Raw genomic sequence first — 57671 nt, 5'->3', positions numbered from 1 at the left:
TGTAACTGAAATCATTTCATCTCCAGGTCTTAAAACTCCATATAGACATAATGATATTGCATGAGTACCTGACGTAATCTGTGGTCTCACTAATGCATCTTCAGAGTTAAATACTAGGGAATATACCTGTTCAACACCTTCCCTACCTTCATCATCATATCCATATCCAGTTGATACCTGAAAATGACGTTCACTAATTCTAGCTTTTTGCATAGCATGTGTAACTTTAATCTGATTATGCTCTCTAATACAATTAATTTCTTTATAATAGCTTAGAATTTTTTCTTCGTTTTTATTACATAACATTACTATACTATCATCTATTCCGTATGCATTCTTCATCATTTCTAGCGTTTCTTTTCTCACATATTATCTCCTTACTTCTTAAATAAGCTATCATATCTAGTTCCATTACTTCTTTGTCTTTATAATCTTCTATATTAAACCATTTAATTCTATTATCTCTTCTAAACCACGTTAACTGTCGCTTTGCAAAATGCCTAGTATCTCTTTTCAAAATTTCGATAGCTTCTTCAAAAGAATACTCACCTTTTATATACTTTATAATCTCCTTATATCCAAGACCTTGCATACTTACAAGGGATTCACTATATCCTGTGTCTAAAAGAGATTGCACTTCTTCTACAAGGCCTGATTTTATCATTATATCTATTCGTAATTCTATCCTAGAATACAGAGTATCTCTATTCAAATTGATACCCATAATAATGGGATTGTACTTTAATTGTTCTTTCATAGATTCTAAGTCAAACTGTGATTTGGGTTTGCCAGTTTCTTTATATACTTCTAAAGCACGTACAACTCGCTTTACATTATTAGGATGAATAGCGTGAGCAGAAATTTCATCAACTTTCCTAAGCATATTGTGTAAATAGTCATTTCCTTTTTCTTTAGCTATATTTTCAAATTCTATACGTAACTCGTGGTTTGGCTCAGTTTTAGTGAAGTTCCAAGGCTGTACTAAAGCATTAATATACAAACCTGTACCTCCAACAATAAGAGGTTTTTTATTACGGGATAATATATCATTTATATAAACTTCACTTTTTTCACGAAAGTTTGCTACTGAAAACTCTTGACTAGGATCTATTTCATCAATGAGGTAATGTGGTACTCCACTCATCTCATCAACCGTTGGTTTTGCAGTACCTATATTCATATACTTGTATATTTGCATAGAATCTGCTGAAATAATTTCAGCATCTATTTTTTTAGCTATTCGAACTCCCATATCTGTCTTTCCCGAAGCAGTGGGTCCTACTATTACAGTTATATTATCTAACATAGCTCACCTACTAAATTCTTTTAAATTTTTTCTCAAACTCATTTTTGGTCATCCGTACATATGTAGGTCTACCGTGGGGACATGTATAGGGATAATCGCATAAAGTAAGCTGTTCTATAAGTGAATCTATTTCCTTATAGCTTAATTTTTCATTTGCTTTAATAGCTTTCTTACAAGAACTTCTTATTATCATTTCTTCAAATTTAGCTATATTTGAAGAGTCTATTTTTGTATCTATATCCTCTATAATATCAATAAGCAATTTATGGTCTTGGGTTTTATTTAAAAATATCGGTACTCCTCGAATACAAATAGTATTATCACCAAACTCTTCAAGTTCAAATCCTACTTTATAAAAAAGTTGTTGATTGCTAATAAGTAGTTGATATTCACTTGGTGACAACTTAATATTTACTGGAATAATTTGCTGGGTTACCATGCTACCATTTTTCACTTTTATAGTTATATCTTCAAATAGTATCCTTTCATGAGCTGCATGTTGATCTACTATGAGAATAAAATCTTTTCCTTCAAATAAGATATAAGTAAAGAAAATCTGTCCAATATAAGTAGTATCGTTAAAATCTTGTAAAATTTTACTAACATCTTTGCTTATATCAAGATTTGATTGGAATTTACTTATAATCTGTTCATCTTTAGGATTTACATTTTTATTTACTTGCTTTGGATTTTGTGTTTGTGTTTGTGTTTGTGTTTGTGTTTGTGTTTGTGTTTGTGTTTGCGTGACTATTGTGTTAGTAGAATAACTAGTGATTGGAGTTATTTTTTCCTGTACATACTCATCTAGTAGAATTTGCGCTGTATTGTTTTTAATCTGGTGACTAATATTTACAGAACTGCTTTCTCTTACTTTCTTTTTTATTCCGTCCTTAATCAACAGTAAAACTAAGCTTTCATTCAATATCTTAATTTTAGTTTTAGAAGGATGAACATTTACATCTAACATGTGAGGAGGAATAGATATATTCAATATAAAAACAGGATGTTGATTAATCATTATCATATTTTCATAGGCTTCTTCTATAGCTTTTGCAATTTTATTATCCTGTACAAATCTATTATTAATAAAAATATATTGATGTTTTCTATTATTTCTAGTGTAACTTGGTTTACCTATATAACCAGTGATTAATAATGGTTTGTTTTCATATTTTATGTCAATTACATTATTACCAAATTCATTGCCAAAAATACTGAATATACAGTTATGAAGATTATTGTCTCCTGGAGTTCTAATAGTATGTCTACCATCTACATTTAATGAAAACGAAACATTCGGATGTGATAGTGCTAAATTTTCTACTAATTGGATTATATCTTTAGATAGATCATTTCCTTTTTTCATATGCTTTAGCCTAGCAGGTATATTATAAAATAAGTCCTCTACTCTTATTGAAGTTCCGCGACTAAAACTTCTTTTTTGGACCTGTCTTTGTTCACCACAAAGTTTCACTAAACTTCCTATATTTTCTTGTCGTGACATTGTCTTCATTGTTATTTTCGAAATAGCTGCGATGCTCGATAATGCCTCTCCCCGAAACCCTAAACTTGTAAGCTCATTAAGATCATCAAGTTTATTAATCTTACTAGTAGCATGTCTATCAAAGGCTAGGTAGACTTCATCAACTAGAATGCCATCTCCATTATCGGTTATTGTCATAGATTTTTTACCACCATCTACAACATCAATATCAATACGTGTACTGTGAGCATCTAAACTATTTTCAATTAGCTCTTTAATAACAGCAGTAGGGTCTGTAATAACCTCTCCAGCTGCAATCTTATCTGCTGTATCCTTATCAAGGACTCTTATAGCCATAAATCCACCTCATTAACGAATATATGCTACTATACTTATGTACATTCACTTTGACTAACACCCCTATACTCCCACATTCACTTCATTACAGTCTTTTTTTTAATTCGTATATGTAATTCATCACTTCCATAGGAGTCATATCATCGATTGGTAGTTTCTTTAATTCTTCTATTATTAACTTATCACTATAATTAAATAAGTTTATTTCATTTTCCAAATTTGTTTTTGGTAGATAACCTTCTACTATTTCCTCATTATTTTCAAGTTTGCTCAAAATTTCTCTTGCCCTCTTAACAACTTGGTCTGGTAGACCTGCTAACTTTGCAACTTCTATACCATAACTTTGGTCAGCGCTACCAGGAATTATCTTTCTTAAAAAGATAACTCCTTCTTCACTTTCTTGAACTTTAATACAATAATTTTTTACTCCACTTAGTATATTTTCTAATTGAGTCAATTCATGATAATGTGTAGCAAACAAGGCCTTAGCTCCTAGAATTTCTTTGTTGTGTAGGTATTCTACAACAGACCAAGCAATACTTAAACCATCAAAGGTACTAGTTCCTCTACCTATTTCATCTAATATTATTAAGCTTTTTGAAGTTGCATTTTTTAAAATATTAGAGACTTCGCTCATCTCTACCATAAATGTGCTATGTCCTAATGCTAAATCATCAGATGCTCCAACTCTAGTAAATATTCTATCAACAACACCTAGTATTGCTTCTTGTGCAGGAACATAACAGCCTATTTGTGCCATTAAAGTAATAATGGCAACTTGCCTAATAAATGTAGATTTTCCTGCCATATTAGGTCCAGTTATTACTAGCATTGTAGCATCCACGCAATTTAATTCACAAGAGTTAGGAACAAACTCTTGTTCAGATAACATGTTTTCTACAACAGGATGCCTACCTTCACTAATAATAATTTCATCACCTGAGTTTATTATAGGCTTAATATAATTATTTTTATAACTTACTATTGCAAATGAATATAGTACATCTATTACACTTATATTTTCTGCAGTCTGTTTTATTCTTTGTACATAGTTTAACACTTCTTTTCTAATACTTTGAAAAATTTCATATTCTAAGTTAATAATTTTATCTTCAGCATTTAGTATCTTACTCTCTATATCCTTTAACTCATCTGTATAATATCTTTCAGAGTTTGCCAATGTTTGTTTTCTAATATAGTGATTTGGAACAGAGTGTAAATTACTCTTCGTTACATCAATGTAATATCCAAAAATTTTATTATACTTTATCTTCAGTGACTTAATACCAGTCTTTTCGCGCTCTTGGATTTCTAGGTTAATTATTAAATCTTTTCCCGATACAGTAATATTACGATAATAATCAACCTCGTCATTATAACCATCTCGTATAAGATTACCATCTTTTACACTAACAGGTGTCTCAGGGTGAATACTTTTTTCAATTAACTGCACTACTTCACTTATTGGATCTAAATCATTATTTAATTTTTCTATGTAGTCACTATTGCACTTTAATAATATTCCTTTTACTTTTGGTATGATATCTAGAGAGTACTTCAATGATAGAAAATCTCTCCCATTACAATTTCCAAAGGATATTTTGCTAATCAACCTTTCTAAATCGTAAATTTTCTTTAGATTTTCACCTAAACTAATTTGAATAGACATGTTTTCTAGGATAGCTTCTATCGCACCTAATCTACCATTAATTTGATCCACATCTACAAGTGGTTGATTAATCCAACTTTTCATTTTTCGACCACCCATAGATGTTTGAGTGTGATCTAATACATCTAGAAGGCTACCCTTTCTCTCACTTGTGCGCATGTTTTCTGTTAATTCTAGGTTCCTTCTAGTGGAGATATCAATCGCCATATAATCATCGACTAAATATTTCTTAATTTTATCAATATGTGTTAATACTCGCATCTGCGTTTCATTTAAATAAGTAATAAGCGCTCCACTTGCTTTTATAGATAATTCATCATCTTGTAAACCAAGTGAAGTCATTGAGTATACTTTAAACTGATCTTCTAATATTTCTTGACATCTTTCCAAGTTAAAATATTTATTTGGGAGTATATTTGAGTAACAATGAAATCTTTTTTCAATATTGTCAATCAACCATTTTTCCTTGAAAAGAACTGTATTTATAATAATTTCTGAAGGATTATACTTTGCAATTTCATCTAGTAATTTTTCTTTTGGATCTTTACAAGCTACCACTTGAGAAGTATAGAATTCTCCTGTAGACACGTCTACTATAGCTAATCCAAATCCTGTCATATTATAATAAATACTCATTAAATAATTATTATTTTTATTTTTTAACATTTTGCCATCTGAAATCGTACCAGGTGAAATTATCCTAGCTATTTCTCTCTTTACTATGCCTTTTGTTTGTTTTGGATCTTCTACTTGTTCACAAATTGCTACTTTATATCCTTTTTCTATTAATCTAGCAATATAATTTTCAGCAGCATGATAAGGCACACCACACATAGGAGCCTTTTCATCTAACCCACAATCTCTACCTGTCAAAGTTATCTCTAATTCGCGAGAAGCAGTCAATGCATCGTCAAAAAACATCTCATAGAAATCACCTAATCTAAAAAATAGAATGGCATCTTTAACTTTATTATGGATATCTAAATACTGCTTCATCATGGGTGTTAGCTGTGCCATATACATCTCCCTTTCGAATTATACTTGTACTCCATCTAGACTAAAAGTTTTGGCCTGAGTAATTTTTACTTTTACGATACTACCAATAGTATCTTTATTTCCTGCAAAATTAACTAGCTTGTTTGTTTCAGTTCTACCTGATAGTATTTCAGGATTGTTTTTACTAGGCCCTTCTACTAATACCTTTACGATTTTTTCTTTGTATTCTAAGTTTATTTTTTTACTTATTTCTTTTTGAACATCTAAAAGTTTATTTAATCTTTTATGTTTTATATCTTCTGCTATTTGCTCTTGCATTTTTTCTGCTGGTGTTCCACTTCTTATAGAATAGAGAAATGTATATGATGAATCAAATCCGCACTTTTTAACTACGTCAATAGTATCTAAAAACTCTTCCTCTGTTTCACCGGGAAAACCAACAATAATATCTGTACTAAGAGCTATATTGGGAATAATTTTTCTTATCTTATCAACTAGTAATATATAATCCTCTTTTGTGTACTTTCTATTCATTTCTTTTAGTATTCGCGTATTTCCAGATTGAAATGGCAAATGAATATGATTACAAACTTTTTCTTCTTCACTAATGGTAACTATTAGTTCATCTGATAAATCTTTTGGATGAGAAGTCATAAACCTAATTCTCTCTATCCCCTCTACTTTACATAACATCTTAAGTAGATCAGAAAATGATATAGGCATATCTAATGTCTTACCATATGAATTAACATTTTGACCAAGGAGGGTAATTTCTTTGCAACCAGTGCTAGCAAGACTTTCAACTTCTTTTATAATGCTATCAAAATTTCTGCTTCTTTCTCTACCACGTGTATAAGGAACTATACAATAACTACAAAAATTATTACACCCATACATGATAGAAACATAGGCTTTAAATGAGTACTTTCTATATGTTGGCAAATCTTCAATAATAAGTTGTCCTTCATCCCAAACATCTACAACCATCTCTCTTTTCTCCAAATAATTAGATAAGAGCTCAGGGAAAATATGTAGATTGTGAGTGCCAAATATTAAATCAACTTGTTTAAACTTGCTTCTAATTTGATTTACTACACTTTCTTGTTGCATCATGCAACCACATATACATAATATCATATCTGGTTTTTGTTTCTTTATATGTTTATACAATCCTAGATGACCAAACACTTTATCATCTGCATTTTCTCTCACACTACAAGTATTCAGAATCACAATATCTGCTACATTATCTTCATTAGTTGGACTGTATCCTAATTCTCTTAGCATGCCTGCAATTTTTTCTGAATCATTCTCATTCATCTGACAACCATATGTTGAAATTTTATAATATTTTCTTTCCATGCTTCACCTCTTTACAAAAGATTATTATATCAAAATTAAAGATTATTTTCGAGGAAATATCTAAAATACTACATTATTTTAGTTTTATTTATTTTAAATTCAAATTTAACTTAAAAATAGACATAAAGTGATACTTTATTCAGCAGGTTTTTTTTTCATTCTTTACTGAATATTAGTAAAACCAATCTGGTTTTTACAGTTAATGCGGAATAAAAACAGGTTTTTTTCCATTCTATCTATATATTACCTGATTATTATCTAGTATTTTATCCAAACTATTATTAAGAACAGAAAAGGAGGTGTAATCATGAGCAGAAGAAGCCAAAAATCAGGTCTACAACAATTCAAAGTTGAATGTGCTAGAGACTTAGATATCAATTTAAAACAAGGATATAATGGTGACTTAACTTCTAAACAAGCCGGTTCTATCGGTGGAGAGATGGTTAAAAGAATGATCCTTTCTTATGAAGAACAAGCTAAAAATAATCAACAATAGATAAATTTAAAAAATTATAAGTAGAGATTATTTATATATTATTCTCTAATTTATAAGATTAAATACTAAATTATAACTATTGATTGTAAAAAACATAATTTAACCTATTACTCAAAATATTTCCAGATTAATATATTAACATTAAAGGAGGTGTATTCATGAGCAGAAGAAGTCAAAAATCAGGTCTACAACAATTCAAAGTTGAATGTGCTAGAGACTTAGATATCAATTTAAAAGAAGGATATAATGGAGAACTAACTTCTAAACAAGCCGGTTCTATCGGTGGAGAGATGGTTAAAAGAATGATCCTTTCTTATGAAGAACAAGCTAAAAATAATCAACAATAATATATCTGTTTTACTATGAGGCTTTCAAGCCTCATAGTATACTTTGTTTCTCTAAATACTTACATAAATTAATAAAGTATTTACTAATATTACCTGACTATAATGGTTTTTTTGAAGCAAACTATTATTAACAACTTAAGGAGGTGAAAAAACATGAGTAGAAGAAGTCAAAAAGCCGGTTTAGAACAATTTAAAATGGAATGTGCTAGAGACTTAGATATTAATTTAAAACAAGGGTATAATGGAGACTTAACTTCTAAACAAGCCGGTTCTATCGGTGGTGAAATGGTAAAACGAATGATTCGTTCTTATGAAGAACAAGCTAAAAACAATCAATCATAAAGAATAAAAAACTATTAAATTAGATAAATATAAATAAATGGGACATTTGATGTCCCATTTTTAATACTACTTAAAAATCTTTTTAAACACAAATTTCTTTTGTTCTAATCTTGAATATTTTTCTTTAATATCTACTAGTTCATAGGTTTTTTCTTTAAGTCTCATTTTTAATTTTTCGTTTTCTGATTCCAAGACACTTTTTTCTTCCATAAAATGTTCACTTCTTAATTCTTCTAAATTAAGGTTTAACTTTTTCATATTTTGATTTATTTCATTAAAGTTATAAAATACAGCTTCGCTTAAATGTTCTAAGTGAACTGCCATTTCTGAGATATCAAATTCTTTCTTATTACTACTACTTAATTGTATATCTGTCGTTTCTGCATTTGAAGAAGTGTCTTCTTCTTCAACCGTTGGAGACTTAAGTATTTGTTTGATCTGATTATTATTATAACCTTGCTCCTTTAACGTTTTAATATATTGGAATGTCTCTATTTCTTTAGTAGTGTATTGTCTGCGATTATTCTTATTTCTAGGTACTGCTATATTAAATTCTCTCTCATAAAACCTTAATACATGGGCTTCATAATCTAGTAAAGTTGCGACTTCTGATATAGTATGCTTTTTTAAACCCAATTTAATCCCCCATTTTTAAAAATTTACTAATCTATTCTTATTTGTGAACTATTTGCAGTATGTAACTATAGATTTATATAAGACAATTACATAACATTATCTAAATATTAAATCTGGGTATGATTTATTATATTACTAATTTTGCGAAGATTATATTGAATTTTGTCAATAACATATAAATTTTAATTAAATTTCTCGTTTTTGTCATTGTAATTGTACTGATGACTTAAAAAAGCAACAGATTGCAACAATAGTTTTTTTTAGAATACGTTGACAAATTTTTTGATATGTTGTATATTATTAATTGTCATTAATCACGAGGTGTAGCGCAGTTTGGTAGCGCACATGGTTTGGGACCATGGGGCCGAAGGTTCGAATCCTTTCACCTCGACCATATTTTAAAGCAACTAGCTTTTAGTAATATCAATCTGCTAGTAGCAATCAAATGTGGGCTTTTAGCTCAGTTGGTTAGAGCAACCGGCTCATAACCGGTAGGTCCGGGGTTCGAGTCCCTGAAGGCCCACCATTTTTTTATCTTTAAGTTAAAAAAATGAATTTATTTATGTTTTATATTAATTCCCTAGTGACTAAAGCTAATTACTAATTATAAATTACGCCTTGATAGCTCAGTCGGTAGAGCAGAGGACTGAAAATCCTCGTGTCGGTGGTTCGATTCCGCCTCAAGGCACCACTAAGAATAGTGTCTTAGTTACTTATATCAATATAAACTACAATTTAATATTTATATGCTGGCATGGCTCAACGGTAGAGCAGCTGACTTGTAATCAGCAGGTTGTAGGTTCGATTCCTATTGCCAGCTCCATTTTATTCACAAAGTACTATACTATAGTGCTTTTTTTATCGTGAAGACAACGAGCCAAGCGAAAACGAGTTTTCGTAGGATTTTGTCACTAAAACAGACAAATAGCTTGCTAGTTTGGATGAGTTAGTGACAAAATCCGTAAATGAAAGCTTGCTTTCATTTGGCGACTGTCCGCGTAACCAGAAGTAACTAGCGAAGCGTATTGCTTCTGGTTGGACCCACTAAAACAGACAAACAGCTTGCTAGTTTGGATGAGTTAGTGACAAAATCCGTAAATGAAAGCTTGCTTTCATTTGGCGACTGTCCGCGTAACCAGAAGTAACTAGCGAAGCGTATTGCTTCTGGTTGGACCCACTAAAACAGACAAATAGCTTGCTAATTTGGCTGAGTTAGTGACAAAATCCGTAAATGAAAGCTTAGCTTTCATTTGGCGACTGTCCGCGTAACCAGAAGTAACTAGCGAAGCGTATTGCTTCTGGTTGGACCCACTAAAACAGACAAACAGCTTGCTAATTTGGCTGAATTAGTGACAAAATCCGTAAATGAAAGCTTGCTTTCATTTGGCGACTGTCCGCGTAACCAGAAGTAACTAGCGAAGCGTATTGCTTCTGGTTGGACTCACTAAAACAGACAAACAGCTTGCTAATTTGGCTGAGTTCATATTTGCTATATTACAAAAAATAAGAAAAACCATAGTTCTATATGATTTTTCTTATTTTTAATTTATAAGTATAAAGTTTATTCATCTATTTCGAAATCAATCTCTTTTTATACATATTTTATGTTATCCTATTTAAATAAATCACCAAATAAATCTCCCAAAGTAGGGCTTGCATCATCTTCTTTATAAACTGTAACATTTTCTTCTATTTCTTTTACTTGAGGTTCTAATGTTTCTTTAATACTTAAAGATATCTTTTTCTTTTCTTTATCTATATTTATTATTTTTGCTTCCACAACTTCTCCTGATGTAAGTACTGATTCTACATTTTCTACTTTATCGTGAGAAATTTCAGAGATATGAATTAATCCTTCCACCTGAGGTATAATCTCTGCAAAAGCTCCAAAAGACAATATATTCGTTATCTTTACTTGAACAACAGTATCTTTACTATAACTTTTTATAAATGTTGTCCATGGATCTTCTGTCAATTCTTTGATACTTAATTTAATTTTGGCATTTTCATGATCTAAATTTATAATTACTGTTTCTACTATTTCTCCCTCTTTAACTATATCACTAGGGTGCTTAACCTTACTATATGATAAATCTGAAATATGAACAAATCCGTCAATAGGACCTATTTCGATAAATACACCGTACTTCATAATAGATTTAACTTTACCATCTATCTTTTGTCCTACTTTTAAAGAATCAAAAAATTCATTTTTCTGTTTAGCGTCTTCTTCTCTTTTTATATTTTGTTCTTCTTCTAATATAACCCTTTGAGAAAAAATTACTTTGTTTTTCTTTTTATCGAATTCTATTATTTTCCCTCTTACTTCTTCTCCCATAAGAGTATTTAAATCTTTTATATATTTAAAGTGGTACTGAGATGCTGGCATAAAAACTTCTGAGAAATCAATGTCAACCATGAGACCACCCTTGATTACTTTAACGATTCTACCAGACATTACCCTTTCTTCTTGATAAGCTTTTTCTAACTCATCTTTTGCTTTTCTCTCTTCAATTCTTATTTTTGATAATTCAATATTATCTTGACCTATATTTAATACTAACACTTCTATTACATCCTGTGGTTTTACTAATGTACTTAAATCAGCATCAGGATTGTTAGTAAATTCATGTTTTTTAATAATACCATCTGTTTTATAACCTACATTGACGATTATCTCATCATCTGATGCAGATATAACCTTTCCTTCAACTACACTTCCTTTCTTTAAATTATTAAAGGTTTCTTCATAGCTTTCTTTCATATCATTTTCTATTTCGTTTTCTAAATTATTTTCCATAAAATCTATTACCTCCTCGATAATCCAACGAGGTGTTGAAGCACCTGCCGAAATACCTACTTTTTTATATTTTCTTATACTACCAATTTCAAGATCTTCTTTAGTCTCTATATGAATAGTATTTTTACAGTTTTGTTGGCTTATAACTACTAATTTTTGAGTATTTGAGCTATGATATCCACCAATAATTATCATACAATCAACTGAACTAGCAATAGTCTTAGTTTCATCTTGTCTCTCACGTGTTGCGTTACATATAGTATTAAATAGTACTGCATTTGGGTTTTGCTCGCTAATTTTATCTGTTATCTCTTTGTACAATGTATTTGTAATAGTTGTTTGTGCTACAACGCATATTTTATCATATTTATCTGTATTTGGCACACTATTTTTATTATCTACCACTAGAGCGTTATTTTCACACCAACCGTTAATTCCTTTTACTTCTGGATGATTTTTATCTCCGATTATAATAATTTTGTATCCGTTTTTATAATATTGATTTACTTTTTGTTGAATGCTTTTTACATAAGGGCATGTTGCATTAATAGTATTTAGGTCTTTTTCATCAGCTTCTTTTAAGATGTTTTCTCCTACACCGTGAGATCTAATGATTACAATTCCTTGACTTATTTCACTTAAATCTTCAATAGTTTTAACACCTTTTTTAGTCAACTTATCTATTACTTGCTTATTATGAATTATTGGCCCTAATGTATAAATATCAGTATTTTCATGTTCCTTTATTGCTTTTTCTACAGAGTCCACAGCATTATTTACACCGAAGCAGTAACCAGCTGTTTTTGCTATTATAAGTTCCATTTTATTCCTCTTCTTTTGATTAAGTTAATTTCTTAATCTCTTTCATAATTTCTAAGCTAATTTCTTCTAGTTTTTCTTTATTTACCTTTTTATCATGATATTCATCTAATAGAATAGGTTCTCCAATATTTATTAATATTTTGCTTCGAAACTTGTAATTGCCAATCAAACCTATAGGAATAACAGTTGCCTTTGATTTGATTGCTAACATAGCCATCCCAGCTTCTGGCTTCTTTTCTTCTTTTGAACTAACTCTAGTTCCTTCTGGAAATATTCCTAATGTTTTTTTATCTTTAAGAACTCTTAATGAATTTTTTATTGCACCTACATCGTTTTTACCTCTATTAATTGGAATTACCTTTAGTTGCTTTAAAAACCAAGATATAAAATTGTTTTTAAAAAGTTCGCTTTTTCCTAAGTAATGTACCTGTCTTGTAGTGCTCTTACAAGCTACTATAACCGGATCTGCCCAGTGAATATGATTTGAGCAAATAATTAAAGAACCACTATCAGGTATCTTATCAATTCCTACAACTTCGAATTTGTAATACATACTTATATATATATTCACTATAAATCTAACCATATAATAAATCATAGAATATCTCCTCCTTTTACACTACTTATAATATTAATCATCTCGCATACAACTTGATCAATACTTTTATCAGTAGTATCGATAATTAATGCATCATTTGCCTTTTTAAGTGGAGACACATCTCTTTTACTATCCATATCATCTCTTTTAATTATATCATTTTTTAGATCTTCAAATTCTACTTCTCGTTTATTGGCTAACTCATTGTACCTTCTCTGAGCTCTAATTTCAATGGATGCATCTAAATAAAATTTCACATTTGCATTTGGAAGAACAACAGTTCCAATATCACGACCGTCCATTATAACAGACTTATGTCTTGCTATTTCACGTTGCTTATCAACCATAATTTCTCGCACTCTAGAAATTTTAGAAATTGTGGATACATTTTTACTAACCTGTGATGAACGAATTTCATTATCAATATTTTGATTGTTTAAGTAAATAGAATTGTTCACAAAATTTATGTCTATTTTCTCAGCTTCATTAATTATAATTTCCTCTTTGTCTATATCTAAATTACACTTAATTATATGATAAGTTAATGCTCTATACATAGCACCTGTATCTAAATAATCAACTTCTATTTTATCTGCTAGTATTTTTGCTATAGTACTTTTACCAGCACCTGCTGGACCGTCAATTGCAATATGTATTTGTTCCATTTCTACCTCCTGATAGTACTTTTGTTTATTATGTTGTTGAAAAAAATATTCAGTTTTTACTCTAAAACGCATTATAGTTCGTCCCATATTTTTAAGTAAAAATAAATTTTTAGGAATAATAGTTTCACAAACAGCCACACTTACAAGAAAGCGTTTTTGACACGTTTCAAGTAAGATAGTAAAATTTGGACCTTATTGAGTTTGTTGAACTCTACTAATCTTATAAAAAAGCAAGCTAGGCTTGCAAATGAATCTATTAAAATATATCAATTATTTATAAGTGTTTCAACTTATTTCTTCTATTTTAACTTTAAATAAATAAGTAATACCTTTTGAACATTCATAAACACTACCTGTTTTAGGATTTGATATTTCTGTTGAGATATTTCTAACTTGAAACTCAACTAATTCATCTTCAGGATTTTTAATCTCCAAGACATCACCATCAAAGACCTTTAACTCCGATGTAATATCTATGTCGACACTTTCTCCGTTTAAGAGTAATGAAACTTTACTGGCATCAGACAGACTATACTTTATAAAACTATGAGGCGTATATGCTGAACTTTCTTCAAAACTAACTGCTGTCCCATCTTCATTTGCTTTTATCGTGTCTAATACATCATTATTAATAAATATTTGTACAAGAATAACTATAGTAAATACAAATATTATTGATGTTACTAGTAGTTTCTCAAATACAGAAACGGCATCTTTCATATTACCAACGCTCCTTTAAAAGTGAATTATAACTTTACTACACTTTCACTTTCCAACTTCCCTATTATCTTATGTATTTACAATAATTTTCATGCGAATATTAGCAATTTTCTCCTGCTAAATATCCAGTTGAGAAAGCAACCTGCAAATTGAATCCACCAGTTAAGGCGTCTACATCGATAATTTCTCCTGCAAAATAAAGACCACTGACAATTTTCGACTGCATAGTAGTTGGATCGATTTCTTTAACATTAATCCCACCAGAAGTTATGATTCCTTCGTTTAGAGGTCTTTTACTAGTTATATTTATAGCTAAACCCTGTAGTACATTTCTAATCTTAATTCTTTCTTCTTTAGTTACTTGATTTGTTTTTTTATTTTCATCAATTCCGCTTAGACGTATAATTACTGGAATTAGTTTTTTAGGAAGGAGATCATCAAGTGAATTCTTAAGATTTTTATTTGTATATTTTTCAAAATCTCTTATTATTCTATTGTCAAGAGTAGCTTCGTCTAAGGCTGGTTTTAAGTTAATTTTTATACTATAATCTTCATCTTCTCTCATAAGGGAGCTTAGAGATAATATTGCAGGTCCTGAAAGACCAAAATGGGTAAAAATCATTTCTCCCATATAATCTTTAATCAACTTTTCTCCTTTATATAAAGATACTAGTACATTTTTCAAAGACAAACCTTGCAATTCTTTTATAAATTCTTCCTCTGCAACTAAAGGTACTAATGCGCTTTTTAATTTGACTACATTATGACCTAATCTTCTAGCCCATTTGTATCCATCTCCTGTAGACCCTGTTTGAGAATAGGATAATCCTCCAGTTGCTAAAATTAAACAATCACACGAATATTCTTGACCACCCTGTAATAATACTCCCTTAACTTTTCCATTATCTACTATAATTTCTTTTACTTCACTATTTAATCTTATTTGTACGTAATTATCATTTAAATATTTTTCAAGTGCTTTGATCACATCACTGGATTTATCACTAATTGGAAAGACTCTATTCCCTCTTTCAATTTTTTCTTTTAATCCAAAACTATTAAAAAAACGTATAGTTTGATCATTACTAAAACTATAGAATGAACTGTACATAAAATTTTTATTAGTTATGATATTGTCGAACAAATTCTCAATTTCACAAGCATTAGTAAAATTGCATCGCCCTTTTCCTGTGATAAAAAGTTTCTTACCTAACTTTTCATTTTTTTCAATTAATAGTACCTCGTGTTTTATTGCTGCTGTTCCCGCTGCCATCATTCCCGCAGGACCACCACCAATCACAATTACTTTTTTCAAATAGTTTCATTCCTTTTTATATTTTATTTATCCCGCATTAACAAGCACTATTTCAAGAAGAAAAATGATAAGTGGGAAATTATTGTCAATTAGTAGTATCTACTTTATGCGGTATATAAATACCAAATATGGTGATGTTTTATCATTTAGACAAAAGTATTTTAATACTTTAAAATTTTTCTTATCTATTTTTTCTAGGTAATCTTCTACAATTAAAGCTTCAGCTCTACCCCCAGGATGAGACGTATAGACACATATGCTTATGATTCCTTCAATTCTTAAAAGATTAATACATTCTTGAATAGCGATAATTGTTGTTTGTCCACAAGTTACTATGTTTTGATCACTTTGTGGTAAATAACCTAAATTGAACATCGCACACCCAATATTATTGTTTACGTAATTACCAATATTTTCATGGCTGTCTTTAATAAGAGATACATTGCATTTTAGTTCTGATTTTATAAGTTTCTCATTAGTGCTATCAATAGCAGACTTTTGAATATCAAATGCATATACATGTCCTTCTTTTCCAAGTAATTTTGCTAAAAAAATTGTATCATTACCATGACCAGCTGTTGCATCAATTGCTATTTCACCTATTCTCAGTACCTTAGACACATAATTATGAGAAATCTCTATAATATTAAATATATTCATACTAGACCTTTCTACAATGTGTTCTATTTTTGAATTCTTGAATACTAATTATATTTTCACTTATCTTAATACTACTTCTATTTAGATAATCTACTGTATCTTCGTCGTAAATCACTATCTCTTCAAACCCTTGTGTATCGGCGTAATTTACTATAGTCTTAACAAGACCATCAAATAGAAATTCATCATCTATTCTCATTTCAGTAAAAATAAGTTCTATATCAGACTCACCATCGTATTTTATTCCAGCAACTCCTAATGTAGCTTCTCCTTCGCTTATCAAACATACATGGGTAGATTCTTCTTCATTAATATTAAAATTAATTAATTCATCTCTATTAAATATCTTTATTTCTATCATGTTCCTTCACCTCAATAAATTGATTTCTTTATCTGTTAAATACCTAAACTTACCAACCTGTAGGTCACCTAAATGCAATTGACCAATACTTATTCTTGTTAATGTAATTACAGGATGACCTATTTCTTCACACATCTTTCTAATTTGTCGATTTCTACCTTCCCAAATTATTATCTCAACTAACGTATTATCTCTATCTTCCCTTATTATTTTAAAAGACGCTTTAGAAGTCTTATAATCGTCTATTACTAAGCCATTTTCAAACTTACTTATTTCCATCTTTGTAGGTCTGCCTTTTACTTTAGCAATATAAGTCTTATTGATATGGTGTTTAGGATGAGTTAGTGAATAAGTGAAATCTCCATCATTAGTGAGTAATAAAAGACCTTGTGTATCGTAATCTAATCTCCCAACAGGATAAACTCTGCTCTTAATCTTAATTAAATCTAACACCGTTTTGCGACTAAAATTGTCCTTAACAGTAGAAACGTAGTTTCTAGGTTTATTAATCATAATATATATCTTTTCTTCTTCAACTTGTACTTGTTTATTATCAAATAGTATCAAATCTACATTGGGATCAACCTTAAACCCCATGTCTGTAATTATCTCATCATTGACCCTAACTCGTCCATTTTTAATGTGTTCCTCACACTTACGCCTAGAATCTATACCTTGTGTAGCCAAGTACTTTTGCAATCTCATAGTTCTCACTCCTATTAAGCTATAATTATTATAGCTTAAATCATTTGTACATTTGTATATATAATTCAAAATACATTCAAGTCAACTTATCTATTACCAAAGTACCGATAATAGTATCAGAAAGTAAAAAAATCTCTAATATTTTCGTTTAAAAACTTTATATAGTTTTTTTCATACACCTTTTGAGGGCTATACAACTCTTTACTATAAACGAGTTTATCCTCTACGAAAAATTCAAGAAGTCCAACTTTTTGCTTATTGAAGATTGGTGCTCTAATGTGTTCATCTATAGTAAGGGTTCGTTCTATATTTTCTCCCTGTTTCAGTGGAATGTCAACATTTTCATTGGAAATAATCTTAATTTGTTCATTGATTCCATCTTCTATATAAATAGTCGCTATATACTCTCCTTTTTTCAAGGCATTCTCTTTGTTATAATTTTCAAATCCATAGTCAAGTAATATTCTTGATTCATTCCAAATATCCCAAGCATCTAGTACTACTCCAATTACCTGCATCTCAGCTTGAGTCGCAGAAAAAACTAGACACTTTCCAGCAGCCATGGTATATCCCGTCTTTACTCCATTACCTCCTTCGTATCCGGTAAGAAGCTTGTTCTTATTATAAATTACCCTCGTTTGATCATTAACTTGAATCTCTGTTTTGGTAGTACCAATAATTTTTTTGAAGTCTTTATTTTTAAATGCATACTGAGTTATTAACGCCATATCTCTTGCTGTTGTGTAATGCTCATCATGATGAAGACCATGAGGATTCATAAAATGCGTGTTATTTGCGCCTATAACTTCTGCCTTTTTATTCATCAACTCGACGAAATTCTCTTCACTGCCAGCAATATGATTTGCGATAGTATAGGCTGCATCATTACCTGATCTCAACATTAGAGCATACACTAAATCTTCCAGTCTAATTTCATCATCTTTGTTAATATAAATTGAAGAACCTTCAACATAGGCAGCTTTATCATCTACAACGACAATATCACTTAAGTCTCCATATTCTAGAGCAACAATAGCAGACATTATCTTAGTAGTGCTAGCCATAGGTACTACTTGATCAATATTTTTATTATATAGTATTCTGCCTGTTTTTTCTTCAATAAGAATCGCAGACTTTGCACCTACCTCTACTCCGTAAGTAGTGATAGGAAATATTAAATTAAATAAAATAAATAAACATAAAACAACCACGTACTTCTTTATCATGTATTCCTCCTAGTTATCATTTATGATAAGATTTTAGTTGATGCTTGATTGAATAACCTATATCATAAATGTATTAAAATTTATTTGCTTTTAGAATTAGATTTTTTAACAAGATTTTATAAACAGATAATTACATCGAATTTTTCTGATATATCAAATTAATATATGACTTTATAAAAAGCTCTTACCATATCTTGGATAAGAGCTTACTAATTGGATCATTTAGTATTATACTTTTGTTTCTTAATCTATTTGTATTGCTACTTCTTCATGTTCCTGACTATGTACACTTGCAACGAACACCTCATATTCAGGTAAGTCATCTAGGTTAGTAATACCTGCATACTTCAAGAATTCAAATGTAGTTTCATATAAAAACGGTTTTCCTGGAGCATCTAATCTACCTGCTTCTTTAATTAGATTTCTGTCTATTAAAGTTTGCAAGGAGCTTGAAGATTTTACACCTCTCAAATTCTCTACTTCTACTCTAGTAACAGGTTGTTTATACGCTATTATTGATAGAGTCTCTAATGCTGCTTGGGATAGCCCACTTGTACTTCTCTCATTCATAAGACTGTTAATATACTCGTGATATTTGGGTCTAGTACAAAATTGATATTTTGTATTTATTTGAATTATCTGGATGCCTTTTTCACCTGAATTATAGCCATCAACTAGTTCATCCATTAATTTCTTTGTTTCTTCCGTAGAAGTATCTAATGCTTGTGCAATCTCTTGTAATGAAATTGCTTCACCTAATGCAAACAATATTGCTTCGATAGCTGCTTTTAAATTAACAACATCCATGTTATTCACCTTATACTTTCGAAATAATTATCTCACCGCATGTTTTGTATTGAATAAATTTTATAACATTCTTTTTTAAAAGTTCTAATAATGCTAAGAAGGTTACGACTATATTAGTACGAGTAGGACGATGTGGAAATAAACTGCTAAATTCTACTGTCTCGTTATTATCTAGTTGCGTTATAATTTGCTTTATTTTGTCTTCAATTCGTATAGTTTCACTCTGAATTTTATGTATTATTATTTCTTCATCTTTAGCTTCTATCTTACTCTTTGCTATAACCTTTTTAAAAGCTTCTAATAAACTATTTATATCAATATTAGTAATAATATCATCATTGATTAATTGATATTCTGGATCTTTATAAAAGATTTTAAGATATGTGTCCTCTTTACTTTTAATGAATCCACTTATTTCTTTAAATATTTTATAATCATAAATTCTTTGAGCCAATTCATCTCTTGGGTCAATTTCTTCACCATTTTCATTTTCCTCAATTGGTAAAAGTAATTTAGATTTTAACTGAATTAAATGTGCAGCCATTACTATAAATTCACTAGATAACTCCATGTTATATTCTTTAAACTGATTTATATAATATATGTATTGTTCAGTAATTTCTGAAATAGGAATATCAAATATATCAATCTCATGTTTCTGAACTAAATGTAGTAGTAAGTCTAATGGACCTTCAAATTCTTGTAGCTTGATTTCATAATCCATTTTTTTCTCCTTCGGGATTTATAGAAAAAATTGCACAATCGCAACTAATACATTCATGGTCACTGATATTGCTGGTTCTAATATCATGCCTAACACATTGGTAAAAATAAGAATTAACAATATAATATAACCATATTTTTCGTATTTCCAAAAAAATGTTTCTAATTTTTCTGGTAAAATACTAGCTAGTATTTTAGAACCATCTAATGGAGGAACAGGCAAACTATTAAATACTGCAAAAATTATATTATACAAAAACATCATCTCAAGGATATTGTACCATATACTATAACTAGTATTTATCAGTGCAATCGCAATTAGTGACAACAGTGCTAAAATAATATTAGTAATAGGACCAGCAATTGCAACTAACAATGTTCCTTGTCTTCGATTTTTAAAATAACTAGGGTTGTACGGTACAGGTTTTGCCCATCCAAAACGTAATATAAGCAAAGATAAAAATCCAACTGGATCAATATGCTTTATTGGATTTAAAGTAAGCCTACCTAAATCCTTTGCAGTTGGATCTCCCAATTTGTATGCTACATAACCATGAGCCAATTCATGAAAAGTAATTGATATTAATAGTGCTGGCAAAATATATAATATTGACATAATATTTTGCAGAACTGAATTTAATGTATTTGACAATCCCTTGCCTCCCTCTTTTATTTTTGTAATACTGAAATAATTGTCATCACTTTATTACTTATACCAGCTTGGCACTCTGTCCTTAGAGACTATATCTTCATAGGTTTCTCTTTCTACTATAACTTCGTCCTTATCCCCTTTTAATAGTACAACAGCCGGTTTTGGGAGTCTATTGTAATTACTTGCCATTGAGTAATTGTAGGCACCTGTATTTAATACTGCTAAAATATCTCCTGCTACAGGATTAGGTAATAGTATATCTGATATTAAGGTATCCGTTTCGCAGCATTTACCACTTATTGTAACTAACTCTTCATCTTCTTCGCTAAAATTAACCTTATTAGCAACAATTGCGTGGTGTAGTGCATTGTATAGTGCTGGTCTTGGGTTATCAGCCATCCCTCCATCAACACTCACATATTTTCTTGTATGAGGTATTTCTTTAATAGTTCCCACTTCATATAAGGTAATACCTGCTGTCCCTATTATATAACGACCTGGCTCAACAATAAGCTTAGGAATGTCTAAACCATTTTCCTTACACTTATTTCTTACTGCTTCAAGAAGTTTATCAAGATAAATTTCAATTTCAAATATAGAATCGTCTTTTAGATAAGGAATGCCAAACCCTCCACCTAAGTTTAGCTCATTGATGATATGACCATTAGCTTTTAATTCTTTCATCAAATCAAGCATAATTGCACTTGTTATTAAAAATGGTCTTTCATCATATATTTGAGAACCTATATGACAATGCAAACCAATAATATTAACGAATTCTAAATCTTTATTGTCTTCAAATAAAGATTTTACGAGCTTAAGTGGTATTCCAAATTTTGAATCAACTCTACCAGTTTGCACATATTCATGAGTATGTGCTTCAATACCAGGTGATACTCTAAGAAAAACATTTTTCTTTGTCTTTGCTTTTTTGCATAAATCATTTAATAGTTTTAACTCATACTCACTATCTACAACTATCTTACCCACATTATATTCGATTGCCATCTTCATTTCACTTATAGACTTATTACTGCCATGTAAACAGACCTTATTCATAGGAAACCCAGCTTCATAGGCTGTAAATAATTCTCCTCCAGAGACTACATCTAGAGATAAACCTAAATCATTAATTATTTTACACATAGTCATATTTAAAAAAGCTTTACCTGCATAATTAATTTCATAGTCTATATTTTGCTTATCAAATGCTTCTATAATTCCATTAGCATTATCTCTAATAATATCTTCACTTATTGCATATAATGGTGTACCGTACTTTTTAGCAAGCTTTACTGTATCGTGATTTGAGAAAATATAGTTTTTTGTCATTTTAACCCTCCGCAAATAATAATATATATGATTATACATTTAATTAATAATAAAGACAAGAAGCTATAGAACAAACTACTTGTAACACATCTAAGTACAATATAATAGTTTTAAATTTTAGTGATAATCTGTTTTATTATAATAAAGTGAAACTTTATTCAATAGGGGCTTTTTTATCATCTTGAAATTGAATATTGTTGCCCCTGTCAGGGTTGGCGTGGCTAGTAGCAACTGAAAGGAGCTAGAAGCCCGCAACCTACGGCGGGAGTCTTAGTGCGTGTTAATGCGGGATAAAATAAAGCCTCAATACTTATAAAAGTTATGAGGCCTTCTTGTTAAAACACTAAAAAGTCTTTATATAATTTATTAAATAATCCAAAGAAAGTAATTTTTTCAACATCTTGATCTGCTAAAAGATCTATTTTTTTAACTTCTTTCCCTTTTTCTTTTACAATTAATTCACCAATCTTATCTCCTTTTTTAATAGGTGCATTTATATTGTCTGGAATATTTATTTCTTGTTCAAATTCTTTTGTTTCATTCTTAGGCAATAGTTGACCATATCCTTCTTTGGTTACCAATTGGATTTTATCAATATCACCCTTATTAACAATTATTTCACCCATTGCCTCATTAGAATCTACTACATTTTCTTTTTTATATTGACTAAACCCATAATTGAGTAATTTCATTGCTTCATCAAATCTTTCATTTGATGATGGAGCATTTAATATAACTGATACCAGCCTCATAGACCCTTCTTTTGCAGTAGCAGCTAGGCAATATCCTGCATCATCAGTATATCCTGTTTTTAAACCATCTACTCTATTATCTCGCCTTAGTAACTTATTTGTATTAGATATTGTACGTACTTTATCATTGTTTTTACCAACAGTTATATCCGTCATCCAAATCGTCATATAATTATGAATTTCTGGATATTTTAATAGTTCTCTTGACATTAAAGCAATATCATGAGCACTGGTATAATGTTCCTCTGCTGGCAGACCATTAGCATTTTGAAATTTTGTATCCTTCATACCTAACTCGCTTGCTCTATCATTCATCATTTGAATAAATAATTGATAGTCTCCAGCAATATGTTCAGATAGTGCTACAGCAGCGTCATTTGCAGATTCTACTGCTACACCTTTAAGCAAGTCTTCAATACTTCTTTTCTCAGTATATTCTAAATAAAGTTGTGATCCACCCATGTCAGCAGCTAATTCACTTATTGTTGCTTCATCAGTTAATTTAATATTCCCTTTATTTATTTCCTCCATGGTGATGAGCATTGTCATTATTTTTGTTATACTTGCTGGTGGAAGCATTTCATGAGAATTTTTTTCAAAGAGTACTTGTCCTGAATCTGAGTCTATTAAAATAGCAGATAGCGATTCTATAGATAAATCATCAGCTCGTACAGTAGCAAAGTTAAATAACAAGAGACATGATATAAACATTATAATTATTTTTTTCATATATAAACCTCCATTTTAATTGTTAACTATAGTGTATGGATACATAATCAACCATATACAAAAAAAATTGGTTGCTTTACAACCAATTTAAGACAAAAACTAATCTACAACTCTAAATATCTGCTAGTATCCACTTGAATCATATCTTTGTTCTTGTTTATTAAGTGGTCTAGTTATCCAATGAAGGTATTTACATATATCTCACGATGCAACAATTTTCCTATTTTCATTTTGTCCAGTAATAACAGGTACTAATGCTCCCAAGATAAGTGGGAGATTAAGAAAACCCCTACTTAATAAAGTTTCACTTTAATATATCGTCTATAAACGATTCTCCATTCTTTATTCCTTTAACCTGTAAAACATCACATATTGTTGCACCAATATCCGCAAAAGTCTTTCTAATACCTAAATTTACATTCTGTACTTTTTTTCCATAAACCAATATTGGTATATACTCTCTCGAATGGTCTGTGCTATTTGTGGTTGGATCACAACCATGATCAGCATTAATAACTAATATATCTTCATCACTCATCTCTTCCATAATTTCAGGAAGCCTATTATCAAACTCTACTAAAGCCTTAGCGTAACCAGCTACATCATTTCTATGTCCATAATGCATATCAAAATCTACAAGATTAGCGAATATTAGCCCCTTCTTATCTGAACTCATAAATTTTAATATACAATCAATACCCTCTTGATTATTTTCCATGGTTACTGTATCGGTTATTCCTCGTCCAACAAATATATCGTTGATTTTCCCTACACCCATAACAGATAATCCAGCATCTTTAACTGCATCTAGAACCGTCTTCCCAGTGGGTACTAACGAAAAATCATGCCTATGAGAAGTTCTAGTATAGCTACCACTACTCTTACCAATAAATGGTCTAGCAATGACTCTCCCTACGCTTAGATCGTCTACTAATAGCTCTCTAGCAATCTTACAGATATTATATAACTCATCTAAAGGTATAATATCTTCATGTGCTGCTATTTGGAATACACTATCAGCAGAGGTATACACTATAGGTTTTCCAGTTCTAACATGTTCATCTCCAAGTTCTTGAATAATCTCAGTACCTGATGCAGCATAATTTCCTATGACTTCTTTATTAATCTTATCTTCAAATTTTTTAATAAATCCTTTAGGAAATCCATCTGGAAAAGTAGGAAAAGGCTTGTCTAAAATAATACCTGCCATTTCCCAATGTCCTGTAGTTGTATCCTTACCAGGTGACTTCTCCATAGCCTTACCATAGGCTCCTATTGGTGTTTTAGGTTTTGGAATAACACTTACCCCATCTATACAACCTAAACCTAAACATTCTAAATTTGGTAGCTTAAAACGCTCTACACTACGGTAAATATTTTCTAAAGTGTTACTTCCTTCATCTCCATACAAATGTGCGTCAGGTAATTCTCCAATTCCTACACTATCTATTACAATCCATATAACTCTCTTACTCATAGTAATCTCCTTGTTATCAATTTTCTATAGTATTTCTAATTTATCTACCCTTGCACTCTCTACTTAAAACAGTTTATTAGAGAAGAAGATCATAAAAATAGGTGAAATATAAGCTTCAAAGGCACAGCCTAGAGCTGTTATAGCATAACATACCAAAAGGGATAAGGTGTAGTTCAATATATTATGTATATTTCTCTTAAAATACGAACTTGAAGAAAACTTATTCTTATTAATATATTTATTGTAGGACATAAGTATTGAAATTAGAGAGCTAAATATTAATCCTACTATGTACAATATGTTTTGAGGAAAAATTACTAGTAATGAAAATAATAATCCCATTAAATACAACTCGTCTAGTATAAATCCGATAGTAAAACCTAATATAAATCCCTTTATTAATACTAATGTTGGGATTAATAACATTCCAATAGAAAACATTCCTAAGACTAGTATCAAAACATATACTTTTATATTATCAAATAATAGTTGTAAAAACATTCTATTCTTATTTATATCTTCAGTATTGCCTAAGACCTTAAAAAAATTACTTAAATAATTGATTAACTCTGTTTTTTGGACATCTGTTAGAGTTTTTACACATAATGTACCTAATACTATCCCTATCACAAATACTGTACATAATATCAAAAACGTTCTTTTATTTATTGAGATAAATCTAGTTATGTCTCCCTTATTCAAAAAAATCTCCTCCTTATGATACAAGTTATGCGTATCTAGAGAAGATTATGATTGTTATATTTTCAAATAGTTAAATGCTAGTAATAAGGCAGCTAATGTCTTTCCATCATTTATTTCCCCACATTTGCTCATACGAAGTACTTCACTAATTTCAATCTCTTCTATATTGACGAATTCATCTTGATCAAGATTCATCTCACCAATTGTAAGATCATCTGTATAATATATGTGTATACATTCATTAGTATAGCCTGGGCTAGTAAATATCTGACCTATTTTTTTTATGCTATTTGCACTATACCCAGTTTCTTCCTTTAGTTCTCTCTTGGCGCAATCTATAGGATCTTCATACTGATCTAATTTTCCAGCAGGTATTTCTAAAATATTTTGATTTATAGGTTTTCTAAACTGTGATACAAGTATTATTTTATTATTTTTAATTGCTACAATGCCACAGCCACCAGGATGAGATATAATTTCTCTATAAGACTCATTCCCATTGTGCAATTCTACTTTTTCTACTTTTAAATTTATAATTTTACCGTTATATATTTCTTTAGATTCTATCGTCTTCTCTTCATACATGTTAGACCCCCCCTACTTATTTGCAAATAGAAAACATATTTCTAAAAATCATTAAAAATAATATCGCTACTTAAGCTTTCAAATTATAATATTAGAATAAGGTGAAACTTAATCCCGCACTTAGCTTTTTTATCATCTTGAAAGCACTTCTCTATCATAAAATAAAGATCCCAGTGGGATCTCCAGTCTAATTAATTATCTAAGCTTAATAATCAGAGATATTGCTTTAATATTTTAAAGTGAATTTAAGCTTCAACATTTTTAATCTTTAACATTTAATCCATAATTATTGTTCCTTATAAACATAGTAGATTACTTTTCATTTAACAATTTATTTAATTCTGACATAAAAGTGTTTATATCCTTAAACTGTCTGTATACAGATGCAAACCTTACATATGACACTTCATCAATAGTTTTTAAATGATTCATTATCATTTCACCAATGAATTGCGATGATACTTCTCTCTCTAGACTTTGATAAACTTCTTTTTCAATAGAATCGACAATGTCCTCTATTTGTTTTATAGATATTGGTCTTTTTTCACACGCTTTAATAATACCGTTCATGATCTTATTACGGTTAAATGCTTCTCTTTGTCCGCCTTTTTTAACAACCATAAGGGGTATATCTTCTACTTTTTCATAGGTAGTAAATCTCTTTGTACAACTAAAACATTCTCTTCTTCTACGTATAACGTTTCCATCCTCAGTAGGTCTAGAATCTACGACCTTACTATCCATATGGTTACAAAACGGACACTTCAAGCTAACTCCCCCATTCCAAATTTAGCTAGCATTATTATACATTAGTAAAGATTACTTGTCTATATTATAAGACTAATTTGTCATAGTCTTCTTTATAGAATGTAGTGCATTCTTTTCGACTCTAGATACTTGGGCTTGTGATATTCCTATTTCATTAGCTACTTCCATTTGTGTTTTCCCGTCAAAATACCTCATCTTTATAATCAATTTTTCTCTACCATTTAATTTCTTAATTGCTTCCATCACTGCAATATTTTCTATCCATTTCTCATCTTTATTTTTTTCATCTTGAATTTGATCCATAATAAAAATTGCATCACCATTATCATGATAAATTGGTTCAAATAAAGATACAGGATCTTGAATAGCTTCTAGAGCAAAAACAACCTCTTCTCTTGGTAGTCCTAATTCCTTTGAAATTTCCATAAGAGAGGGTTCTTTAACACTCCTTAGCACTAATTCATCTCTAACTTTTAATGCTTTATAGGCTATATCTCTAAGCGATCTACTTACTCTTACAGAATTATTATCTCTTAAATATCTCCTAATTTCACCAATAATCATAGGAACAGCATAAGTAGAAAATCTTACATTATGGGATAGATCAAAATTATCAATAGCTTTGATTAAACCTACACATCCTATTTGAAATAAATCATCTAAATTTTCGCCTCTATTATTGAATCTTTTTATAACGCTTAGTACTAATCTAAGATTTCCTTGTATAAATGTTGTCCTCGCATTTTGATCTCCTTTATGAATCTTCTTGAATAATTCCATCATTTCCTTATTTGTTAAAACAGGTAATTGGGAAGTATTTACACCACAGATTTCAACTTTTTTTAACATGTGTGTCATCCTTTCTCAAAATGCATTTTCTTATGTTAGATTATTACCCGGTTAAGTATTTATATTCAAAGATTCAATGCCAGTTTTTTGTAATTTGCCTGTATTTCCTTTCGAATAAAATGTAAAAATTTCTGAAATATAGCAGTACTAAGAGTTTACTCTGCTCACAATAGGTATATTATTCCAATATTTTTTTTTAATATAATTTATGTTGCATATAGATATTTCTTTATACAGAAAAAAGATAAAAGTTATCATTAAAAACTAACATCTTTTATCTTTTTATTTCTTATGTCTTTTTTATTATATTAGTTAAGAATATATTACCCATTGTCATTAAATTGACATTAAATCGTCATTTTATAGATTTCTTTCTTTAATCTCTTTAAAATCTTCTTTTCTAATCTTGATATGTAAGACTGGGAGATATTCATTTCTTCTGCAACTTCCTTTTGAGTTTTAGAATCTCCATTATTTAAACCAAATCTAAGTTCCACTATCATCTTTTCCCTTTTGTTTAAATGGTTCATGGCAATATTCAGTAATTGAAATTCCACTTGTCTCTCAATGTTATTTTGTGTTACATCTTCTTCCGTACCTAGGATATCTGAAAGAAGTAATTCATTCCCATCCCAATCAATATTCAATGGTTCATCAAAGGATATTTCCATTTTTATTTTACTATTCTTCCTGATAAACATAAGAATCTCATTCTCTATACACCTTGACGCATATGTAGCAAGTTTAATATTTTTGTCAGGATCAAAAGTATTTACTGCCTTTATCAAACCAATTGTACCAATAGATATTAAATCTTCTATAGATATACCAGTATTTTCAAACTTTCTTGAAATATACACCACTAATCTAAGATTACGCTCAATTAAAGTGCTCTTTGCACTCTCTTTATCTGTTCGTAGCATTTCAATAAAGTATCTTTCTTCATCTGCCTTTAAAGGTGGCGGCAGTGCTTCGCTACCACCAATATAATGTACAAAGTTCTTTTTATGATAATTAATGATAATTAGTAGTTTGGAAATATATAATCTCAATTTTATCACTAATTTAATAATACTATCCAATTAAAATCCTCCGTTCATATATAGTAATTTTGGATTAATGAGAGCTTGAAATTCACGATGTTGGGAAAGTCGTGTCTTGCAAATTCCAATGTAGGATTTATCAATCCTAAGAGTATTCTCATTATCATATAATTCAATATAATCACACTGATAACATAGCATATATGAATTTATATCTTTGTTAACAGTATGAAAGGGAACAAAACGTATTTTTTTCAGTATTTCTATCTCCATTATTTTTTTATCGATGTCATAATCTAATTTATCATCATATGTATAGTAATAATTTTTTAATCTTAAAGGTAGTATCTCTTTTATAGCTTCATATTCCACTAGAAGAATAGGTTTACCATTAAGAGGATCTGTTACATGACATCCTGTATCTGTAAATCCTTTTGTATATAATGTCTGTGAATTTAGCCCAATTCTAATGTCCAAAATATTTGTTTTTCTTAACTTAATATCTATCATTAATTCCCTAGCCTTTATCACAACTAGTATACCAATAAAAACACCAATCGTTATTGTAGATGACTTCACGCCATTAATATTTAAAGTCATATTAGAACTATGATTGCTCAATATGATTATGGCTATGACACAGCCTCCAAATAACAAAGATATTGAATAAAATAAAAGCATATAATTTGTGAATTGTTTAATGTTTATAGGATAGAAAGTAATTATAATTATAAATACTGATAATGCTATTTTAAAACTAAAATGAGTGAATATAATATACTTAAATTGCATAATTGAATATATAGCACCAAGTAATGCACCAGGAATAATTCTTAGCCACTTAATTCTTTTCCTTAGAATTTTTGCAGTGATCATTAAAATTATAAAGTTAATTAAGAAATTTTCAATTAAAACAACCTCACCATAAATATAGTAGTTCAAATCTGTTCACCCTTTTTATTGTTTTAATCATATATCAGTATTTAAACTAATAGTATCTACTTTTTTATTTTATACTTTTGCCAGATTGTCTAAGCTCTAATATATTATATATTTTAGATTTCCAGAATTATGTCACAAAGAGGAGAAAAAATGAAAAAAACACCTGCATAAACAGGTGTTCTAATTATCGCGAATTAATGAGCCAAGTGGCTGCTTGCAGACATTTGGCGACTACTGCGTAACCGTCGCAAAGCGTATTTCTTGTGGTTAATACAATTAATTGTTATCAGATGGTAACCGACGACTCAAAGCCAAGGAGAAAACAGGTGAAACCTGTTTTTCCTTGGCTTTGCTGAGGAAATGTCTGATATCATACATTTAGCGATTGTCATAATGTCCGTAAATAAAGTGAAACTTTTTTCAGTAAGGGTTCTCTTCATCCCCTACTGAATATTGATTATTGTGGTTACGCATTAAATCGTATAAAAGACGAACTCTGTACTTAAAGTATCTTGCTATATATTAGTGAATTTCCTTTTTCTATCGTCGTCTCAAAAATGAAGGTATGTTAAATTGATCATCACTTGGAGCTTGTGGATTAACTTTTGTAGTTTTAGCCTCTTCTTTGTTTCTAACAATATTATTAGAAAAACCCGTGGCAATTACAGTTATCTTTATTTCATCTTCCATACTCTCATCAATTGCAGCCCCAAATATAACATTGGCATCTGGATCAGCGGCTTCTCTAGCAATTTCAGCAGCTTGATCAACTTCAAACAAGGTTAAGTTAGGTCCTCCAGTAATATTTAATAATATACCTGTTGCACCGTCAATTTGAGTTTCTAGTAAAGGGCTATGTATAGCTTGTTTTGCAGCTTCTGCTGCTTTATTCTCACCACTAGCAGTACCTACTCCCATATGAGCTAGACCAGTGTCTTTCATAATGGTTTTGACATCTGCAAAGTCAAGACTTACTAGTCCAGGTATTGCTATTAGATCAGAAATTCCTCTTACTCCTTGGAGCAGTACATTGTCTGCCATCTTGAATGCATCCCTCAAAGATGTGGTTTTATCTGCTAATTGTAGTAACCTATCATTTGGAATAGTTACAAGAGCATCAACATTCTGAGCTAATAATTCTGTTCCTAGCCTCGCATTGTTTGACCTAACCTTACCTTCAAAAGCAAAAGGTTTAGTTACTACTCCTACAGTCAATATCCCTAATTCTTTAGCAATTCTAGCAACAACTGGAGCTGCACCAGTACCTGTGCCTCCACCCATACCAGCAGTTACAAATATCAAGTCGCTTCCTTTAATAGATTCAGTTAACGCTTCTTCACTCTCTTCTGCCGACTTTTGACCAATTTCTGGATTTGCGCCAGCTCCTAAACCATGAGTAGCTTTCTCTCCAATTTGTATTCTTTCTTCCGCTAATGATAGAGTAAGTGCTTGATTGTCAGTATTTACTACAGCAAAACTAACACCTTTTAGACCAGATTCTATCATTCTATTGACAGCATTATTACCTCCACCACCAACTCCGATAACTTTTATGTTAGCAAAATGTTCTTCTTCTAAATCAAATTGTAGCAAAAATTTCTACCCCCTTATGTATGATTGTCTTTGTGATTATCTTAGTGCTTATATTTTTCTTGTAGTTTATTAAGCGCTATCCTTCTAATAATTGCAAAATTTTGAAACAGTCTAGTACCAAAAGTGAATATTGCAGCATAGTATAATGGAATCCCTAGACGATCTCCCAAGTAAGCTAAGAAAGCTGCGATAAGCGTATTTCCAAAAAATCCAGAAATAAAGATATGAGAATCAAATTTATGCTCTAAATCCGCTCTTACTCCACCAAAAACAGAATCAAGCGCTGCAAGTAATGCTACAGACATATACGATGTATATGAAGTAGGTAAATCTATAGGTAGTACAAACCCTAACATAACTCCAATAATTAATCCTAATAATGGTATAAGCATTTTTCACCTCTATAATATTAATTCTTATTAAGAATAATATTCTCTTTCTCTACTATACTAATATTTATTGTACGGAATTTTAACAATTCTACATAGCTTTCATCAGAATTTAATGTTGCTATTATTTTATCCCTATTTCCTATAGCTTCAATGATGAATGGTGCACCTGCTATAAAATCATCTATATATATAACAGGACCTGCACAATCTATATTAGAGTTCCAAGAGAGTTGATATCCATTAATAGCAATAACCTCAGCACCAGAGAATCTTAGTTCATTAATGATTTCTAAAATATCATTATTATGAATAATATAATCGCTTATATTATCGCCTGGTTGAAGGATTTCGTTGCTATCAGACATACTTATCTTAACACCTGGACCTTGTACATCTTTCTTCCCTGCTATTATATCATATCTTATTAATTCATTGTATAATTCATTTTCTAACGCTAGATAATCAATACCTTCCTCGTTTTTGTAGCTATCTAACTTGTTTTCTAAATCAGTTATGTTATCATTTAATTCTTTTTTCTTAATATCTAAGTTATCTAATTCATTCTTATAATCGTTTAAGACCTTAGGTGTAATAATACTGCTAGATTCATATTCTTTTGATGAATGTACAATAAGATATGATAGCAAAATACCTACGAGAATGAATATTGTAAACAGTATAATTTTTGTAGACTTTGTTCTCATATGAAACCTCACAATTATTTAATCGGCTTTGCGTATTTAAAATTAATAGTGCCATTGTATTTAAAAACAGTAATCTTTTCAGATTCCTCTACTTCAACATTAATATAATTTGATTCCATTATATCTAGAATTCCATCTCTCATATTTACAGCAGATTTCAGTGTGGATGTATTTCCTATTACATTAAAAGTATATGGATAAGAGTTCTTTTTACCATTAATGTTAATATGACTTCCTGCTAGTCTTATTTCTGAGCTATTAATTATTCTTTCTCCATTAATAGAAATTGCTTCAGCACCTGCGGCATTTAATTCATTTACTAGAAATAAAAGTAGTACTGAATTCGCTTGAAATGGATCGTAACCATCACTATCTTTGTAATCTAAAGTGATAATAATTCCAGGTCCTTCCAAATCTGTAAATCCCGCTTGATCTTTAGCTGCATCAACGTCTCTAAGCATCTTTTCAACTACTGCATTGTTAGATGATGCTTCATTTTCAAAAAAACTAATATCATTTTCTAGTGTAATAACATTGTTTTGTAATCTATCATTTTCTCTTTTCATTTGATTTAACTCTATAAGCATTTGATCAGCTCTTTGGGTAGTTACAAGACCACCTAAATTATTAATTGACTTTGTTTGCATAACAATCATAATACCTATAATGATGCAAATCATTGCTATCTCGACTCTTCCTTTTGACTTGTTCAACGTTAACCTCTCCTTAATTATCTAGGAATATATGTCGGATTCCCACTATGGGTTAAATCTATAATCATCCTTTCATCCTTTTCCATTAGATAAGTTCTAATAAAATCCAGTTTCTCAACAATTCGATCACTGGTTTTAACCTTTATTATACTACCACCTTTGGTATACATATGAAGCACATTATCCTTAGTAATATTTATTTCTGAAATGTACTTTAATATTTCCTCATCTTTAAAAAGTTTTAGGATGGTAAACAAATGTTTTTTAATCCATTCAGGTTGTAACTGCACCTGATTCCCCACTAAAACACTACCTATTGACTCAGATGATATAGTTATTATAGGTATGTTAGTTTCTCTAAGATCTTCAGCATATTCTAATATAATTTCTCCGTCATCTACATAAAGAAATTTACTCTCATAAAAAAAAGCACTAATAACTCTTCTTTCATTAATATATATTTTAATTTTGTTTGGAAACACTCTTACTAAACTGGCATTTTTTATGTATGGTATTTTCTCTATTGACTTTAATACTTGACCTTTATTAAAACGAAAAATGCTTTGTCCATCTTTTAAACCAGATTTAAGAAGAATTTCTTCTTTAGTAACAGTATCATTATCTAATATTTCAATAGTCTCAATGTTAAAAAAATCTGTAAATAATAGGAAATAAAATGTCATTACTGTTAATAATAACAATATTATTACAAGTGTAACATAATTTTTCCTATAATACCTTTGTTTTTTCTTGTTTTTTTCTCTTTTGAGTACACTCACCTATAATCAATCCTCTTGTCTTTTTATTATTGCACCTAAGTTTCTTAGATTTCCAGCAAAATTTTCATAACCTCGATCAATATGATGAATATGATTTACGATAGTATCACCTTGTGCTCTAAGTCCAGCTAATACCATTGCTGCCCCACCTCTTAAGTCAGTGGAATCAACCTCTGCGCCAAGTAAATTTTCAACTCCTTGAATTATAGCTATTCTACCCTCTATTTTAATTTTAGCACCCATTCTAATTAGCTCTGGGACATGTTTGTATCTGCTTTCAAAAATAGTTTCGTTTATAACGCTAGTTCCATTAGCTACAGTTAATAAAGACAATATTTGTGCTTGCATATCCGTTGGGAATCCTGGATATGGCTGAGTGATAAGAGATTCTATTGGTTGAATAATCTTAGATGATTTAACGAGTATTTCACCATTATCGTAATTCGTAATATTACAACCAGTTTCTGCTAATTTATAGCATACTGTTCTCATATCTTCCATCGGTATGTTTCTAAGTAAAATTTTCCCACCTGTAATACAGGAAGCAACTATGTACGTGCCTGCTACTATTCTATCAGATGTAACACGATATTTAACAGAATTTAATTTCCTAACTCCTTTAATGCTAACCATGCTTGTACCTGCACCCTTCACTTCTCCACCCATTGTATTAATAAAATTTTGTAAATCTATAATTTCGGGTTCTTTTGCAGCATTTCTAATTACAGTCTCTCCCTCAGCTAAGCTAGCAGCTAACATAATATTTTCTGTAGCACCAACGCTCGGAAAATCAAGGTTTATACTACTACCATACAGCTTTTCAGCTTTACAATGAATAAAGCCATGAGATTCTTCTATCACAGCTCCTAATTTTCTTAATCCTTTCAGATGTATATCGATAGGTCTAAGTCCTATATCACATCCACCAGGATAAGAGAATATAGTTTCTTTATGTTTAGATAATAGTGCCCCTAAGAGAATAATAGATGACCTCATTTCTCTTACTAGAGCTTCTGATACTTCGACAGAGTTAATATTACTTGAATCTACAATTAAGGTATTCCCTTCTTTTTTTACACAACATCCGATAGATTTTAATATTTTTATCATTATATCTACATCATGTATATCAGGAATATTCTCGATAACACTTTCACTTTGATTAAGCACTGTAGCAGCTAAGATAGGTAGGGCAGCATTCTTTGAACCTTGAACAATCACTTCACCATTTAATTTATTACCGCCTTTTACTATATACTTGCTCATTTAAAAAAACACCTCCAGAAATATAAGGGATAATCTACTTTATCATATTCCTAGAGAAGAAAAGATGTTACAAATACATTTATACCAAGTTCTTAATTTCATTGTATATAGTTTCGTCTCCATTTAAAATGCCAAGTTCAGAAGATATTCTTTCCATCAATATTAGTTTTTCTTTATCTCCAATTATTTCAGATATAGAGTCAATTAATGTAGATCCATTTAAATCTTTATTTAAAATGAGTATTCCACCTTTTTTATCTGTAATTACTTTTGCATTAAACTCTTGATGATTATCTGTAGCAAATGGAAAAGGGATTAGAATTGATGCACGACCTATAGCACAAATTTCTGATACAGTAACAGCTCCTGCTCTAGATATAATCAAATCACAGGCTTTAAGTAAATTCGGCATATCATATGAATAAGCAATTATTTGAGTATTTATATTATTGTGAGTAATTATACCTTGTTCTCTATACATTTTAATGATATCTTCGTATTGATTATTACCTGTAACATGTATAATATAAACATTTTTTTGATTATTGTATTTTTTCACAACTTCAACCATGCTTTTATTAATAGTTAGGGCACCTTGACTTCCACCTGTAGCAACAATTACAATGGCATCAAATGGTATATTAAGTTTTTCTCTTGCTCTTTTTCTATCATTATCTTTAAAATCATTCCTAATAGGATTTCCAGATACTATAACTTTCTTTTTATCTTTAAAAAAACTGATTGCCTCTGGAAAACTTACTGCTACTTTGTCTACAAATTTAGACAGTATCTTATTAGTAACTCCTGGAAATGCATTTTGTTCATGTATTAGTGTAGGTACTTTCTCTTGCCATGCAGCAAATAGTACAGGTCCACAGACATATCCGCCAGTCCCTATAACTATATCTGGTTTTAAATCTTTAATTATTTTTTTAGCATCACTTAATCCTAAAAACATCTGTTTTATAGTTTGTAAAGTATCGATACTTAGTCTTCTTTCAAATCCTTTTACTCTGATTAGTTTTATTTCGAAACCTTCCTTAGGTACTATATCTTTTTCTAAACCTTTATCAGTACCTACAAATATAATATTTGCATCAGGATGCTTACTTATTATATATTTGGCTATTGCAATACCTGGATAAATATGTCCTCCGGTGCCTCCTGCAGCAACTACTACTCTCATTGTCTACCTCCTATTAATGGGTGTACTCTTAGAAATATTCAGCAAAATCCCCATCCCTCCCATTAAAAATAATAGTGATGATCCTCCAGCACTAATAAATGGCAATGGAATTCCTGTTACTGGTATTATCTGAGTTACAACACATACATTTATTAACACTTGTAATCCTACCATTAAAACAACTCCAAATGACAGCAGTGAAGAAAAGGTATCAGGAGCATATAATGATATTCTTAATCCACGCCAAATTAAAAGTAGAAATAAAGCCAGAATCAGAAGAGTGCCGATTAACCCAAGTTCTTCACCTATATGAGCAAATATGAAGTCGTTTTGCGGTTCTGGTAAGTAAAACATCTTTTGTTTTCCATTTCCTAGTCCTTGGCCAAATATGCCTCCAGATCCTAATGCAAGTAAAGATTGTCTTGCTTGCCATCCGCTTCCCGTAATATTGGCACTAGGATCGAAAAAAGATTCTACTCTATCTTTTCTCCAACCAATAAATAACATAGCATAGAGAGCAGCTCCAACTAAACCACCACCAAGACCCATAATATATCCTAAGTTTCCTCCTGCAACAAATACCATACCAATTACAATTACAGCAATAATAAGCGCAGTACTCAAATTAGGTTGCTTGTATATTAATCCAGAAACTACACCAATTAAAATTAAATAGGGCAATAGCCCTTTTCTAAAAGATCGTACTTGATCTTTCATACTAGAAAGAGTAGCAGCACAGAAAATAACAACTCCATATTTAGCGATTTCAGAAGGTTGCAAGCTTAAACCTCCTAAAGAAAACCATCTACGTGCTCCATTTAATTCCTGTCCAACGAAGAGTACTGCAATTAATAGTAAAATAGATATAGCTAATATTATCTTGTGGTACCGGTGATAAATCTTATAATTTATTTTACTTACAACCATCATTACAATTAGACCTACACCTGCGAACAATAGTTGTTTTTTAAAAAGGAAATATTGATCACCATTATATTTAACAGCTGAAGTGTATATACTTGCACTAAACACCATTATTACACCTATACAGAGTAAACTAAGTATACAAAAAATCAATAGAAAATCACTTGGTACTTTTTTACTTTGATTTTCTTTACTCATTTATTTTCCTCCTAGATTACAGACTATTTCTTTAAACATATTACCTCTTTGTTCATAATTTTCAAACATACCCCAGCTTGCACAACCAGGCGATAGTAATATTGTATCTCCTGACTTAGCTACACTATAAGCTTGTAATACAGCTTCATAAAAGGTATTCTTTTTAACAACTTGATTAAAACCTTTCTTATAAGCACAGTCAATTATTTTATCTGCTGTACTACCTATAACTATTAGATATTTTACCTTTCCCTCAAAACTATCAACCCATTCATCAAATGAAACATTCTTATCGTAACCTCCAGCAATAAGTATAATAGGTTTTTCAATAGCTCTAATTGCAGTAGTACTAGCATCTGTATTAGTACCTTTAGAATCGTTAATAAATTTAATCCCATCTAATTCTCTAACATATTCTAATCTATGGATTACTCCACCAAAACTTAGAAGTGTATCTCTAATTACTTTAATTTCTATGCCACTAAAATAAGATAATGCTATCGCAACTAATACATTCTGAACATTGTGAATCCCTGGTATTTTTAATTCATCACTTTTACAAACAAAGTATTCATTACCATTATCAACTATTTTAATAATATTATCTTCATAGTATGCACCTTTTGATACTTTTTGTTTTAAACTAAAGTATATTTTACTGCAATTATACTGCATTGTAGCATTTAAAATACGTTGATCATCTTGATTTACAAGAAAAATATCCTCTTTACGTAAATTCTTTACTATTTTTAGTTTAGCATCGAAGTAGTTTTCTATTGTCTTATGCCTATCTAAATGATCTGGCGTAATATTTATAATTGTACCCATTTTAGGTTTAAAAGTATCAACGGTTTCTAATTGAAAACTACTAATTTCAAGTATGAAAATATCTTTTTTCGAGGCTTCTTCAACATGATTAATTATTGGTTCGCCAATATTTCCAACTACATATGTCTTTTTACCACTATTTTTAAATATTTCACCTACAAGTGTAGTAGTAGTACTCTTACCATTAGTACCAGTAATAGCAATAATAGGAGTTTCACTATAGGTATATGCTAATTCTACTTCACTTATAATTTTTATTTTTTTATCTCTTGCTTTAGATAAGATAGGTATGTCTAGTGGTACTCCTGGACTTAAAATTATTTCTTTGACTTGACTCAAAATACTTTCATCTGGTTGTTGTCCAAAAACTAATATAACATTTGGGTCTTCTTGTAAAACAGAAATTTCTGGATAAATATTAAAAATTACATCATAGTCCTTGCTATCTAAAAGAATCACCTTGTATCCTTTTTTTAACAAAAATCTAGCACTTCCAATTCCACTTCTCGCGCACCCAACAATTAAATAATACTCTCTCATTTTCATCACCTATATATTTATTATTAACGCTATATAACCTATAATTGCAAGTAAAAAAGCTATTAACCAAAAAACTCTCACAACTTTTTTTTCATGCCACCCCTTTAATTCATAATGGTGATGTATAGGCGTCATTCTAAAGATCCTTTTACCTTTTGAAATCTTAAAATAAGAGACTTGGATTATTACTGAAGCTGCCTCTACTAAAAATAAACCGCCAACAATGAAAAAAAACAATTCCATTCTAGTCAGTACTGCTAAGGAAATAAGTGCTCCGCCTAAAGCTAAAGACCCAGTATCACCCATAAACACTTTTGCAGGATAAATATTATACCTTAAAAATCCAAGACATGCTCCTACTAAGCTCCCTGCAAATAGCGCTAGCTCGTAATATCCATTATATAAACTAGCGATTACAAAAAAGACTGCTGAAAAAAAGCTTGCGCCTGACGCTAAACCATCTAGTCCATCTGTTAAATTTACTGCATTTACAAACCCTACTATGAAAATTATAGTAAATGGTATATATAAAAAATTCATATCCAATAACATATTAGTAAATGGAACAGCTAATACTGTCCCTATATTTTGATGATTTGCAGCATATACAGCTATAAAAATTGCTATAGCAAATTGTAAAAGTAATTTTTGATATGCTTTAAGCCCTAAGTTTCTTTTTAATATAATTTTGATAAAATCGTCGATAAATCCTATAATTCCAAATCCTATAGTAGCTATTAATGCAACAAATAACTCTGTTCGATTTGTTATAAATAATAAACTGGTGAGTATTATAGCAAAAAGTATCATTAACCCGCCCATAGTAGGAGTTCCAGATTTAACCATGTGACTTTGAGGCCCTTCTTCCCTAATGCTTTGGCCAAATTTAAGTCTTTGTAAAAACGGTATAAAATAAGGTCCAATGATAAATATAATTATAAAAGATATAAATGTTGATAATATAACTAATTTCATTAAATTAACTCCTCTCGAGTAAGTGCAGTATTTCTTCCATTGACATACCTCTTGAACCTTTTATTAATATTACGTCGTCAGCCTTTAATAGGCTTCTTAAATAATCTGCAGCCATTTTATTATTTTCAAAATGAGTAAGTACGGTAGATTCCATACCTTTGTTCTTCGCTCCACTTATATAATATTTGGCATATTGCCCAACAGATACTAGATAATCTATATCTTTTAAAGCTAAAAACTCTCCCACTTCAAGATGATATTTTACGGATTCTATGCCCATTTCCAGCATATCTCCTATAACTGCGATTGCTCTGCCGTCTTTAGATTTATAATCTGTTAATACATTAAGGGCAGCTTTCATAGAATCAGGATTAGCATTATAACTGTCGTTAATTACAGTATAATTATTAACTAATCTTATATCCATGCGATTATTACTGGGATTATAATTTTGAAGGCCATCTTGAATCTGCTTAAATGTCAATCCGTAGTACTTTCCTAAAAATATGGCAGTAATACAATTGTACACATTGTGAATACCTGGAAACTTAAAGCTAAAGTATTCACTATTTCCTTTATAATGTACTCTAAATTTTAAACCTTCTGTACCTGAATCTATATCTGTTGCATAAATATCCGATTCAGAGTTTTGAATTCCAAAATTTACTACCTTGAATTTTTCGTCGCTTATTGTGCTTAAGTATTCATCGTCCCCATTGACTAGAGCTATTTGATAATCTTTCAGAGTCTCTAGTATTTCACGTTTTGCTTTAAAAATATTTTCTTTAGTTCCAAGATGCTCCATATGGCTTACACCAACGTTAGTTATTATTGAAATATCTGGAACCGCCATATGAACTAATTTACTTATTTCTCCTTGATGATTCATGCCCATTTCAATAACTGCTATTTCTGTTTCCTTCTCTATTTGGAACATGGTCAATGGAACTCCAAGTTCATTGTTTTGATTGCCCTTTGTTCTATGAACATTAAACTTTTGTTGTAGTACAGAGTATATTATATCCTTAGTTGTAGTTTTTCCGCTACTACCTGTTAATGCTAAGATTGGTATATCTAACATACTTCTATAATACTTAGTTAATTCGTGAATCGCCTTAATATTATCTTTTACTTGAATAATAGTTCTATCGGTGTATATATTCACTTCTTTTTCTATTAAAATAGCTACTGCACCGCGTTTTATAGCATCCTCAATACAATCATGACCATCAATATTTTTTCCTTTTAGAGCTATAAAAAGGGAACCTTTTTTTGCTAATCTACTATCTATACAAACACTTGTTATCTTGTTATATTTATTTATATTAGCGTATTTACTGTTGAATAATTTACCTTTTGTAACTTCAACAACAATGTTTATTTCTATCGGTATCATTTTTCAAGGATCTCCTTCACGATAGTCTTTTCGTCAAATGGAATGGTCTTATCATGTAGCACTTGATACGTTTCATGACCCTTGCCTGCTAATAATACAACATCCTTTTCTTGTGCAATATTTAATGCATAGGCTATTGCTTTATATCTATCTACTATTGTAATATATTCACACTTTGTTGTATTTATCCCTATTACTATATCATCTATTATACATTGAGGATCTTCTGATCTTGGGTTATCAGTAGTTATAACACAAAACTCACTCAACTCACCAGCAATTTTACCCATAATTGATCTTTTACCTTTATCACGATCTCCGCCACATCCAAATACAGTTATTAGTCTACCTTTCACTTGATCTCTAATAGTCTTTAGGACATTTTCTAAACCGTCTGGAGTATGAGCAAAATCAATTATAACTTCATATGGAGCGTTAATATTGAGTCTCTCTATTCTACCTGATATAATTGGCATATTACTTAGGGAATCTTTTAAGTCTTCTATATCTATACCCTCTTCTAATGATATTGTAATAGCACTTAATATATTATACACTGAAAATTCTCCTGGAATTGGGCAGTAAATATTTTCTTCACACTTCGACGTTACTAATGTAAACTGTACTCCTACTATAGAATATAAAATATCTTTTGCATATACGTCCTTGTTACCATGTAAACCGTAAATTTTACATGGTTTACCGTCTTTATTAAGCTCCGAATACAATACTCTACCATATTCATCATCTGTATTAATTGCTCCTGTACCTTCATACATAAAAAAGAGTTTTTTCTTTTCATTAAAATAAGATTGCATATCTCCATGAAAATCTAGATGATCTTGAGTTAAATTTGTAAAAATAACATGTTCAAATCTTGTATTAGCCACTCTATCTAATTGCAAAGAATGTGAAGATACTTCCATGATTACATATTCAACACCATTTTCTAACATTTCATGTAGTATACCCTGTAACTCTAATGATTCTGGAGTTGTGTGATGTGCTTCTCTCTTCTCTTCTCCTATATAGACACCAATTGTTCCTATTACTCCAACTTTTTTACCCCAATGACTCAATATATTTTTCAAAATTAAACTAGTACTAGTTTTTCCATTTGTACCAGTAATTCCAATAACTTTTAATTTATGAGATGGGTTATCATAATAATTACTTGCGATTTTTGACAATGCTAGACGCGTATTATCTGTTTTTATATAAGTAATACCTTGAATCAATTTTATAGGTACTTCCTCGACAATTATAACCTTTGCACCATTAGAAATTGCAGTTGGTATAAATATGTGTCCATCTACCTTAAAACCTTTAATAGCAACAAAAATACTACTTGATTTAACAAACCTCGAATCATAACACACTGTATTAATCTTTTCATTAATATCTCCAAGTAATAATTCATAATCTAATCCCCTCAATAAATCCCTCAAAAACATCTGTTTCACCTCTTAATAATCAATTATCTTATATTATATCAAAAAATTCAATATGCAAACTTAAATTACCTATTTTGGAGGAATTATAAGGTAAATAGAGTATTTAACACATATTAGCCTTGACTCTTGTCAAGGCTAATATGTTATTCTATAGGTTTAAATTCAACTATTACTTTTGTACCCTTTTTCACTAATTCTCCAGCTAAAGGTGATTGCTTAGTTGATACTCCACCTGCACCTGTTACTGTAAGCTCTAAACCTAGTCTTCTAAGTACTTCATTAGCTTGCTGAACAGTCATATCCATAATATTTGGTACACTAACCAGTTCTGTACTAGTGTCAATAGCTTCTTTATCTAAAGTAAGTTTTATAACAGTATCTTTATCTATAAGTTGCCCAGGCATAGGATCTTGATTAACTATATATCCTTCCTTTATATCACTAGTAACTTCATATTTAAGATTCAAATAACCCAAAACTTCTTGTGCGAGTGTCATATCTTGGCTTCTAAGATCTGGGACAATACTACTGTCTCCAAAATTTTCTTTATCATTATTTGGTACATCTAAATAGTCAAGAGTACTGTTTATAAATTCTAATGCAGCAGGTGCAGCAGTATTACTACCTGTCACATTATATCCTTTAGGTTCATCAATTATAAATAAAACTGCAACTTTGGGATCTTCAACAGGTGCAAATCCGAAAAAAGAAGTTATGTAAATACCTTGGGCATACTTACCATCTATTACCTTTTGTGCAGTTCCTGTTTTGCCGCCAACTCTATATTTTTCCGCAATTTTACTTAATACATCTGATTCGCTTATTACTTTTTCCATAGTATCTTGCAAAATACTTGCCGTATCTTCCGAAATCACTTGACGTATCTGATGTGGTTTGTATTCTTGTATGATTTCATTACTATCGCTTGATAATATATACTTTACTATATTAGGTTGCATATATTTGCCATCATTCACCACTGCAGACAAAGCAGTAATTAGTTGTATTGGAGTTACTGAAATTCCTTGACCAAATGATTTAGTAACATAATTAATCAAATTTTGCTCAACATTAGCAGGCACTATTCCAGACTGCTCACCATCTAATTGTATACCTGTCTTATCACCAAACCCAAAGTTATATATATACTTATAAAACTCATCCGGATCAAGTCGCTGGATAGCTTCAACCATTACAGGATTACATGAGTGTTGAACACCTTCTACAAAGGTTTGAGCACCATGACTTCTCGGATAAAGATGACACTTAATCTGTGCTCCAGCAATATTAATGTATCCTTTATCAAAAAATGGTGTTTCAGGCGTTACTACTCCCTCTTCGAGTACAGCAGATGCAGTAACTACTTTAAATGTTGATCCTGGTTCATAATTTAGAGTAACTGCCGGATTTCTCCACATAGCTAATTGCTTTTCACCAAGATTTTTATCTTTTAATTCATCAGATAACTTGGTTTCAAAAATTTCAGAAATAGTCCTAGGATCATTCAAATTATAATCTGGTTTACTACTCATTCCCAAGATGTCACCAGTTTTAGGATCCATAGCGATGGCAATAACTCGCTTTGCATCTAAATCATTAACAGTCTTTTCAACTTGTGATTCTAAAAAATGCTGTATTACGCTATCTGTTGTAAGTGCTAGATTATCACCATCTTCAGGTTCAATTCTTACTTGATAACCTGAAGGTACTTTTTGACTTTTACCATCTTTTTCATAAACTAGAACACCATCTTCTCCACTCAACACATTATTAAAAACACTTTCTATTCCGTATAAACCTTGATGATCTGTACCTGTAAAACCTAAAATATACGAAGCAAAGTTACCATTTGTATAATAACGTTTTTTATCCTCAGATATTTCAACACCCTTAAAATTTTGATCCCTTATTTCAAATGCTATATCATTATCTACCTTGCGTTCAACTAGTGCTATCCACTGTGAAGTATCAGAAATTTTTTCGTATAATATATCTCTATCTAGATCTAATATTTTACTTAAATAGTCAGCAACTTCTTCAGCATTTTCAAGATCTCTAGGTCTAACATATATCCTGCTAGCAGAAGCATCTTTCGCCAATATATTCATATTCCTGTCGTATATGTCGCCTCTCGTGGCCGTTATAGGGATTTCACCCATTAATTGATCTATCTGTTCATCGGTAAGTTTTATTGAATCAAAAGCTTGGATATATGTAAGTCGAATAGCCATGACAATAAAAAATATAAAAAAAACAAAAAAGGCAAAAACCAGCCTTTTTTTTCTTCTTAAATGATATATTGACAAATCATCCCCTCCTATTAATCGATCAGTCGTGTAAACCATGAACCCGTGGCTTTATCTTCATTTGCTGTATGTATATCAGTATTAGTATTAGCTCGCAAATTCGAGTCTGAAATTGCTAAATAAGAGTATTGATCTATCGTAGGTTCTACCATGCCCAATTTTTCTTTTGCTACTTTTTCTATTGAATCTAAATCTAAAGTAGATAGAAGCATTCCTTCTTTACTATCGTTAATCATTTGAATTTCCTTTAACTGTTTTTCCACTTCTACAATTTCAGAGTTAATCGTAGTTATTCTAGAGTGTTGAATTAACAACATAATACCAAGAAAAAAAGCAAACAATACAATTAATACACATCCACATTTAGAAAGTGATTTGAACTTTTTTGTGTTAGTTTTTTTATATTTATCTCTAATTCTTGTGATTGCAATATCATCATCTTCTAAATAATAATTATAACGTCTTTTTTCTGTTATTACCATTAATATTCACTCCTATACAAATTATACTATATTTTTTGAGCAACTCGTAATTTTGCACTTCTCGATCTAGGGTTATTATCTAATTCCACTTGTGATGGATATATCGGTTTTCTTGTAACTACCTCAATAGATGGTACTTTCCCACACGCACACTCTGGAAAATCAGGAGGGCATTTACATGGATTTGCTAAGGCTTTGTAAGTTTGCTTTATGATACGGTCTTCTAACGAGTGAAAACTTATCATGCAAATTCTCCCACCTATAGCAAGTCTGAAAATAGAATCTTTAATTGCATCTTCTAATATACTAAGTTCGCTATTAACTTCTATTCTAATGGCTTGAAAGGTTCTTTTTGCTGGATGTGGTCCCTCTCTTCTAAATTTTGCTGGAATTGATCTTTTAATAATTTCTACTAAATCTTCCGTAGTTTCTATAGGATTATCAACTCTTGCTTTAACAATTGTTTTAGCAATTCTAGAAGCAAATTTTTCTTCTCCATATTGTCTTATAACTCTAAAGATTTCACGTTCACTATATTCATTTACTAAATTGTAGGCAGAAAATTCACTTCGCTTATCCATACGCATGTCTAATTTAGCTTGATTATTATACGAGAACCCTCTATCAGCATCATCTAATTGGAAAGAAGAAACTCCTAAGTCCATTAATATTCCATCCACTTCATTTATATCTAAATTAGAAATGATATCTTTTATATTTCTAAAGTTATCTCTCACAAGAATTTTCTTACATTCAAATACATCTAAGTTCTTAGTAGCTCTTTCTAGTGCATAATCATCTTGATCAATACCGATTAAAGTCCCATTTTTGCTCAGCAATTTACAGATTTCTCTACTATGGCCTGCTCCACCTAATGTAGCGTCTACATAGATTCCATTTTCTTTTATATTTAATCCGGACAAACATTCATCTAGTAGTACCGAAGTATGCATTAATTCCATATTACACCTCAAATGTAGTGTGTGTTACTCTACCTTATATTCCTAGCATAGTCATTTTTTCTGCAATAGAATCATAACTCAAATCATCATCATCATTATAATCTTCCCAATTTTCTTTATTCCATATCTCTAATCTACTAGAAACACCTATGACAAATGTTTCCTTTGTGATTTGAGCGTAATTTCGTAAATTAGCAGGCAACATTATTCTGCCTTGTTTATCGAGTTCACATTCAGTCGCACCTGCAAAGAAAAATCTAGAAAAAGCTCTAGCGTCTTTGCTAGATATAGGTAAAGTTTTTAGTTTTTCTTCAAATTTACTCCATTCTTCTGTAGGAAAAATAAACAGACATTTATCAAGACCTTTAGTTACAACAAACTTTAAGCCTAACTCATCTCTAAATTTTGAAGGCATAGTAAGCCTTCCTTTTTCGTCAATATTATGCTGATACTCTCCAATAAACACAGCACACACCTCTATCTTCCCCACAACTAACCACATTATACCACTCACGCCCACTTTGTACAAGCATATAGGTATAATTACACAAAAAAAAAGACATTTATTATTGTCTTCTTTTAATATTATTGATAAATTATTATTATCTCACTTTTATTATTTAATTTTACAATTCAACAGCTTTTTTTCTAAGTTTTACAAGTATAACTGAGCCAATCACCACAAAAACTATACTAATTAATTGCGCTGTTCTAAATCCCATAAAATAAAGGCTATCTGTTCTTAAACCCTCAATAAAAAATCTTCCTACTGAGTAAAATATAGCATATATACATATAAGTTCACCTTCTGCTTTCTTAAACCTTTTTTCATAGAATAATATAAAACCAAACAATAAGGTATTCCATATACTTTCATATAAAAAAGTAGGGTGTACTTGTATAGACCCTTTTACTGGATCCATTACTGTAATTGCCCACGGTAATGTTGTTTCCCCACCATAAGCTTCTTGATTAAAATAATTGCCCCATCTTCCTATTGCTTGTCCCAACGGAAAGCATGGTGCAAATATATCTAGTATTTTTAAAAAATCTAGTTTTTTAACTTTGCAAGTAATATATCCTCCTAAGATAGCAGCTATTAAACCCCCATGAATAGCTAGACCACCTTCCCAAATGGCTATGATCTCATTAGGATGATTTGTATAATAACCTAAGTTAAAGATGACGTAATACAACCTTGCTCCTATAATAGCACATGGTATTCCAACAATTAAAACATCTAGCAAATCATCTGCTATTACGTTCTTTTTAGCACCTCTTCTAAGTGCTATGAGAACCCCTAACAGGATTCCTAATGAAATTAAAACACCATACCATCTCAATTTAAACCCAAATATTTCTAAAGCTATTGGATTTGGCATAATACCACCTCTTCTTTCTAATAACATTTTACTATTATATTATTTAAACAATTCAAATTCAAGGGTATTAAATAAATGCGATGGGAGAATTTTTCCCCTATAACCCTTTCTATTTTAATTGAATAGAGAAGTAGCGCTCCTATTAAAAAACAAAGCTCAATGCTTTGCTTTCTAATTTTATAATATATTTTGTGCATAAATAACAATATTATGATGCATTAAACTATCTTTACTAACTGTCCATTTTTAAGCCCTGCTGCATTACCTTCTTCTATATCCACATGCAATTCTAGTCTATAGTCTTTGTTAACACGAACTAATACATTATTAAATATTAATCCTCTTTTACCTTCAATTTGTACATTAACTATATCTTTATCTTTAAGATTAAACTTTTCACCTTCTTCAACACTCATATGAATATGCCTTGAAGCAATTATAGCGCCTTTGTTAAGTTCAACTTCACCCTTAGGTCCAACTATTTTTAATCCAGGCGAGTCATTTAAATCTCCAGAATCTCTAATTGGTGCTTTTACACCTAAAACAAATCCATCTGCAACAGAAATTTCTATTTGCGTATCTTTTCTTACAGGTCCTAAAATTCTAACTCCCTTTAAAGTTCCTTTGACTCCCACAACATCAATTTTTTCTTCGCATGCATACTGTCCAGGTTGAGACAAGTCTTTCATATGTGTCAATGTATAGCCTAAACCAAATAATATCTCAAGATCTTTTTGAGATAAATGAACATGTCTGTTAGAGATACCTACTGGTACAAATCTTTCCATATTTATTCCTCCATTATTCCAATTTTCACTTATATTTTAGCATATTGACTTTTTTTTTACAAACTTTATACATCAAAAAAGCAGGATACCCTGCTTTTTATTCATGTAAACGACATCATTACTTTTTAAGCAAAATTTATTTATGCATAAGTATATCTCTCTAATCTAAGCTTATCAGCTACCATTGCAACAAATTCTGAGTTGGTAGGTTTGCCTTTATGATTATCTATAGTATATCCAAAAATATTATCAATAGTTTCCACTCGCCCTCTAGACCAAGCTACTTCAATTGCATGACGAATAGCTCTTTCCACTCTACTAGCAGTGGTATTGTGTTTTTCAGCAATGTTTGGATACAATTCTTTAGTTACAGCACCTAATAATTCTATATTATCTATTACCATTTGTATTGCTTCTCTTAGATATATATAACCTTTAATATGTGCAGGAACTCCAACTTCGTGTAAGATTGTTGTAATTTCATACATATAATCTTTTATGTCAGTCGTTTCTTTTATGAACTCTCTTCTTACCTCATTTTCAGAGAATTCAAAAGTATTCTCTACTAGTTGTTTCATTCTACTTACTAATGAATCTAATTCAAAAGGTTTAACGATATAATAATCAGCACCCAAAGCCATCGCTCTTTTTGTTATTTTATCTTGCCCTACAGCTGACAACATAATTATTTTAGGCTGACATTTACCATTAACACAATTCAACCGTTCTAATACACCTAATCCGTCTAATTCAGGCATAATAACATCTAAAACAATTATATCAGGTTCTTCTGTTTTAACGAGTTCTAATAATTCATTGCCATTAAAAGCTCTACCTACTATTTTAAATTCTTTTTGTTTATTTATATATTCTGCTACTAACTCGTTAAAATCTTTGTTGTCATCAGCAATTACAACTTTGTGTAATTTCATTATGATATCCCCCTTTTAGATAATATACAATATAATTTTCTGTATAACCCTATTATATAATATAATTCTATTATTTTTACTATATTCCTTCTATAATTATCAATTTTTACATTTTTTATGTTTTTTTCACTTATTCGACAAAAGCTATTCCAGCTTCTTCTAACATCCATTCAATAAACACTCCATAGCCCTTTGTAGGATCATTTACAAATACATGTGTAACTGCACCCACTATTTTCCCATTTTGAATAATAGGGCTACCACTCATTCCTTGGATTATCCCTCCTGTTTGATTTAGAAGTTTTTCATCGGTTACTCTAATTACTAAGCCTTTACCACTTTTCTTTAACTGCATATTCACTTTTTCTATATAAATGTCAAACATTTCAACTGTGTCATCTTCTAAAGTAGTCAATATTTTTGCTTCACCTACTTCAATATCACTTTGAAGTCCTATATCTAAAGGGGCATCATATAATTTATTATCTAATCTTTCAGTCAACCTTCCAAATACTCCATTTTCTGTATTTTTGTTCAATTGCCCTAGCACTTCTTTTTCATTGTAGAACACACCTCTTATTTCACCAGGTGTACCTGATTTACCTGGTAGAATTGACAGTACTTTTGAAGATACAATAGAACCATCTTTTACAGGAACCGTAATATTTGTTGTAATATCAGTAATTGGATGACCAAGAGCTCCAAATTTATTACTTTGATCTTCATAAAAAGTCATTGTACCAATTCCTGCTGTATTATCTCTTACCCACAAACCTAATCTATACGTATTATCTGATTTGCATTTTACAGGTTCTATCTTTACAACTTCATTTTTACTATTTCTATGAATATGAAGTTTAACTGATTCACCTGTTAATTCATTGATCATAGCTGTTACTTCTTCTGCAGTATTTACTTCTACATTATTAACCTTATAAATGATATCTCCCAACATTAATTGAGAGTCTTTTCCCGGATTGTATAGTTTTTCATCAACTGCCTCTAACTCTTGCAACCCTACTATAATAACACCTTCTGTTTCTAATTTTACACCCACAAGTTGACCTCCAGGATATAATTTAATATCTGGAAGAATCTTCACCTGGACACTAGCTGGTAATATTCCAAATATCTTTAATTTTAAATCTACGATTCCTGACTCTTCACTTTTTACTGTCAATGGTTCTCTCAAGCTTATATCGTAGTTTGATGATATATTTCCATTTACTTGTAGAATTTCATTATTTTCACTTGATATGTTCACTCTAACTGGCAAGTCATATTTAAGAATACTATTTTTCCCACTAAGTAAGTACAATTCATTTGGTACAAGCATGTAACTCAATGCTATATATACTGTAAAAACTATTAAAATGCAAAAAATAAAAAATAGACTTATTTTCCTTTGGTTTAGTTTCTCTCTCATAGAAAGAATCTCACCTCCTTTATTGGATATAAGTCTATTTTCTCCTGCCTTAATTGTTATATTCTATTTTTGTAAAGCAATCATATAGGTAAGTTTATCAATGGTATCATGGAGATATTTTACCATTGAGTATTAACATCTCTCGTGCATGGTCTATACTCTTTTCAGTTAATTCATGTCCACTAGTCATTTTTGCTAATTCTATACACCGTTCATTTATATTTAATTTTTTAAATATTGTAAATGTCTCATTTTCAGTGCTTTCTTTTATGACATTATAATGAATATCTGCCATTGAAGCAATTTGTGGTAAATGAGATATACATACTACTTGAGTATTAATCGATATATTATTTATTTTTTTCGCTACTGTTTGTGCACTCCGCCCACTTATTCCCGTATCAACTTCATCAAAGATTAAAGTATCTATATTATCCGAAAGATTAATAATATTCTTAATTGATAAAATAATCCTAGATAATTCTCCACCAGAAGCTGTTTTAACTAATGGCTTAAAATCCTCTCCTGCATTAGTTTTAATAAAGAACTCTATATTATCAATTCCCATAGTTGAAAACCTTGATTCATCGATATTTTGTTCAACTTTAAAAACAGCTTTTTCCATAGCTAAATCTTTTAATTCCTTAGTAATTTTTTTTTCAAAAATTTGTGCATTTTTTTTTCTAATATTAGAAATAGTATTTGCAATTTTTAAGTAATTATCTTTTTGTATATCAATTTTTTTGTCTAGTTCACTAAGCACTTCATTCTTATTTACGATTATTTCTAATCTTTGTTCCACGTATTCTTTATAGTCTAAAATGTCTTTAATTTCGGGACCATACTTTTTTTTCAAGTTGTCAATTTTCACAATTTTTCTATTTAAATCTTCTAGTTCATCTTGATTATAATTAATCTCATCTTTATAATCTCTTATAGAATGAGCACCGTCTTCTATTAAAAGAAGTGCCTCATTTAGTATGTTAAGATAATCAGTGACCTTTTCATCAATCTTCTTTATCTTCTCTATATAATCTATTGATTTTGATAATTCATTATAGACAGACTTTTCATTTAGGTATAATAGCTCGTATGCTATATTACTATTAGTAAATATCATCTCCGAATTATTTAAAATTTTATATTGACTTTCTAATTCTTCATCTTCCCCTTGGACCAATGTAATTTCAGATAATTCTTTTGATTGAAACTGCAACAAATCTTTTTCTCTTTCCATTTGCATTTCTTCTTTAATTATTTTATCTCTACGATTTATAAGTTCTCTATATTTAGCTAGTATTAACTTTAACTCTTCTAATGGCTTTTCTAACGATACACCAATATAATTATCTATTATTGAAATATGTTTACTTCTATCTAAAAGGGATTGATGCTCTCTTTGACTATGTATATCAACTAACAAGGTACCTAGTTGCCTTAGATCGTTTACATTTACTACAATTCCGTTTATTCTTGCAATACTCTTACCACTGCTAGTAACTTCCCTAGTAAGTATTATATTATTAACATCATCTATTCCTAATCTATCAAAAAAAACTTTAACTTCTTTACTAGGATTTTCTATGAAAAAAAGAGCTTGTGCAATCATCTTCTCTTTGTCTTTTCTGACAATGTCTTTGCTAGCTCTATTACCTAAACACATTGTAAGGGCATCTATTATTATAGATTTTCCAACACCAGTTTCACCAGTTATCACATTAAATCCTTTTGCAAATTGGATATTTAAATTTTCTATAAGAGCATAATTTTTCACATTAAGTTCAAGTAACACAAATAATCCTCCTTTACATTCCTACACTAGGTATTGCAGTTTATAATGTGTATTATAGATATTGATATTAACTTGAAGGCACTCTTACTCTATAAATCATCTCATTAATTTTTTGTATTTATTTACAATTGATTCAATATTCTCCATGTCTCTAACTAATACAAATATTGTATCATCTCCCGATACACAACCCATAACATCAGGCCATTCCATAGAATCTATAGCAGCAGATGCTGCCATTGCAGTGCCAGCAAGTGTTTTTATAATAATTATATTTCCGCTATAATCTACATTGACAACTGACTCTCTAAACACATTTACAATTCTCTCATTAGTAGTATCATTCTTATCTCTAAAAGGAGCATACTGATATTTGCCATTCGAATTTAATACTTTTATTAATCTTAATTCTTTAATATCACGAGATATTGTAGCTTGTGTTACAGTGAAGTTACTTTCCTTTAATTTAATACCTAATTCCTCTTGATTCTCAATAGAATATCTGTCGATAATTTCAAGAACTTTTGATTGCCTCTTACTTTTCAATCACGTTCCTCCCTTCTATTTCTGGTGTGAAAGTTTGTGTCTTAAAATATCAAAGAATTCATTCTTCTTGAATTTAATAAGATGTGCCTTTATAGGTGATTTTTTAATGGTTAATTTTTTATTTATTTCAATATTTATAAATATTTGTCCATCTACTGATGCTACACTAGTCTCGTCTCCTTTCCCTACTACTATAACTTCTACTTGGTTTGATCCATTAATAATAATACTTCTATTGTTATGTAACGAATGTGGGCAAATAGGCGTTAAGACTATGACATTATTATCTGGCTCAACAATAGGTCCACCAGCGGCTAGAGAGTATGCTGTAGAGCCAGTTGGTGTCGATAAAATTAAGCCATCAGCTCTGTATTCTTCAATTAGTTGTCCATTTACGTAAGTATCCATAGTTATAATTCTTGAATCAGGACCTCTACTAACCACAATATCATTTAATGCTAGATAATTAACATCACTACTTTCATCTAATTTAAGTTCTAACATCATTCTTTTTTCTAAAGTAAAGTCATTACATAATAACCGCTCCAATGTTGAGTCAATATCCTTCTCTTCTACCTCAGTTAAGAAACCAATTTTTCCGAAATTAATTCCTATTACTGGAATCTGATGGTATGAACATTTTCTAACAGCAGTTAGTATGGTGCCATCTCCTCCTAAAACTATGATACAGTCACACTTTTCGAAAAGATACTGATCATCTACTCTAACTTTTTCATTTTTTAGTTTTGCATTAATTTCTTCGGTAGTAAATGTGTTCACATCAATATCAAATAATTTATCTATTATGTAATTCCCATATGAATAACTATTTTCTTTCATAGTATTTAAAAAAATACCAATATTTTTCATACATATTACACACCTTTCTAACTTAGGCAGTTTCAATTTCAACTTTATAATTCATTATGAGAATCATAAACTACATCTTCAATCATTTTTGTAAGTTTCTCTTTATCTAAATCACTTTGACTCTCTTTTCTTATATGACAAATATACTCTATATTCCCTTTAGTTCCTTTTACTGGTGAATAATCTAGACCTAATACTATAAAGCCCTTTTCTTGTATTGAGTCTATAGTATCTATTATTACTTTTTTGTGTACAGCTTTATCTCTTATAATACCGTTCTTCCCAACATATTCTCTTCCAGCTTCAAATTGTGGCTTAATTAAAATAATTCCTTCTCCCTTTTCTTTCAAAAAGACTTTCAAATTATCTAATAATTTAGTTATAGATATAAAAGAAACATCCATAGTTGCTCTATCAACACATTCTCCTATTTCTTCGAAGCTCATATACCTAAAATTCTTTCTCTCCATAGATATAACACGGCTATCTTTACGCAATCCATAATCTAACTGGCCATAACCTACGTCAATAGCATATACTTTTTTAGCACCTTTTTGTAACATACAATCAGTAAATCCACCTGTTGACGCGCCTATATCCATGGCAACCATGTCTTCTATTTGAAAATCAAAAACTTCTAAAGCTTTTTCTAATTTTAGTCCTCCACGGCTAACATAATTAATGTCTTTTTCTTTGATCTCAACTTTATTAATTTCTTTTATCTTTTCACCGGGTTTATCTCTTCTAACTCCATTGATAGTTACATTACCAGCCATTATATTCGTTTTAGCTTTCTCTCTGCTCTCAAAATATCCCTGTTCAAATAAGAAAACATCTAATCTTTCGTTCATTTAACACCCCTGCATATCAACATAACTGATCATAGCTCTTAATCTTTTTTCTTAATCTTTTTTCTTAGTCTATTTTCTTAGTCTATTTTCTTAGTCTATCATTCTTAATTCTGACGAGTAAGGACTTACAACTTTTTGATATTTAAATATATTTATTAAATATCAATAGTCTCTTCCGCATATAAATTTTGTCAATTCAATTATATTAGAATTTTTTATATTGCACTCACTTAAATGATTTAAGGCTTCTTTCATCAAACTAGATACAATGGATTTACTTTTTTGTATTCCATAAATATCTACGTAAGTTTTCTTGTTATTTTTCTCATCGCTGTGCAAATTCTTTCCAATCTTTTTTTGATCTCCAACTACATCCAATATATCATCTACAATTTGAAATGCGAGTCCTATTTTTTGGCTATAGTCCACTAACTCTTTTATTACTTTATCTGAAACGCCCTGTACAATAGCACCTGATAAAACACTAGCTTTGATTAACTGTCCTGTCTTAAAATTATTAATAAAATCTAATTTTTCTATATTTTCACTATCTTCTACATTTAAGATGTCAGCAACTTGTCCAGTAATCATACCTGCTGCACCAGATGCGGTAGTAATTTCTTGTATAGCTTTTAAGTAATATTTTTGATTATCACCTGATAAATTTACACTATGATTTATCATTATTTCAAAACCGTAGTTAAGCAGAGCATCTCCAGCTAATATAGCAATATCTTCTCCAAAAACCTTGTGGTTTGTTAGTTTTCCACGTCTAAAATCATCGTTATCCATAGCAGGTAAATCATCGTGTATTAAAGAATAAGTATGAATCATTTCTATACCACATGCAAGAGGAATACTATTTTCCATACTTTGTCCAAAAGTATTTGAAATTTCTAGCAATAATATGGGTCTAAGTCTTTTTCCTCCTGCAAAGAGGCTGTACTCCATAGCTTCTTTTAATTTATTAGGAATATTTTCATTTAGTTCATCCATGTAACTGTGCAAATAGTTATTTACACAACTAATATTGTATTTTAAAAATTCTTCTATCATGTAAAGCTTTGCTCCATTTCTTTATCTTAATCACAACTTCAGATATATTAAAAAGATAAATTTAATTTAGTACTGTAAAGTCTTCACCTGTACTTTGCATTAGGCTATTAATCTTATCCTCTGTTTTATTTAGTTCACTTTCACAGATATTTATTAATACCATAGCCTCTTCAAATAAAAGTGTTGACTTTTCAAGGGGCTGTTTACTATCTTCTAACAAGCTAATAACTTCTTCTATTCTCTTTATATTTTCTTCAAAGGTTTTTTCTTTCATGGGTATACCTCTTTAATTTCTATAATTTTTGACCTAACACTACCATCTTTAAAATTAATAATCAATTCATCATTTAGATTTAATTGACGTATGCTATCTAAATCTTTACCATTTATATCTTGAATCATACTTTTTTGTTTGTGTACAAGTAAGTTTAGTTCATTTAATTTTGTCTTTATATTTAGCAAAGCTATTCTTCGTGCATGTACTTCGCTCTTCAACAAACTATAAATACGGTTCTCATATAAATCTAATTGTTGTCTATGTTGGTTTAGCTTATCAATTGGTCTTTTTATTTGATAATGATTCTTAAAATTAGCAAGTATGTTTTTATTGAGTTGTATTTTAGTTAATATCTCCTTACTCGCTAAAATCTTATAATTATCTAACTTGCTTTTTATCTCAAATAATGAAGCAACTGCCAATTCTGCTGCAGCTGAAGGAGTTGCAGCCCGCACATCTGCTACAAAATCAGCAATTGTAAAATCAGTTTCATGTCCCACAGCAGAGATAATTGGTATATGAGAATTAAAAATACTTTCTGCTACAAGAAGTTCATTAAAAGCCCATAACTCTTCTATGGATCCACCTCCCCTACCTAAAATAATTACATCACCATAGTTAGAATCATTAATTCTCTCAATTGCATTTGCAATCTCATACTTTGCATTTAATCCCTGAACCAATACAGGAAATAAATATATTTCTACTGATGGATTTCTTCTTTTAATTACAGAAACGATATCTCTAAGTGCGGCACCTGTTTTTGAAGTTATAATAGCAACTCTTTTAGGATAAATAGGTATGGGAATTTTTATACTTTCATCAA

57 protein-coding genes and 4 tRNA genes (2 of these 61 cut by a window edge) are annotated in these 57671 nt (G+C 30.3%); 7 read left to right on the top strand and 54 right to left on the bottom strand.

Annotated features, from left to right (window positions below; genetic code table 11):
- From GC105_RS05375 to miaB, 5 genes are all read right to left on the bottom strand, one after another.
- On the bottom strand, positions 1-366 hold the 5' portion of the coding sequence (locus tag GC105_RS05375; protein WP_343029958.1) for a methionine gamma-lyase family protein. The gene continues 933 nt to the left of window position 1, outside the view; 366 of the gene's 1299 nt are visible here — the first part of the coding sequence; its start codon is at positions 364-366; its stop codon lies beyond the left edge, outside the window.
- Positions 317-1306, bottom strand: coding sequence for a tRNA (adenosine(37)-N6)-dimethylallyltransferase MiaA (miaA, locus tag GC105_RS05370; RefSeq protein WP_152802492.1), 990 nt, complete (start codon positions 1304-1306; stop codon positions 317-319). Before miaA ends, GC105_RS05375 begins: the two co-directional genes overlap by 50 nt.
- A gap of 10 nt (positions 1307-1316) precedes the next feature.
- A complete protein-coding gene (gene mutL / locus GC105_RS05365; protein WP_152802490.1) occupies positions 1317-3146 on the bottom strand; it encodes a DNA mismatch repair endonuclease MutL in 1830 nt (609 codons plus the stop codon).
- Between the two features lie 85 nt (positions 3147-3231).
- On the bottom strand, positions 3232-5832 hold the full coding sequence (mutS, locus tag GC105_RS05360) for a DNA mismatch repair protein MutS (RefSeq protein ID WP_152802488.1): 2601 nt from the start codon (positions 5830-5832) through the stop codon (positions 3232-3234).
- An 18-nt stretch (positions 5833-5850) separates the two neighbouring features.
- The gene (miaB, locus tag GC105_RS05355) at positions 5851-7173 is read right to left on the bottom strand and encodes a tRNA (N6-isopentenyl adenosine(37)-C2)-methylthiotransferase MiaB (protein WP_152802486.1); all 1323 of its coding nucleotides are present in this window, start codon (positions 7171-7173) and stop codon (positions 5851-5853) included.
- A 307-nt stretch (positions 7174-7480) separates the two neighbouring features.
- Here miaB and GC105_RS05350 point away from each other — a divergent pair, with 307 nt between their 5' ends.
- The 3 genes from GC105_RS05350 to GC105_RS05340 all read left to right on the top strand — a co-directional run bounded on the left by GC105_RS05350 (position 7481) and on the right by GC105_RS05340 (position 8358).
- Complete coding sequence (locus GC105_RS05350; protein WP_152802485.1) at positions 7481-7669, top strand: alpha/beta-type small acid-soluble spore protein; 189 nt, start codon at positions 7481-7483, stop codon at positions 7667-7669.
- Between the two features lie 158 nt (positions 7670-7827).
- Positions 7828-8016, top strand: coding sequence for an alpha/beta-type small acid-soluble spore protein (locus tag GC105_RS05345; RefSeq protein ID WP_152802483.1), 189 nt, complete (start codon positions 7828-7830; stop codon positions 8014-8016).
- A gap of 153 nt (positions 8017-8169) precedes the next feature.
- Positions 8170-8358: an alpha/beta-type small acid-soluble spore protein gene (locus GC105_RS05340; protein ID WP_152802481.1), complete on the top strand. Its 189-nt coding sequence runs from the start codon at positions 8170-8172 to the stop codon at positions 8356-8358.
- A 66-nt stretch (positions 8359-8424) separates the two neighbouring features.
- Here the strand turns inward: GC105_RS05340 and GC105_RS05335 are convergent, their stop codons facing one another.
- Positions 8425-8994, bottom strand: a complete 570-nt coding sequence (locus tag GC105_RS05335) for a helix-turn-helix domain-containing protein (protein ID WP_152802479.1) — start codon at positions 8992-8994, stop codon at positions 8425-8427.
- 317 nt (positions 8995-9311) lie between these two features.
- Here GC105_RS05335 and GC105_RS05330 point away from each other — a divergent pair.
- The 4 genes from GC105_RS05330 to GC105_RS05315 all read left to right on the top strand — a co-directional run bounded on the left by GC105_RS05330 (position 9312) and on the right by GC105_RS05315 (position 9817).
- Positions 9312-9388, top strand: a tRNA-Pro gene (locus GC105_RS05330).
- 55 nt (positions 9389-9443) lie between these two features.
- Positions 9444-9520 (top strand) — tRNA-Ile (locus GC105_RS05325).
- 89 nt (positions 9521-9609) lie between these two features.
- Positions 9610-9685: transfer RNA gene (locus GC105_RS05320), tRNA-Phe, on the top strand.
- Positions 9686-9742: 57 nt separating this feature from the next.
- Positions 9743-9817 (top strand) — tRNA-Thr (locus GC105_RS05315).
- A 789-nt stretch (positions 9818-10606) separates the two neighbouring features.
- On the opposite strand, the gene GC105_RS05310 is transcribed toward GC105_RS05315, so the two are convergent.
- From GC105_RS05310 to xseA, 48 genes are all read right to left on the bottom strand, one after another.
- On the bottom strand, positions 10607-12616 hold the full coding sequence (locus GC105_RS05310) for a bifunctional 4-hydroxy-3-methylbut-2-enyl diphosphate reductase/30S ribosomal protein S1 (RefSeq protein ID WP_152802477.1): 2010 nt from the start codon (positions 12614-12616) through the stop codon (positions 10607-10609).
- A gap of 19 nt (positions 12617-12635) precedes the next feature.
- Positions 12636-13214, bottom strand: coding sequence for a lysophospholipid acyltransferase family protein (locus tag GC105_RS05305; protein WP_152802475.1), 579 nt, complete (start codon positions 13212-13214; stop codon positions 12636-12638).
- On the bottom strand, positions 13211-13879 hold the full coding sequence (cmk, locus tag GC105_RS05300; RefSeq protein ID WP_152802473.1) for a (d)CMP kinase: 669 nt from the start codon (positions 13877-13879) through the stop codon (positions 13211-13213). Before cmk ends, GC105_RS05305 begins: the two co-directional genes overlap by 4 nt.
- Positions 13880-14164: 285 nt before the next feature.
- The gene (locus tag GC105_RS05295; protein ID WP_152802471.1) at positions 14165-14599 is read right to left on the bottom strand and encodes a hypothetical protein; all 435 of its coding nucleotides are present in this window, start codon (positions 14597-14599) and stop codon (positions 14165-14167) included.
- Between the two features lie 100 nt (positions 14600-14699).
- Positions 14700-15914, bottom strand: a complete 1215-nt coding sequence (locus GC105_RS05290) for a BaiN/RdsA family NAD(P)/FAD-dependent oxidoreductase (RefSeq protein ID WP_152802469.1) — start codon at positions 15912-15914, stop codon at positions 14700-14702.
- Between the two features lie 99 nt (positions 15915-16013).
- Entirely contained in the window at positions 16014-16574 is a 561-nt protein-coding gene (gene mnmM, locus GC105_RS05285) for a tRNA 5-(aminomethyl)-2-thiouridylate-methyltransferase MnmM (RefSeq protein WP_152802467.1), read from the bottom strand.
- A gap of 1 nt (position 16575) precedes the next feature.
- Positions 16576-16935, bottom strand: coding sequence for a hypothetical protein (locus tag GC105_RS05280; RefSeq protein ID WP_152802464.1), 360 nt, complete (start codon positions 16933-16935; stop codon positions 16576-16578).
- A gap of 6 nt (positions 16936-16941) precedes the next feature.
- Positions 16942-17640, bottom strand: coding sequence for a pseudouridine synthase (locus tag GC105_RS05275; protein ID WP_152802463.1), 699 nt, complete (start codon positions 17638-17640; stop codon positions 16942-16944).
- A 116-nt stretch (positions 17641-17756) separates the two neighbouring features.
- Positions 17757-18866 carry a D-alanyl-D-alanine carboxypeptidase family protein gene (locus tag GC105_RS05270; protein WP_152802461.1) on the bottom strand — a complete coding sequence of 370 codons (1110 nt, stop codon included), beginning with the start codon at positions 18864-18866 and terminating at the stop codon, positions 17757-17759.
- 243 nt (positions 18867-19109) lie between these two features.
- Positions 19110-19673, bottom strand: coding sequence for an SMC-Scp complex subunit ScpB (gene scpB / locus GC105_RS05265; protein WP_152802459.1), 564 nt, complete (start codon positions 19671-19673; stop codon positions 19110-19112).
- A 10-nt stretch (positions 19674-19683) separates the two neighbouring features.
- Positions 19684-20397: a segregation and condensation protein A gene (locus tag GC105_RS05260; RefSeq protein WP_152802457.1), complete on the bottom strand. Its 714-nt coding sequence runs from the start codon at positions 20395-20397 to the stop codon at positions 19684-19686.
- An 18-nt stretch (positions 20398-20415) separates the two neighbouring features.
- Positions 20416-21048: a site-2 protease family protein gene (locus GC105_RS05255; protein WP_246169731.1), complete on the bottom strand. Its 633-nt coding sequence runs from the start codon at positions 21046-21048 to the stop codon at positions 20416-20418.
- Positions 21049-21102: 54 nt separating this feature from the next.
- The gene (gene lysA / locus GC105_RS05250) at positions 21103-22380 is read right to left on the bottom strand and encodes a diaminopimelate decarboxylase (RefSeq protein ID WP_152802455.1); all 1278 of its coding nucleotides are present in this window, start codon (positions 22378-22380) and stop codon (positions 21103-21105) included.
- 335 nt (positions 22381-22715) lie between these two features.
- The gene (locus GC105_RS05245) at positions 22716-23861 is read right to left on the bottom strand and encodes a D-alanyl-D-alanine carboxypeptidase family protein (protein ID WP_152802453.1); all 1146 of its coding nucleotides are present in this window, start codon (positions 23859-23861) and stop codon (positions 22716-22718) included.
- 304 nt (positions 23862-24165) lie between these two features.
- Positions 24166-25338, bottom strand: a complete 1173-nt coding sequence (locus tag GC105_RS05240) for a phosphopentomutase (protein ID WP_152802451.1) — start codon at positions 25336-25338, stop codon at positions 24166-24168.
- A 63-nt stretch (positions 25339-25401) separates the two neighbouring features.
- Positions 25402-26040 (bottom strand): stage II sporulation protein M, encoded by a 639-nt coding sequence (gene spoIIM / locus GC105_RS05235; RefSeq protein ID WP_193708290.1) that lies wholly within the window; start codon positions 26038-26040, stop codon positions 25402-25404.
- Positions 26041-26094: 54 nt separating this feature from the next.
- On the bottom strand, positions 26095-26625 hold the full coding sequence (locus GC105_RS05230) for an NUDIX domain-containing protein (RefSeq protein ID WP_152802447.1): 531 nt from the start codon (positions 26623-26625) through the stop codon (positions 26095-26097).
- A gap of 312 nt (positions 26626-26937) precedes the next feature.
- Complete coding sequence (nrdR, locus tag GC105_RS05225; protein WP_152802445.1) at positions 26938-27393, bottom strand: transcriptional regulator NrdR; 456 nt, start codon at positions 27391-27393, stop codon at positions 26938-26940.
- 72 nt (positions 27394-27465) lie between these two features.
- Positions 27466-28242: an RNA polymerase sporulation sigma factor SigG gene (sigG, locus tag GC105_RS05220; protein WP_152802443.1), complete on the bottom strand. Its 777-nt coding sequence runs from the start codon at positions 28240-28242 to the stop codon at positions 27466-27468.
- Between the two features lie 347 nt (positions 28243-28589).
- A complete protein-coding gene (gene sigE / locus GC105_RS05215) occupies positions 28590-29303 on the bottom strand; it encodes an RNA polymerase sporulation sigma factor SigE (protein ID WP_343029963.1) in 714 nt (237 codons plus the stop codon).
- A gap of 21 nt (positions 29304-29324) precedes the next feature.
- Positions 29325-30227, bottom strand: coding sequence for a sigma-E processing peptidase SpoIIGA (locus GC105_RS05210; protein WP_152802440.1), 903 nt, complete (start codon positions 30225-30227; stop codon positions 29325-29327).
- Positions 30228-30767: 540 nt separating this feature from the next.
- Entirely contained in the window at positions 30768-31820 is a 1053-nt protein-coding gene (ftsZ, locus tag GC105_RS05205) for a cell division protein FtsZ (RefSeq protein ID WP_152802438.1), read from the bottom strand.
- Positions 31821-31861: 41 nt separating this feature from the next.
- On the bottom strand, positions 31862-32212 hold the full coding sequence (locus GC105_RS05200; RefSeq protein ID WP_152802436.1) for a small basic family protein: 351 nt from the start codon (positions 32210-32212) through the stop codon (positions 31862-31864).
- A 17-nt stretch (positions 32213-32229) separates the two neighbouring features.
- Positions 32230-32916, bottom strand: coding sequence for a DUF881 domain-containing protein (locus tag GC105_RS05195; protein ID WP_152802434.1), 687 nt, complete (start codon positions 32914-32916; stop codon positions 32230-32232).
- Positions 32917-32930: 14 nt separating this feature from the next.
- A complete protein-coding gene (locus GC105_RS05190; RefSeq protein ID WP_152802432.1) occupies positions 32931-33629 on the bottom strand; it encodes a DUF881 domain-containing protein in 699 nt (232 codons plus the stop codon).
- 17 nt (positions 33630-33646) lie between these two features.
- Positions 33647-34408, bottom strand: a complete 762-nt coding sequence (locus tag GC105_RS05185; protein WP_152802430.1) for an FtsQ-type POTRA domain-containing protein — start codon at positions 34406-34408, stop codon at positions 33647-33649.
- A 6-nt stretch (positions 34409-34414) separates the two neighbouring features.
- Entirely contained in the window at positions 34415-35674 is a 1260-nt protein-coding gene (gene murA, locus GC105_RS05180; RefSeq protein ID WP_152802428.1) for a UDP-N-acetylglucosamine 1-carboxyvinyltransferase, read from the bottom strand.
- A 79-nt stretch (positions 35675-35753) separates the two neighbouring features.
- Entirely contained in the window at positions 35754-36860 is a 1107-nt protein-coding gene (gene murG / locus GC105_RS05175; RefSeq protein WP_152802426.1) for an undecaprenyldiphospho-muramoylpentapeptide beta-N-acetylglucosaminyltransferase, read from the bottom strand.
- A gap of 3 nt (positions 36861-36863) precedes the next feature.
- The gene (ftsW, locus tag GC105_RS05170; protein WP_152802424.1) at positions 36864-37982 is read right to left on the bottom strand and encodes a putative lipid II flippase FtsW; all 1119 of its coding nucleotides are present in this window, start codon (positions 37980-37982) and stop codon (positions 36864-36866) included.
- The gene (gene murD / locus GC105_RS05165; protein ID WP_193708289.1) at positions 37983-39350 is read right to left on the bottom strand and encodes a UDP-N-acetylmuramoyl-L-alanine--D-glutamate ligase; all 1368 of its coding nucleotides are present in this window, start codon (positions 39348-39350) and stop codon (positions 37983-37985) included. It lies immediately after the preceding gene.
- 9 nt (positions 39351-39359) lie between these two features.
- Complete coding sequence (mraY, locus tag GC105_RS05160) at positions 39360-40325, bottom strand: phospho-N-acetylmuramoyl-pentapeptide-transferase (protein ID WP_152802422.1); 966 nt, start codon at positions 40323-40325, stop codon at positions 39360-39362.
- A gap of 4 nt (positions 40326-40329) precedes the next feature.
- On the bottom strand, positions 40330-41721 hold the full coding sequence (locus tag GC105_RS05155) for a UDP-N-acetylmuramoyl-tripeptide--D-alanyl-D-alanine ligase (RefSeq protein WP_152802421.1): 1392 nt from the start codon (positions 41719-41721) through the stop codon (positions 40330-40332).
- Entirely contained in the window at positions 41718-43175 is a 1458-nt protein-coding gene (locus GC105_RS05150) for a UDP-N-acetylmuramoyl-L-alanyl-D-glutamate--2,6-diaminopimelate ligase (protein WP_152802420.1), read from the bottom strand. Before GC105_RS05150 ends, GC105_RS05155 begins: the two co-directional genes overlap by 4 nt.
- Before the next feature lie 143 nt (positions 43176-43318).
- A complete protein-coding gene (locus GC105_RS05145; protein WP_193708288.1) occupies positions 43319-45481 on the bottom strand; it encodes a penicillin-binding transpeptidase domain-containing protein in 2163 nt (720 codons plus the stop codon).
- A 14-nt stretch (positions 45482-45495) separates the two neighbouring features.
- Positions 45496-45963: an FtsB family cell division protein gene (locus GC105_RS05140; RefSeq protein ID WP_152802418.1), complete on the bottom strand. Its 468-nt coding sequence runs from the start codon at positions 45961-45963 to the stop codon at positions 45496-45498.
- Between the two features lie 26 nt (positions 45964-45989).
- On the bottom strand, positions 45990-46925 hold the full coding sequence (rsmH, locus tag GC105_RS05135; protein WP_152802417.1) for a 16S rRNA (cytosine(1402)-N(4))-methyltransferase RsmH: 936 nt from the start codon (positions 46923-46925) through the stop codon (positions 45990-45992).
- Positions 46926-46959: 34 nt separating this feature from the next.
- Entirely contained in the window at positions 46960-47391 is a 432-nt protein-coding gene (mraZ, locus tag GC105_RS05130; RefSeq protein WP_343029962.1) for a division/cell wall cluster transcriptional repressor MraZ, read from the bottom strand.
- A gap of 160 nt (positions 47392-47551) precedes the next feature.
- Positions 47552-48307, bottom strand: coding sequence for a prolipoprotein diacylglyceryl transferase (gene lgt, locus GC105_RS05125; protein WP_152802415.1), 756 nt, complete (start codon positions 48305-48307; stop codon positions 47552-47554).
- Between the two features lie 218 nt (positions 48308-48525).
- Positions 48526-49095 carry a phosphate propanoyltransferase gene (pduL, locus tag GC105_RS05120; protein WP_152802412.1) on the bottom strand — a complete coding sequence of 190 codons (570 nt, stop codon included), beginning with the start codon at positions 49093-49095 and terminating at the stop codon, positions 48526-48528.
- A gap of 140 nt (positions 49096-49235) precedes the next feature.
- A complete protein-coding gene (spo0A, locus tag GC105_RS05115; protein WP_152802410.1) occupies positions 49236-50027 on the bottom strand; it encodes a sporulation transcription factor Spo0A in 792 nt (263 codons plus the stop codon).
- Positions 50028-50157: 130 nt separating this feature from the next.
- Positions 50158-51453, bottom strand: coding sequence for a SpoIVB peptidase (gene spoIVB, locus GC105_RS05110; RefSeq protein WP_152802409.1), 1296 nt, complete (start codon positions 51451-51453; stop codon positions 50158-50160).
- A gap of 106 nt (positions 51454-51559) precedes the next feature.
- Positions 51560-53245, bottom strand: a complete 1686-nt coding sequence (gene recN, locus GC105_RS05105; protein ID WP_343029957.1) for a DNA repair protein RecN — start codon at positions 53243-53245, stop codon at positions 51560-51562.
- A 96-nt stretch (positions 53246-53341) separates the two neighbouring features.
- Positions 53342-53791, bottom strand: coding sequence for an arginine repressor (locus GC105_RS05100; RefSeq protein ID WP_152802406.1), 450 nt, complete (start codon positions 53789-53791; stop codon positions 53342-53344).
- 15 nt (positions 53792-53806) lie between these two features.
- Entirely contained in the window at positions 53807-54661 is an 855-nt protein-coding gene (locus GC105_RS05095) for an NAD(+)/NADH kinase (protein ID WP_152802404.1), read from the bottom strand.
- Between the two features lie 44 nt (positions 54662-54705).
- Entirely contained in the window at positions 54706-55512 is an 807-nt protein-coding gene (locus GC105_RS05090) for a TlyA family RNA methyltransferase (RefSeq protein ID WP_152802402.1), read from the bottom strand.
- 162 nt (positions 55513-55674) lie between these two features.
- A complete protein-coding gene (locus GC105_RS05085) occupies positions 55675-56568 on the bottom strand; it encodes a polyprenyl synthetase family protein (protein ID WP_152802400.1) in 894 nt (297 codons plus the stop codon).
- A gap of 61 nt (positions 56569-56629) precedes the next feature.
- Positions 56630-56842, bottom strand: a complete 213-nt coding sequence (gene xseB / locus GC105_RS05080; protein WP_152802398.1) for an exodeoxyribonuclease VII small subunit — start codon at positions 56840-56842, stop codon at positions 56630-56632.
- Positions 56839-57671, bottom strand: partial view of an exodeoxyribonuclease VII large subunit gene (xseA, locus tag GC105_RS05075; protein WP_152802396.1) — the 3' portion only. The gene runs 373 nt beyond the window's last position; 833 of the gene's 1206 nt are visible here — the last part of the coding sequence; the start codon falls outside the window, past its right edge; it ends in the stop codon at positions 56839-56841. The genes xseB and xseA overlap by 4 nt, the downstream gene beginning before the upstream one ends.

Origin of the sequence: Alkalibaculum sporogenes, assembly GCF_009362815.1 — a bacterium.
GTDB classification, from domain to species: Bacteria; Bacillota; Clostridia; order Eubacteriales; family Alkalibacteraceae; genus Alkalibaculum_A; species Alkalibaculum_A sporogenes.
This window is presented reverse-complemented; position numbering and strand designations above follow the sequence as displayed.

What these genes read in the sequence shown, in the direction of transcription:
- miaA (WP_152802492.1), bottom strand. Translation starts at nt 1,306, where the DNA reads ATGTTAGATAATATAACTGTAATAGTAGGACCCACTGCTTCGGGAAAG.
- mutL (WP_152802490.1), bottom strand. Translation starts at nt 3,146, where the DNA reads ATGGCTATAAGAGTCCTTGATAAGGATACAGCAGATAAGATTGCAGCT.
- mutS (WP_152802488.1), bottom strand. Translation starts at nt 5,832, where the DNA reads ATGGCACAGCTAACACCCATGATGAAGCAGTATTTAGATATCCATAAT.
- miaB (WP_152802486.1), bottom strand. Translation starts at nt 7,173, where the DNA reads ATGGAAAGAAAATATTATAAAATTTCAACATATGGTTGTCAGATGAAT.
- GC105_RS05350 (WP_152802485.1), top strand. Translation starts at nt 7,481, where the DNA reads ATGAGCAGAAGAAGCCAAAAATCAGGTCTACAACAATTCAAAGTTGAA.
- GC105_RS05345 (WP_152802483.1), top strand. Translation starts at nt 7,828, where the DNA reads ATGAGCAGAAGAAGTCAAAAATCAGGTCTACAACAATTCAAAGTTGAA.
- GC105_RS05340 (WP_152802481.1), top strand. Translation starts at nt 8,170, where the DNA reads ATGAGTAGAAGAAGTCAAAAAGCCGGTTTAGAACAATTTAAAATGGAA.
- GC105_RS05310 (WP_152802477.1), bottom strand. Translation starts at nt 12,616, where the DNA reads ATGGAACTTATAATAGCAAAAACAGCTGGTTACTGCTTCGGTGTAAAT.
- GC105_RS05305 (WP_152802475.1), bottom strand. Translation starts at nt 13,214, where the DNA reads ATGATTTATTATATGGTTAGATTTATAGTGAATATATATATAAGTATG.
- cmk (WP_152802473.1), bottom strand. Translation starts at nt 13,879, where the DNA reads ATGGAACAAATACATATTGCAATTGACGGTCCAGCAGGTGCTGGTAAA.
- GC105_RS05295 (WP_152802471.1), bottom strand. Translation starts at nt 14,599, where the DNA reads ATGAAAGATGCCGTTTCTGTATTTGAGAAACTACTAGTAACATCAATA.
- mnmM (WP_152802467.1), bottom strand. Translation starts at nt 16,574, where the DNA reads ATGAATATATTTAATATTATAGAGATTTCTCATAATTATGTGTCTAAG.
- GC105_RS05280 (WP_152802464.1), bottom strand. Translation starts at nt 16,935, where the DNA reads ATGATAGAAATAAAGATATTTAATAGAGATGAATTAATTAATTTTAAT.
- GC105_RS05275 (WP_152802463.1), bottom strand. Translation starts at nt 17,640, where the DNA reads ATGAGATTGCAAAAGTACTTGGCTACACAAGGTATAGATTCTAGGCGT.
- GC105_RS05270 (WP_152802461.1), bottom strand. Translation starts at nt 18,866, where the DNA reads ATGATAAAGAAGTACGTGGTTGTTTTATGTTTATTTATTTTATTTAAT.
- scpB (WP_152802459.1), bottom strand. Translation starts at nt 19,673, where the DNA reads ATGGATGTTGTTAATTTAAAAGCAGCTATCGAAGCAATATTGTTTGCA.
- GC105_RS05260 (WP_152802457.1), bottom strand. Translation starts at nt 20,397, where the DNA reads ATGGATTATGAAATCAAGCTACAAGAATTTGAAGGTCCATTAGACTTA.
- lysA (WP_152802455.1), bottom strand. Translation starts at nt 22,380, where the DNA reads ATGACAAAAAACTATATTTTCTCAAATCACGATACAGTAAAGCTTGCT.
- GC105_RS05245 (WP_152802453.1), bottom strand. Translation starts at nt 23,861, where the DNA reads ATGAAAAAAATAATTATAATGTTTATATCATGTCTCTTGTTATTTAAC.
- GC105_RS05240 (WP_152802451.1), bottom strand. Translation starts at nt 25,338, where the DNA reads ATGAGTAAGAGAGTTATATGGATTGTAATAGATAGTGTAGGAATTGGA.
- GC105_RS05230 (WP_152802447.1), bottom strand. Translation starts at nt 26,625, where the DNA reads ATGTATGAAGAGAAGACGATAGAATCTAAAGAAATATATAACGGTAAA.
- sigG (WP_152802443.1), bottom strand. Translation starts at nt 28,242, where the DNA reads ATGTTAAAAAAAGTTGAAATCTGTGGTGTAAATACTTCCCAATTACCT.
- GC105_RS05200 (WP_152802436.1), bottom strand. Translation starts at nt 32,212, where the DNA reads ATGCTTATACCATTATTAGGATTAATTATTGGAGTTATGTTAGGGTTT.
- GC105_RS05195 (WP_152802434.1), bottom strand. Translation starts at nt 32,916, where the DNA reads ATGAGAACAAAGTCTACAAAAATTATACTGTTTACAATATTCATTCTC.
- murA (WP_152802428.1), bottom strand. Translation starts at nt 35,674, where the DNA reads ATGAGCAAGTATATAGTAAAAGGCGGTAATAAATTAAATGGTGAAGTG.
- murG (WP_152802426.1), bottom strand. Translation starts at nt 36,860, where the DNA reads ATGAGAGTAGTAGTTGCTGCAGGAGGCACCGGAGGACATATTTATCCA.
- ftsW (WP_152802424.1), bottom strand. Translation starts at nt 37,982, where the DNA reads ATGAGTAAAGAAAATCAAAGTAAAAAAGTACCAAGTGATTTTCTATTG.
- murD (WP_193708289.1), bottom strand. Translation starts at nt 39,350, where the DNA reads ATGAGAGAGTATTATTTAATTGTTGGGTGCGCGAGAAGTGGAATTGGA.
- mraY (WP_152802422.1), bottom strand. Translation starts at nt 40,325, where the DNA reads ATGAAATTAGTTATATTATCAACATTTATATCTTTTATAATTATATTT.
- GC105_RS05155 (WP_152802421.1), bottom strand. Translation starts at nt 41,721, where the DNA reads ATGATACCGATAGAAATAAACATTGTTGTTGAAGTTACAAAAGGTAAA.
- GC105_RS05150 (WP_152802420.1), bottom strand. Translation starts at nt 43,175, where the DNA reads ATGTTTTTGAGGGATTTATTGAGGGGATTAGATTATGAATTATTACTT.
- GC105_RS05140 (WP_152802418.1), bottom strand. Translation starts at nt 45,963, where the DNA reads ATGGTAATAACAGAAAAAAGACGTTATAATTATTATTTAGAAGATGAT.
- rsmH (WP_152802417.1), bottom strand. Translation starts at nt 46,925, where the DNA reads ATGGAATTAATGCATACTTCGGTACTACTAGATGAATGTTTGTCCGGA.
- lgt (WP_152802415.1), bottom strand. Translation starts at nt 48,307, where the DNA reads ATGCCAAATCCAATAGCTTTAGAAATATTTGGGTTTAAATTGAGATGG.
- pduL (WP_152802412.1), bottom strand. Translation starts at nt 49,095, where the DNA reads ATGGAAAGATTTGTACCAGTAGGTATCTCTAACAGACATGTTCATTTA.
- spo0A (WP_152802410.1), bottom strand. Translation starts at nt 50,027, where the DNA reads ATGAAATTACACAAAGTTGTAATTGCTGATGACAACAAAGATTTTAAC.
- spoIVB (WP_152802409.1), bottom strand. Translation starts at nt 51,453, where the DNA reads ATGAGAGAGAAACTAAACCAAAGGAAAATAAGTCTATTTTTTATTTTT.
- GC105_RS05095 (WP_152802404.1), bottom strand. Translation starts at nt 54,661, where the DNA reads ATGAAAAATATTGGTATTTTTTTAAATACTATGAAAGAAAATAGTTAT.
- GC105_RS05090 (WP_152802402.1), bottom strand. Translation starts at nt 55,512, where the DNA reads ATGAACGAAAGATTAGATGTTTTCTTATTTGAACAGGGATATTTTGAG.
- GC105_RS05085 (WP_152802400.1), bottom strand. Translation starts at nt 56,568, where the DNA reads ATGATAGAAGAATTTTTAAAATACAATATTAGTTGTGTAAATAACTAT.
- xseB (WP_152802398.1), bottom strand. Translation starts at nt 56,842, where the DNA reads ATGAAAGAAAAAACCTTTGAAGAAAATATAAAGAGAATAGAAGAAGTT.